Below are 57,671 nucleotides of genomic sequence, written 5' to 3' on the forward strand. Positions count from 1 at the left end.
CAGACCATGACCTGCGGCACCCCAACAGACAGTGACTGCACCGACGCTTTGGCAGCAATACTCACGACAGTTGAATACGCGAGCCCACCAGTACCGAGGCCCGAGGCGGGAGGCCCTCGTTCCTCGGCGTTGCCCTTTGGGCGAGAGCTGCCGGTATCCCGGTGCCCGCGGCGGACCTCATGCCGCGGAGCACCGAGACAGGGTGACGATCGACCGACACCATGGCCCATACGCGGGCCCTGAGCATGCGGGCCCACCAGTCCCAAGCCCCGGCCGGATCAGCGGCCGGTCTGCCCAGGACTACGGGGTGGGGGGCGACACCGGCAGCGACGCAGGCGGCCGCGGTGAGCGGGGAACGTATACGCATGCCCGCGCATCCTCGTCCGCCGGCGAGGCGACGCGGGAACGTGCCCTCGCCCTGACGGATCGCCCGTCCTGCGGACAAGCCGGCCCGCCCCGCGCGGAGCGGCGGGCCCGAACAAGGGTGCCACCTGGCGTGACTTGACGCGGTGACACCCCAACACCCTTGCGCGGTCTGCCGGTTAATCGGCGGTGGTCGCGATCTTCGGCACAATTCCGCCACATCACAGAGCCTTGCCAGCCAGGAAGGGGCAACCCTAGGGTCGCGGACAGAAAGCGCTTTCTCCGCTCTCTGCGACCCCAGATGCACCCGAGGAAACACTCACGAAAAGGAAGGCGAGGATGAGACGACCAGTCGCACCGCGACTCCACGCGGCGCTGGCGACGATGGCCCTGGCGGCCGTGACCGGTGTGGTCCTGACGATGCCCCAGGCATCGGCGGCGACCGGAGGCGTCACCGGTTACGCGACCCAGAACGGCGGCACCACGGGCGGCGCGGGCGGCCAGACCGTCCGAGCCACCACGGGCACCGAGATCCACGCGGCCCTGTGCGGCCGGGCCGGCAGCAGCACACCGATCACCATCCAGGTCGAAGGGACCATCAACCACGGGAACACCGCCAAGGTGTCGGGCGACAGCTGCAACACGGCCGCCGGCGTGATCGAGCTCAAGCAGATCAGCAACGTCACCATCGTCGGGGTCGGCAGTGGTGCCGTCTTCGACCAGTTGGGTATCCACCTGCGAGACGCCGCCAACATCATCATCCAGAACGTGACCGTCCGGAACGTCAAGAAGTCCGGCTCCCCCACGTCCAACGGCGGCGACGCCATCGGCATGGAGAGCACCGTCCGCAACGTCTGGGTCGACCACACCACCCTGGAGGCGTCGGGCGGCGAGTCCGAGGGCTTCGACGGCCTCTTCGACATGAAGGACAACACCCAGTACGTGACCCTGTCCTACAGCATTCTGCGTAACTCCGGCCGCGGTGGCCTCGTCGGTTCCAGTGAGACCGACCTGTCGAACAGCTTCATCACCTACCACCACAACCTGTACGAGAACATCGACTCCCGCGCCCCCCTGCTGCGCGGCGGCACGGCCCACATGTACAACAACCACTACCTGAGCCTGAACGAGTCCGGCATCAACTCGCGGGCCGGCGCCCGCGCCAGGGTCGACAACAACTACTTCGAGGACTCCAAGGACGTCCTGGGCACCTTCTACACCGACGCCGCCGGGTACTGGCAGGTCAGCGGCAACATCTACGACAACGTCACCTGGTCGAGCCGCGGCACCGAGAACAACCCGGCGGGCCCCGACCCGCAGTCCAACACGACCGTCACCATCCCGTACGCCTTCAGCCCGGACGCGGCGAGCTGCGTGCCGGACGTCGTGAGCCGGACGGCGGGCGCCGGCAAGGGCCTGCTGGTGTCGGACGGCGCCTGCTCGCCCCAGACCCCGAGCCCGACGGCGACCGCGACCTCGACACCCACCCCGACCCCGACCACTCCCACCAGCCCGCCCACCACGACCCCGCCCGGTGGGACCAACCTCAGCATCGGTGCCGGGTCCGACGGCTCCGGCAAGGCCGACGGCACGAGTTACGGCAACGTGCGGGACGGCAGCCTGAGCACCTACTGGTCGCCGGCCGGCCCGACCGGCTCCGTCTCGATCAAGTGGGGCTCCCCCACCACCGTGTCCACCGTCGTCATCAAGGAGGCACCGGGCGCCACGGGCCGCATCGGTTCCTGGCGGCTCGTCAACGCCGACACCGGGGCCGTCCTGTCCTCGGGCAGCGGCGCGGGCGTGCTGACCTTCGCCCGTACCGCGCTCGGCAAGATCACCTTCGAGATCACCGGTTCGACCGGCACACCCCAGGTCGCGGAGTTCGAGACCTACGCCTGACGCGGCACGACCAGGCGGCCCGCCGGGTCCGGCATCCCCGGACCCGGCGGGCTTCGTCATGTTCCCGGCGCCTCGGCGCCGGGGACCGCGCTCATCTCACCGGCCGGCTCGGCCGACGAACTCGCGGTCGCCGTACCGCACCTGAGCCCCGTCCCAGTCGGCGCCGAGCCCGGCCGTGAACGCGCGGGCGAGCGGCAGGTCCGCGAGCGGGGCGACGAGGATCAGCCGGCCGCCGAGGGTGACCGATCCGCCGACGAGCCGGTCGCGGGCCTCCGGGTCGGCGAGCAGCGCCGCGCGCAGGGCGCTCGCGGAGACGCCGGGCACCTCGATCTCCGCCGCGGCGGTCTCCGGCGACGTGCGCGGCAGGCAGCGGAAGGTGAGCACGGACTCCTGCTCGTACCGCTTGGCGACGACTCCGGCGATGTGGCGCAGCCCGTCGCGGCCCACCCGGTCCACGTCGAACTCGCGGGAGCGCTCGTACGTGGCCTGCTTCAGCTCGTCGGACCAGAAGACGCCGTCGAGGAGTTCGGAGGCGCCGGGCCGGGCGCCGTGGGCCCGGACGATCGCGCGTACCTCGTGGCCGAAGCGCGTCAGACGGGTGTCGAGCCGGGGGTCGTCCGGATCGGTGATGACCGAGGTGTTGTCGGTGGCGAAGATCTCCGCCGCCGGGCAGTCCCCCGCCCCGGAGTGCGCGTACGTCGTGCTCTGGCCGCCGGCGACGGCCAGCAGCAGGGCGGCCACGGTGGTGCCCAGGAGGCGGAGGCGCCGCCGCGCGATGACATGTCTCATGGCGTGGTCAACGATCCGCGGCGGTCACCGTTGCGAGGGGACCGCTCAGGGGTGGAAGGGATCGCTCCGGGATGGAGGGGATCGCTCAGGGGTGGAGGTGGGCGAGGCCGTGGACGAGCAGGCCGAGCCCGAAGGCGAACTCCTCGTCGACGGAGACCGAGGTGAGGGACCGGGCCGCCTGGAGGAGGGCGGGGTACGTGGCCGGGTCGAGCCCCCGGTAGAAGGCGGCGAGCCGGGGGCCCTCGTCGGGGGCGGCCGCCGGGCCGTGCTGCTGGGCGGTGAAGCCGATGACGTAGTGGGTGACGGCGGTGAAGGCGCGGGCGGCGAGGTCCGCCGGAAGGCCGTGGGCGAGGAGCGCGCCGAGGACGCGTTCGCGCTGGGCCAGTCCGTGGGGGCCGACGGGCACCTGGGCCATGAGCAGCGGCAGGGTGTGGGGGTGGCGGCGCAGCGTGTCGTGGAAGCGGTGGGCCGTGACCGTGAGCGCGTCCCGCCAGTCGGCGCGGTCGGCCAGGTCGTCGAGGACGGTCTCGCCGAGCACGCGGTCGACGACGTACGCCAGGATCTCGTCCTTGCCCTCGAAGTGGCGGTAGAGGGTGGCGGTCCCGGAGTTCAGGGCGTCAGCGAGCATGCGCAGGGAGAACGCCTGGGTGCCGTGCTCGTCGACGAGGCGCAGGGCGGTGTCGACGATGTGCGCGGTGTCGAGCGAGGGGCGGCCGCGGCGCCGCTCCGCGGTGGGAGGGGGCGCGGGGGCGCGGCGTGCGGCCCACCAGGCGGGGCTGCCGGGGGGTGGTGGGGTGGCGGCCATGGGGGTGGGGGCTCTCTCTCGCTGTGCGGTGGCGCCGGGCCGTGCGCGGCTACCGGCGGCCGTCGGGGGTGCGGTGGACACCGTACCCGCCGGTGTCCGGCGGCCCGAACGGGGCGGGGAGCCGCACGTCGCCGGTCCCGTCCACGGGTGCGACGGCGCCGATGTGGCCGTCGGGGCGGACGAGCAGGACGGTGTCCTCGGAGATGCCGTACGCGGTGAGCAGGGCCGCTTCGCCCGGTGTACGGGCGGTGGTGTCGGTGAGGACGGTGTGGCGGTGTAGCGGTGCGCCCGCGTCCGGCCAGGGGAGGCGGTCCAGGGCGGCGGCGGCGCGGGGGCCGAAGGCGAGGGCGGTGAACTGCGGGCCCCGGTAGAGGTCGAAGAGCCGGTGGGCGGTGGGTGTGGGGTGGGGCAGGGGTGCGTCGGGGGCCCGGTCGCCGCAGCGGAGGGTCGCGGTGCGGGGGGCGTCCGCCGGTGCGAGGGGGCCGCCGAAGTAGGAGATGCCCAGCTGGTGTTCGTCCTGGCCGCGGGTGAGTCGGCCGGGCCGGGGGCGGCGGAGCCCTTCGTACAGTTCGGTGGAGCGGCCGAGGACCTGGGCGGCGACGGGGCGGCGCTCGTCCTCGTAGCTGTCCAGGAGGGCGTCGGCGGCGCCGGCGAGGACCTGCTGGAGTTTCCAGCCGAGGTTGTGGGCGTCCTGGACGCCGGTGTTGAGGCCCTGCGCGCCGGCGGGTGTGTGGACGTGGGCGGCGTCGCCGCACAGCAGGAGCCGGCGGTCGCGGTAGCGCGCGGCGAGGCGGACGTTGGGGCGGAAGACCGAGGACCAGCTGATGTCGCGCAGGGTGAGGGAGCGGCCGACCCGGCGGCGGAAGAGGGCGGCGAGGGCGGTGTCGGTGAGGTCCGCGGCGGCGAGGGCCTCACCCGGCCGCACCTTGATCATGATCTGGAAGCGGTCGCCGCCGGGCAGCGGGCAGGCCGCGACGCTGCGGCCGCGCGCGCGGGGCCAGATGTGCCAGCGGTCGCGGGAGAGGCCGTCGACGGCGGCGTCGACGAGGACCATCCGGTCGGTCTCGTCGGTGGTCCCCTCGAAGGCGATGCCCGCGACCTTCCGCACGGCGCTGGAGCCGCCGTCCGCGCCGACGACGTACCGGCCGGTGAGCAGCCGGCCGTCGTCCAGGCGTACCGCGCAGGTGTCGTCCTCCTGGGTGACCCCGTCCACCCGGACACCGAACTCCACCCGTACGCCCAGGTGTTCGACGGCGGTGCGGAGGAGGTCGACGGTGGCGTACTGGGGGAGCAGGAGGACGTCGGCGTACGGGGTGCCGGCGGTGTCCGGCGCGGTGGCGTGCATCCGCCAGGTCGCGGCGCAGGGGCCGAAGTGCAGCCCCATCGGAGGGTAGGCGCCCCCGGCCGCGAGGGCGGCCGCGGCGAGGCCGAGGTCGTCGAGGACTTCCAGGGTGCGGGGCTGGATGCCCTTGGCGCGCGAGCCTTCGAAGCCGCGCCCGTCGCGTTCCAGGATCCGTACGGCGACGCCGCGGCGGGCCAGGTCGAGGGCGAGGGCGAGTCCGACGGGGCCGGCGCCGACGACGATCACGTCGGTGTCGGGCCGGGTGGTCGATGTGTTCATGGCGCTCCCCTCGTCGGCCCCCGGGCGGGGACCCGCATCATTAACGGATACAGCGTATCCGAAATAACAGGGGTGGCGCCGCCCTTGCCTCGTGACGACTTGTCGCCAATCGCGGATGACCACCCCGCACACCGGGCAAGGTGGGACAGATCGCCCGCGGGCCGGTGGACGCCCGCGCGAAAGGAGCGTGCCGTGCTGACCGACCTCTTCGACCGGCTCCTGCGACGGGGGACCGGCCGCGACCCGGGAGGGACCGCGTCCGTCCCGCAGCCGCGGCCGGGAGAACTCGTGCTCGAAGCGGACTTCTCCTCCGCCGCCCAGTGGATCGCCGGGCACTCCTGGGCCTATCCCGACGGCGGGCCGACCAACCACGGCGACAACAAGCTCGACCACCTGGTCGAGGACCCCGCCTACAGCCGTACCGGCGTCTTCCGGGCGACCCGCCGCCCGGACGGCGACTGGAACGCCGGACTGCTCACGACGGAGGGCAGCCCGGAAGGGTTCCTGGTGCGCGCGGGCGACATCCTGGAGGCGCGGGTGCGCCTGCCGGAGGAGACGGGGGCCTGGCCGGCGATCTGGACCTGGCTCGACGGCGGACAGGAGATCGACGTCTTCGAGTACCACCCCGACAACCCCGACCTGCTCGAACTCTCCAACCGGATCCGGGGGCGCTACCACTACTTCCGGGACCCGGCCGTCCGGCCGGGGGCGTGGGTCGACTTCCGGGTGGAGTTCGGTGCCCGCTCGGTGGTCTGGTGGGTCAACGGCGCGCGCGTCTTCGACGACCGCCGCGGGGTGGGGCGCGCCTGGCGGGCCCACCTCATCGTGAACCTGTCGGTCTGCGCGGGGCGTTACCACCCGGCCCCCGAGGCGGGGACGTCGGAGATGTCGTACGAGGTGACGGGGCTGCGGGTGTACCGCCCGCGCTCCGACCGCACGCCCCGGCGAACGGCGTGACGCGCGCCGGGACCGCTCCCGACCGACGGCCCTGCCCCCGCTCGCGCCTCCGGTCCCGCCGCTCCCGCCTCCGCCCCTGCCGCCGCTCCCGCCTCCGGTCGGGGTCCCGGCCGCCGCGGGGCGGCCGGGGCCGGTGCGGTCAGGCGCCGTCCGTGCCCTCCACGACCAGGACGATCTTGCCGGAGGTGCGGTCGGTCTCGCCGAGGGCGTGGGCCTTGGCCGCGTCGGCGAGCGGGAAGACCGCCTCGACATGGGCGCGCAGGGCGCCGGACCCGGCGAGGGCGGCGACCGCGTTCATCCCGGCGCGATCGGCCTCGACGAGGAGGGTCTCGACGCGGACGCCGCGCGCCGCGGCCTTCGCCGGCTCGTCAGGGTCAGTGCCGGGGAGGAGGGAGACGAGGGTGCCGCCGGGGCGCAGGACGCCCAGGGAGCGGACGCGGGTGTCGCCGGAGAGGGGGTCGAGGACCATGTCGACGTCCCGGACGACCTCGGCGAAGTCGGTGGTGCGGTAGTCGATCACCTCGTCCGCGCCGAGGGAGCGCACGAAGTCGTGCTTGGGGGCGCTCGCGGTGCCGATGACGTACGCGCCGCGTTCCTTGGCGATCTGGACGGCGAGGTGGCCGACGCCGCCGGCGGCGGCGTGGATCAGCACACGCTGCCCGGGGGCGACCCGGGCGGTGTCCACGATCGCCTGGTACGCGGTGAGGGCGGCGAGCGGCAGGGCACCGGCCTGGACGTGGTCGAGGCCGGCCGGCTTGTGGGCGAAGGCGCGGGCGGGGCCGGTCACGTACTCGGCGTGGGAGCCGACGCCGTACGGGTAGGGCAGCATCCCGAAGACCTCGTCGCCCGGCTTGAACACGGTCACGCCGTACCCCACGGCCTCGACGACGCCGGAGACGTCCCAGCCGAGGACGAGCGGGAGGCGGTCGAGGAAGAGGCCGGCGGAGCGGTGCTTCCAGTCGGTCGGGTTGACCCCGGCCGCGCGGACGGCGACGAGGATCTCGTTGAGGCCCGGTTCGGGGCGCGGCAGCACGGTCTCCCGGAGCACCTCGGGGGCTCCGTGGACGTCCTGGCTCATGGCGCGCATGGTGCGGTGATTCGTCATGGTCACCAGCCTCCCGGCCGGTCCCGCCGCGTACCATGGCATGAATGCCATCTTTCGAAGGGATTCTGCCATGAGTCGGCGCCATCGCGTCGTCGTCCTCGCCCTGGACGGGGTGTACCCCTTCGAGCTGGGCATTCCCAGCCGCGTCTTCGGCGCCGCCGACGAGTTCTACGAGGTCGTGACGTGCTCGGTGGACGGCGGACCGGTCCGCACCAACGCCGACTTCTCGGTGACCGTCGAGCACGGCCCCGAGGTGCTGGCCACCGCCGACACCGTGGTCCTGCCGCCCTTCGACACCGGCCGCCTCTCCCGCGAGCTGCCCGCCGGCGCCGCCGAAGCGCTCGCCGCCCTGCCGCCGGGCACCCGGCTCGTGTCGATCTGCACCGGCGCCTTCGTCCTCGCCGCCGCGGGACTGCTGGACGGCCGCCCCGCCACGACCCACTGGGCGCTCGCGGACACCTTCCGCTCCTGGTACCCGGAGGTCGCCCTCGACCCCGACGTCCTCTTCGTCGACGACGGGTCCGTGCTGACCTCGGCGGGCGCCGCCTCGGGGGTGGACGTCTGCCTCCACCTCGTACGCAAGGACCACGGCACCGCCGTCGCCAACCGGGTGGCCCGCACCTGCGTCGTGCCGCCGTGGCGCGACGGCGGGCAGGCCCAGTACATCGAGCAGCCCGTGCCCGAGGCGACGGCGAACGACACGTCCGCGACCCGGCAGTGGGCCCTGGAGAACCTCGACGCCCCGATCACCCTGACCGAGCTCGCCGCGCACGCGCGGATGAGCCTGCGCACGTTCGCCCGGCGGTTCGACGAGGAGGTCGGCATGAGCCCCGGGCGGTGGCTGATCCAGCAGCGGGTGGCGCACGCCCGGCACCTCCTGGAATCCACCGACCTGGCCGTGGACGACATCGCCGGCCAGGTCGGTTTCGGCACCGGCACCTCGCTGCGCCAGCACCTCCACGCCGCCATCGGCGTCTCCCCGCTCGCCTACCGCCGCACCTTCCGCGGCGGGGTGACACCGGCCCCCGAGGGGGCGGGAGTCTGAACCGCCGGGCGGCCGGGGCCCCTTCGCGCACGAGGACATCCACGAGGACGACGTGCGCGAGGACGTGCGGCGCCGGCGTCCGCGAGGACGTCCGGCCGCTCGCGACACCCCTCACCGCAACATCTTTCTGAAACATTCAGCAAGATCTTGCTGTCAACGTCATCGACTGCTTAACTCACCAGCGATCAGAGGTAGTTACCGGCCCCTCCGCGCTGCCCGCGCGCAGGGGTCGGTCTCCTTCCCTCGCGCACGAGAGGAACAGCGATGAGCAGCGAGTACGACGTCCTCGTCCTAGGAGGGTCGGGCGTCGACACGATCGTGTACGTTCCCGAGCTCCCGCTCCCGTACGCCGACAGCTACATGATCCGGCCGGGCATCGAGACCCGCGCCGGGCAGACCGGCGACTTCGTGGCACTCGGCCTGAGTTCGCTGGGGCTGCGGACGCACCACCTCGACATGATCGGCGACGACCCCTCCGGCGAACTGCTCCGGGCCTTCCACCGCGACCGGGGCATCGGCTTCACCGAAGTGCCGCTGCCCGGCGGAACGAAGCGGGCCGTCAATCTCGTGGGCCCCGACGGCCGGCGCCTCTCGCTCTACGACGACAGCCGCTCGCAGGAGTCCGACCGGCTGCCCGAGGAGCTCGTCGGCTCCCTGGCGGCGGCCAGCCGCCACGCGCACGTCTCCATCACCTATCCGTGCGCCTTCACCCTGCCCCGGCTGCGCGAGGCGGGCCTCACGATCTCCACCGACCTGCACAACTGGGACGGCGAGAACCCCTACCACGAGCCGTTCGCCTACGGCGCCGACATCGTCTTCGTCTCCACCACCGCCCTGGCGGACCGGGACAAGACCATGCACCGCATCCTGGAGCGGGGACGGGCCGAGGTCGTCGTCGCCACCGCGGGCGCCGACGGCGCGTACATGCTCAGTGCGGACGGGCTCGTCCACGTCCCGACCGTGGAACCCCGTGAACCGGTCGTCGACTCGAACGGCGCGGGCGACGCCTTCGCCTCCGGCTTCCTCTTCGGCCGCCTCGCGGGCGAGGCCCTGGACCGGTGCGCCCTCTACGGCTCGATCGCCGGCGCCTACGCCTGCACCGTGCCGGCCACCGGGAGCGACGCCATCGACCGCGCCTCGCTGCTCCGCGAGGCCGACGCGCTGACGGGCCGCGCGGAGGGAGGACGATGACGGCCGCCCCACCCGCCGACGCGTACGACGTCGTCGTCCTCGGCGGCGGCGTCGCCGGCTGTGTGCTCGCCTCCCGCCTGAGCGAGGACGCCGGGCGCACCGTCTGCCTCGTCGAAGCGGGCCCCGACTACGGCCCCCGCCCCGACGACTGGCCGCAGAAGGTGCTCGACGCCCACGCGCTCCCGCGCGACGACGTCTGGGAGCGGCACGCGCCCGTCCACCGCATCCGCGGCCGCGTCCTCGGCGGCTCGTCCTGTGTCAACGGCTGCTGGAACACCTGGGGTTCGGACGCCGACCACGAGGGGTGGGCCCGGGCGGGCGGCTCCCGCCGGACGGGCGGCCAAGCGGGCGGCCGAACTCCTGCTGCTCTCCCGGGCCGTCTCCCCGGCGACGGTGCTGCGCGTCAGCCTCGTCTACGGGCACGAGCCGGCCGGCCACGACAAGTGGCCGAACTTCTTCTCCTCCTGCGCCCACCGGCTCGCCCGGGGCGAGCCCGTGGAGGCGCCGGGCGACCAGTGGACCACCCCGGTCCTCGTCGACGACGTGGCGGCGGTCACCGCGACGCTCCTGCGACACCCCGGCGCCCTCCCCCCGCTCCTCCACCTCGGCGGGCCCGACCGTGTCTCCCGCGCGGACCGGGCCCGGACCGTCGCCCGCGCCCTGGGCGCCCCGCCGGAGCTGGTGCGCGCGGTCCCCCGGTCCTCGGGCCGCTACGCGTCGCGACCGGAGAACACCTGTCTGTCCAGCACCCTCCTGGCGTCCGTGCCGGGGATGGACCGGACACCGCTGCGAACGGTGACCGAGGCCGCCGAGGCCCTGGCACCGCTGTTCCTGCCGGACGGGAGCACCTCCTAGCCGGCGTCGCGCCGTCGTGTGCTCACCGTTTCCCGCCGTCCGTGCGGCGGCCGTCGACGAACGTCGCGGCGACCTCGATGTCACCGATCCGCGAGGGGTCGACCCGGCGCGGGTCGTCCCCGAGCACCACCAGGTCGGCGCGCTTGCCGGGGCCGAGGCTGCCCGCGCCGTCGTCCCAGTGGCAGGCGTACGCGCCGGCGACGGTGTAGGCGCGCAGGGCCTCGTCGACGGTGACGGCCTCGTCGGGTCCGATGCGCCGGCCGGAGAGGGAGGCGCGCTCGACCATGAACTGGATCGCCCGCAGCGGGGAGCCGTCGGTGACGGGCCGGTCGGAGCTCCCGACGAGGGTGACGCCGTGGTCGAGGAAGCCCCGGCCCCGGTACATCCACGGCGCCCGCACCTCGCCCATGATGTCGGCGTAGTCGTCGCCGAAGTACCGCAGGAAGTTGGGCTGGACGACGGCGCTGACGCCGAGCCGCGCGAAGCGCGGGAGCTGGTCGGGCCGGATCAGCCCGGCGTGCTCGATCCGGTGCCGGGCGCCGGGGCGGGGCCGGAGCGTCTGCGCGCGCTCCAGGGCGTCCAGGGCGAGGTCGGCGGCGCGGTCGCCGATGGCGTGGACGGCCAGTTGCCAGCCGGCGAGGTGGCCGTCCACGACGAACCGGGTGAGCGCCTCGGGGTCGTCCTGGAGCTGTCCGGTGTGGTCGGTGCCCTCGTAGGGGGCGGTGAGCGCGGCCGTGCGGGCCATCATGCCGCCGTCCGTGTAGATCTTGAGGGCGCCCAGGGACAGCCAGTCGTCGCCGAAGCCGGTGCGCAGGCCGAGGTCGAGGGCGCGCGGGATGCCGTCGTCGGCGTGGGCGTCTCGCGGCCGCAGGGTGTCGCCGGCGGGCATGAGCTGGACCCGCAGGGGCAACCGGCCCTGGTCCCTGAGGAGTTGGTAGGCGCCGAGTTCCACCGGGCTGTGCCCCAGGAGGCCGCCGCCGATGCCCGCCTCGGCACAGGCGGTGATGCCTTCGGCGAGACAGGCGCGCCCGGCGTGCTCGATCGCGTCGGCCAGCTCCTCCTGGGAGTACAGCAGCCGGAGGCGGCGTACGGCGGTCATCGCGCTCTCGGCCAGGAAGCCGTCCTGGTGCGGGACGTCGGGCGGCAGCAGGTCGAGCACGGCGCTGTTGACCACGCAGGCGTGGCCCGAGTCGTGCATGACGAACACCTTCCGGCCGGCGGCGGCCCGGTCGAGTTCGGCGGCGGTGAGGTGGCGTCCCAGGGCCCGCTGGTCGTATCCGGCGATGTCGACCCAGGAGCCGGGGGCGCGCCCGCGCGCGGCTTCCGCGACGACGGCGAGCACGTCCTCGACGCGTTCGCAGGGGGCGATGGTGGGGGTTTGGGCCTTCAGCCCGGCCCACGCCAGGTGGACGTGGGCGTCGACGAACCCGGGCAGCACGGTGGCGCCCTGGAGGTCGACGACCTCGCGTGCGGGCAGCGAGGTGACGGCCGCGTCCAGGCCGACGATCCGGCCCCGCCAGATGCCGAGGTCGTGGGCGACGGGGTGGTCGGGGTCCATGGTGAGGATGTGCGCGTTCGTCAGCCGCGTGCAGAGCATCGTCGGTCCGTCCGGTTCGTCGTCGTCAGGGGGTCGGGGCCGGCACGGTGCCGGTGGCCGGGTCGGCGAGGGGGCCGGTGTACCGCCGGGGCGCCGCCGGCACCATCAGCGGTGTGCCGGTCTCCGGGTCGTCGATGATCCGGCAGGGCAGGCCGAACACGTCCTCGACCAGTGCGGCGGTCATGACGGTCGACGGGTCGCCCTCGGCCGCGATGACGCCGCCGGGGCGCATGACGATCAGGTGGGTGGCGTAGCGGCACGCCTGGTTGAGGTCGTGCAGGACGGCCACGACGGTGTGGCCGTCGCGGGCGTGCAGCCGGGCGCACAGGTCGAGGACCTCGACCTGGTGGGCGATGTCGAGGAAGGTGGTCGGCTCGTCGAGGAGGAGGATCGGGGTCTGCTGGGCGAGGACCATCGACAGCCAGACGCGCTGGCGCTGGCCGCCGGAGAGGTCGTCGACGGGCCGGTCGGCGAGTTCGAGTACGCCGGTCTGCCGCATGGCCTCGACGACGGCCGCCTCGTCGTCGGCGGACCACTGCTTCAGCAGGCCCTGGTGCGGGTAGCGGCCGCGGGCCACGAGGTCGCCGACGGTGATGCCGCCGGGCGCGGTCGAGGACTGCGGGAGCAGCCCGAGCCGGCGGGCGACCTCGCGGGACCGGTAGGAGCCGATGGCGGCGCCGTCGAGGTAGACCTGTCCGGCGCGGGGCCTGAGCATCCGGGCGAGGGCGGTGAGGAGGGTGGACTTGCCGCAGGCGTTCGGTCCGACGATCACGGTGAAGGAGCGGTCGGGGATGTCGACGCCGAGGCCGGTCGCCACGGTCCGCCGGTCGTAGGAGAGGGTCAGGTTCTCGGCGCGCAGGCGGGGGACGGAAGGGTCGGTTGCAGTCATGCGCGGCTCTTTCGCGACTCGGTGACCAGGAGACAGACGAGGTAGAGCCCGCCGACGCAGCCGGTCGCGGTGCCCACCGGGAGGAGCGCGGGCGCGAACAGGCGCTGGACGGCGAGGTCGCTGACGGCGAGCATGACCGCGCCCATGAGGGCGGACGGCAGCAGGGCCGGCCCGGCGGACCGGGTGAGCCGGCGGGCCACCTGGGGCGCCGCGAGGGCGACGAACCAGATGGGGCCGGTGACGGCGGTGGCGAACGCGGCCAGGGCGACGGCGACGAGGAGCAGCACAGTGCGGGTGCGGGCCACGTCGACGCCGAGGGCCATGGCGGTGGTGTCGCCCATCTCGACCATGGCGAGGCGGCGGGAGAGGAGGAGGGCGAGCGGCAGCAGGACGGCGACGGCGAGGCCGATGGCCTGGGCGTGCGTCCACAGCCGGTTGCCGAGGCTGCCGATCAGCCATGCCTGTGCCTCCAGGGCTTCCTGGAAGGTGGCCCGGGTGATCAGGTACGAGTTGACCGCGAGGAGCAGCGCGCTGACGCCGATGCCGACGACGACCAGCCGGAAGCCCTGGATTCCCCTGCCGAGCATGAGGAGGTGGACGGCGAGGGCGGTGGCGAGGCCCCCGGCCAGGGCGCCGACGGCGATCTGGGTCATGCTGCCGTGCAGGACGACGATCACGACGAGGGCGCCCACGGCCGAGCCGTTGGTGAAGCCGATGATGTCGGGGCTGCCGAGGGGGTTGCCCGTGATGCTCTGCAGGATGGCGCCGCTCACCGCGAGCGCGGCCCCGACGCACAGCGCGGTCACGAGGCGGGGCATGCGCAGGGTGTTGACGACGAAGTCGGCGGGTCCGGACTCGTCTCCGGTCAGCGCCCGGACGACCTCGCCCACGGACAGGTCGAAGTCGCCGGTGGTGAGGCTGACGCCCATGACGGCGACGAGCGCGGCGAGGAGCCCGGCGGTGACGGCGGCCGCGCGGCCCCGCACCAGCACGGAGAGACCGCCCGAGCGGGTGCGGACGAGACGGCCGGTGACGACCCGCGGCGGCCGCCCGGTGCCCGGCGCGGTCGCGGGCGCGGGTCCGGGCGTCGCCTCGGCCGTCGGTCCCGGGGCGGTTCCGGGCGGGGGTTCCGGCGTGGGGGTCTTCGGCCCCCGTACGGCAGTCACAGCATGACCAGCTTTCGGCGGCGGCACAGGGCGATGAACAGGGGGGCGCCGAGGAAGGCGGTGACGATGCCGACCTGCACCTCGCCCGGGGCGCCGAGCACCCGGCCGAGCACGTCCGCGCCGAGCAGGAGGACGGGCGCGAGCAGCATGGAGTACGCGAACACCCAGCGCTGGTCGGGGCCGACGACGAACCGGGCGACGTGCGGGACGGCGAGGCCGACGAAGCCGATGGGTCCGGCGGCGGCGGTGGCGGCGCCGCACAGCAGCATGACGGCGACGGCGCCCAGGGCACGGGTGCGGCCGACGTTCACGCCGAGCGCCCGGCCCAACTGGTCGCCCATCGCCAGGGCGTTGAGGGAGGGGGCCAGGAGGAGGGCGAGGAGCAGGCCCACGCCGATGAAGGGCAGGATCATGAGGACGATGTCGTGGGAGCGGCCGGCCAGGGATCCGACGGTCCAGAAGCGGAACTGGTCGAAAGCCCTCGGATCGAGCAGCAGCACCGCCCAGTTGAAGGCGTAGAGCACGGCCGTGACGGAGGCGCCGGCGACGACGAGCCGCTCGGGCGAGGCGAGTTTCCGGCCGGAGGAGCCGAGGAGGTACACGCCGACGGAGGCCGCAGCGGCGCCGGCGAGGGCGAACCAGACGTAGCCGAGCGGGGCGGCGATCCCGAAGAACGCGATGGCCACCACCACGCCGACGGAGGCGCCCAGGTTGACGCCGAGCATGCCGGGGTCGGCGAGCGGATTGCGCGTCAGGGCCTGCATGAGGGCGCCGGAGAGGCCGAGTGCGGCGCCGACGAGGGTGCCGAGGATCGTGCGCGGGACGCGGTAGTCGTGGATGATCACCGACGTCTCCGACCCGTCGGGGTGCCACAGGGCGTCCCAGGTGGCGGTGAAGGGGATGCCCCGGGTGCCGACCCACACGCTGAGGAGCGCGACGAGCACCAGCGCCCCGGCGGCCGCGACCAGGCCCAGGCCGCGGAGGGCCGTTGCGGCGCGGCCGGCGCGAGGTGGCTCGGGTCTCCCGGTCCGGCCGTCGTCGTGGGTTCCGGACGTCACCCGGGGTGCACGGGACTGGACGGACAACGACAGCTCCCCTGGCGGCAGTTGGGGCTTCGGGCGCAACCCGTCGGAGAGAACTGACGGGCCGATACTTAGGTGAGGCTAACCGAACACGATCGACCGGTCAACGCGCGACGCCGGCCCGCACCGAAGGCCGCGCGCGAGCACCTCGAACCTCCTCTCGACCCCACCTCCAGGGCGCCAGGTGAGAGTAGGCTTACCTAACCAATCGCTACGTCTCCGTGGAGGATGCTGATGCCAACGGGCGCACCGACAGGGGGACTTGTCCTCCGACGGGCGATCAGAGAGCAACGCGGCCGCGTCATCGCCGCGTCCCTGCTCGGCATGACCCACCAGGGCTGCGAGGCACTGGTCCCGGTGGTCATCGGCGTCGTCATCGACTCGGCGGTGGCCACCGGCTCCTCCGCCTCGCTGTTGCGCTGGCTGCTGGTCCTCGCCGTCCTCTTCCTCGTCCTGTCCACGTGCTACCGCACGAGCGCCAGGATCACCGAGGGCACCGGCGAACTCGCCGCGCACCGGCTCCGGATGGAACTGGCCGCCCGGGTGCTCGACCCCCGGGGCGGCGCCGACGCGAACCGGCTGCCCGGCGCCCTCACCAGCATCGCCACCAACGACGCCCGCCGGGTGGGCTCGGTGGCCACCGTCCTGTCGTACGGGGTGTCCGCCGTCGCCGCCCTCGTGATCAGCGCCGTCGCCCTGCTCAGGATCTCCGTACCGCTCGGCCTCCTCGTCCTGCTCGGCATCCCCCCGCTGCTCTGGCTCGGCCACCGCATCAGCCGGCCCCTCGAACGCCGCAGCGAGACCGAGCAGGAGCGCGCCGCCCACGCCTCGGGCATCGCCGCCGACCTGGTCGCGGGGCTCCGCGTCCTCAAGGGCATGGGCGCGGAGTCGGCGGCCGTCGCCCGCTACCGCACCACGAGCCGCGACTCGCTGGCCGCCGCCCTGCGCGCGGCCCGCAGCCGCGCCGGACACGAGGGCGCGATCCTCGCGCTGACCGGTGTGTTCATCGCCGTGATCGGCCTCGTGGGCGCCTACCTCGCGATGGACGGCAGCATCAGTGTGGGCGATCTCGTGGCGGCCGTGGGCCTCGCCCAGTTCCTCCTCGGGCCGTTCCAGCTGCTCACGTACGTCAACGCCGAGCTCGCCCAAGGGCGGGCCTCGGCCCGGCGGATCGCCGACGTCCTCGCCTCCCCCGTCACCGTCGAGGGCGGCGACGCCGTTCCGGCCGCCCCGGCCGCCGGCCGCCTCACCCTGCGCGGGGTGTCGCTCGGCGCGCTGCGGGACGTGGACCTCGACCTGCCCGCCGGCAGCCTGACCGGAGTCGTCACCGCGGACCCGGCCGCCGCCGCCGACCTGCTGCTCTGCCTGGCCCGGGAGAGGGACCCCGACCGGGGCACGGTCGCGCTCGACGGAGTGGCCCTGGCCACCCTCGACCCCGACGCGCTGCGCCGGACGGTCCTGGTCGCCCACCACGACGCGGACCTGTTCGAGACCACGCTCCTGGAGAACGTCCGGGCCGGAGCGGACGACGACCCGGCGGCCGTCGACCGCGCCCTCCGGGCCTCGGCGGCCGACGACGTGGCCCAGCTGCTCCCCGACGGCGGGAACACCCTCCTCGCCGAACGCGGCCGGTCCCTCTCCGGCGGCCAGCGGCAGCGCGTGGCCCTGGCCAGGGCGCTCGCCGCCGACCGGCCCGTCCTCGTCCTGCACGACCCGACCACCGCCGTCGACACCGTCACCGAATCCCGGATCGCGAGCCGGCTGCGCGAGCTGCGGCGCGACCGCACCACCGTCCTCGTCACCACCAGCCCCGCGCTCCTGGCCGTGACCGACCGCGTGGTGGTCCTCGACGACGGGGCCGTACGGGCCGACGGCCACCACGACGAACTCCTCGCCGCCGACGCCGCCTACCGCGCGACGGTGCTGGCATGACCTCCACGGACGCGGCCACGGACGCGAGTACGAGTGCAGGCACCGGCAAGGACACCGATACGGGCACGGACACCTACACGGACACGGACGAGGCACGAGGGACGACCCATGAGGAACGACGCGTGACGGAGACGGAACAGACCATGAGCACCGGCCCCCAGGACCGCGCGCTCCTGCCCACCGCCACCGGCGCCGAGTCCCTCACGGCGCTCCGCACCATGCTGCACGGCCACCGGCTCCTCGCCGGCGCCGCGCTCGCCGTCCTGGTCGCCGGAACCGGCATCGGCCTGCTGACCGCACCGCTGCTCGGCCACATCGTCGACCTGGTGGTGGAGCGGCGGGGCGCGGCGGCCCTGACCCTGCCGCTCGTCCTGCTCATCGCCGTCGCGGTGGTGCGGGGCGCGGCCGCCGCCCTCGGCAGCACCCTCGTCGCCCGCCTCGGCGAGACCGTACTGGCCGTGCTGCGCGAGCAGTTCATCGAGCGGGCGCTGCGACTCCCGCTGGAACGCGTCGAGGCGGCCGGCTCCGGGGACCTCGTCTCCCGGGTGACCAGCGACGTGACCGTGATCGCGAAGTCGGTGCGCCAGGCGCTGCCCGAGTTCAGCCGCTCCGCGCTGACCATCGTGCTCACCTTCGCCGGACTCGCCTTCCTCGACTGGCGGTTCCTCCTCGCCGCGTTGCTCGCCACGCCGGTCCAGGTGCTCTCGGTCCGCTGGTACCTGCGCCGCGCCGCCCCCGTGTACGGCGAACACCGCGTCGCCACCGGCGCGTTGCAGCACCAGCTGCTCGACAGCGTCGGCGGTGCGCGGACCGTCCGCGCGTTCCGTCTCGGCCCTCCCCACACCGGCCTCCTGGAGCGGCGCTCGGAGGCCGCGCGCGACCTCGGCCTGCGGGGCATCCACATCGTCACCGGGTTCTTCTCCCGGCTGAACCTCGCCGAGTTCGTCGGCCTCGCCGCGATGCTCGCCACCGGCTTCGTCCTGGTCGACCGCGGCGCCGTCAGCCTCGGTACGGCCACGGCCGCCGCGCTGTACTTCCACAGTCTCTTCAACCCGGTCAACGCGACCCTGTTCCTCCTGGACGACGCGCAGTCCGCCGGCGCGAGCTTCGCCCGCCTGGTCGGCGTCTCCGCCCTCCCCGCCGAGCGCGCGCCGGAGGGAACCGCGGCCCCCGCCGACGGCTCGGTCGGGGTGAGCGGGGTCGGTCACGCGTACGGCACCGGCACGCCCGTCCTGCACGCGATCGACCTCCAGGTGCGCGACGGGGAACGGGTGGCGCTGGTGGGGGCCAGCGGGGCGGGCAAGACCACCCTCGCCAAGGTCATCGCCGGGGTCCACGAGCCGACCACCGGCTCGATCAGGCTCGGCGGGGTCGACGCCGCGAAGCTGGGCCCTGCCGGGGTCCGCCGGGCGGTGAGCCTCATCAGCCAGGAGGTGCACGTCTTCGCCGGGCCGCTCGCCGAGGACCTCCGCCTCGCCAGGCCGGACGCCGACGACGCGACCCTGCGCGCGGCCCTGGACCGGGTGGGCGCCCTGGAGTGGGCGGAGGCGCTCCCCGAGGGCCTGGCCACCGTCGTCGGCGAGGGCGGCCACCGCCTGACCGTGACCCAGGCCCAGCACCTCGCGCTGGCCCGGCTGGTCCTCGCCGACCCGCCCGTCGCCCTGCTCGACGAGGCCACGGCCGACGCGGGCAGCGCCGGCGCCCGCGTCCTGGAGCAGGCCGCCGCCCGCGCCCTGGAGGGCCGTACGGGTCTGGTCGTCGCCCACCGCCTCCCCCAGGCCGCGACCGCCGACCGGATCGTCGTCCTCGACCGCGGCCGGGTCGTCGAGACCGGCACCCACGCGGAGCTCGTCGCGGTGGGTGGGCGGTACGCCGACCTGTGGGCCGCCTGGTCCGACAGCCGCCGCGAACCCACGGAGCGCGTTCCCCGTCCGGCCCCGGACGCCGACGCGCTGACACCACCGACGGCCTGAGCCGGTCGGGGCGGCCGGGGGCCGTCGAATCGGTCCCTCGGTCGGTCCTTCAGGTCCGGCCGGGCGGTCGGCCGGGGCGGCCGAATCGGTCCCGTCGGTCCGGTAGTTCAGGGAGGCCCGGTCGCCCCGACCGGGCCTGTCGGTCGGACGGGCGGGAGAGGAATCCGTACGAACCGGATCGTCGTACGCGCACGGCGGCCCGCGGGGAGGTTCCCCGCGGGCGGCCGTCTGTGTGCTGGGCGGGTCAGCCCTGGCGGGCGATGAGGCTCGCCGGGCGGAGGTCGGTCCAGTGGGACTCGACGTAGGCGAGGCACGCGTCACGGGTGTCCTCGCCGAAGACGGTCCGCCAGCCCGCGGGGACGGCGGCGAAGGAGGGCCACAGCGAGTGCTGGTTCTCCTCGTTCGCCAGAACCAGGAAGCGGCCCTGAGGGTCCTCGAAGGGGTTGGTCGTCATGCGTTCTCACTCCTCGTGGATGTGACGGGGAACAGCTCGGAGAGCGGCTGCTCGGGATCGGCCGCCACCGTACGCAGCAGGGCCTGGAGTTCGTCGGCGAGCCGGCGGGCCTTCGCCGCGCCGAGCCGCCCGGTCGCGTGGATCAGCGCGCAGTGCACGGCTCCTTCGCCGCGCGGCTCGTGGAAGCTCAGGGTGAGCTCCGCCCGTGCAGCGCCGGTCGGGAGGGCCTGGAGGGTGCCCACCCCGCCTTCCAGAGGGCCGAGGTCGGCCTGCTCGTGGTGGATCACCATGACCTGGGGTCCGTCGGGCCGCAGCCCGGCGGCCCGGACCACCTCGTCGAAGGGGACCTCCTGGCGGTCGAGGGCGCTGAGCGTGGTCTCCCGTACGCGGCGCAGGAGTTCGGCGAAGGTCGGGTCGCCCGCGGTGTCGGTGCGCAGCAGGACGGTGTTGAAGAAGCAGCCGACGAGGTCGGCGAGGCGGTCGTCGGTGCGTCCGGCGACCATCGTGCCGACGGGCAGGTCGGTGCCGGCGCCGTGGGCGGTGAGGAGGGCGGCGAGGGCCGAGTGGAGCACCATGAACATGCTGGTGCCGGTGGCGGCGGCGAGCCGGTCGACGTCCGCGTGCAGGGCTTCGTCGAGGACGAAGCCGACGTGTCCCGCCGGCTGGCGTGCACCGGTGCCGGCGGCGGCCGGGAGCGGCGCATCGGCCGGCGGCGCGAGTTCGCCGGGGACGTCGGCGGGCAGCGCGAGTTCGCCCGGGACGTCGGCGAGTGTCCGCCGCCAGTAGGCGAGCTGCCGCCCGCCCCGGCTGTCGGGGTCGTCGAGGTCGCCGAGGACCCGGTGGGCCCAGCGGGTGTAGTCGGCGTACGTCACCGGCAGCGGGCGCCAGTCGGGGGCCCGGCCGTCCGCTCGGGCGCCGTAGGCCGTGGTGAGGTCGCGGAGCAGGGGGACCACGGACCATTCGTCCACGGCGAGGTAGTGGAGGGTCAGGACGACGGCCTGTGCCCCGTCCGGGCCGGTGAGCAGCCGGACGCGCAGCGGGGCTTCCCGCTCCAGGTCCGGTGCCTCCGCGGCGAGTTCGGCCGGCCGGGCGTCGAGGTCCTCGCACCGCTCCACGGTGAGGGTCGGGGCCGGGGCGGCCCGGTGGACGGGCCGGCCGTCGCGTTCGGCGAAGGCCGTGCGCAGGGGTTCGTGGCGGTCCGTCACGTCGGTGAGCGCCGCCGCGAGGGCCTCGGCGTCGAGCCCGCCGGGCGAGCGGAGCACCAGTGTGTGGTCGAAGCCGGGACCGCGCCGGTACGCCTGCCACTGCCCCTGCTGGACGGGCGCGACCGGCAGTCCGTCGTCCCCGTGGGCCGCCGTGTCCCCGGGCCGCAGCGCGGGGCGTGCGGCGGACGCGCCGTCGAGCTTGCCGGCGATGCCGGCGACGGTGAGGGCGTCGAAGACGTCCCGGATGCTCAGTTCGGCGCCGAACTCGGTGCGGATCCGGCCGAGGAGGCGCATCGCGGCCATCGAGTGGCCGCCGAGTGCGAAGAAGCTGTCGTGGACGCCGACATCGTCCAGCCGGAGGATCTCGCGGAACAGTCCGGCGAGCCGGGCCTGGGTCGCCGTCGCCGGCCGCGCGTCGCCGGTCATCCCCGACCAGTCCGGTGCGGGCAGCGCCCTGCGGTCCAGCTTGCCGTTGGGTGTCAGCGGCAGCGGCCCGGCCAGCGGGACGACGAGGGCGGGGACCATGTACTCGGGCAGCCGCGCGGCGACATGGGCGCGCAGTTCCCGCGGGTCGAGTTCTTCCGGCGCGCCCGGTCCGGTCTCGGGGACGGCGTAGCCGACGAGGCGGACGATGTCGCCGTCGCGGTCGGGCAGGACGGCGGCCTGGGCGACCGACGGGTGGCCGGCGAGCGCGGCCTCGATCTCGCCGAGTTCGATGCGGAAGCCGCGGATCTTCACCTGGGTGTCGACCCGCCCGAGGAAGTCGAGGTTGCCGTCGGCGCGCCAGCGGGCGCGGTCGCCGGTGCGGTACATGCGGCTGCCGGGCGGGCCGAACGGGTCGGCGACGAACCGCTGCGCGCTGAGCCCCGGCTGCCCGAGGTAGCCGCGGGCGAGGCCGCGCCCGGCCACGTACAGTTCGCCGGTCACGCCGGGCGGCACCGGCCGCAGGTGCTCGTCGAGTACGTAGCAGCGGGTGTTGGGGTCGGGGCGGCCGATCGGGACCCGGCCGGGGGCCCGGCCGCCGTGTTCGCGGGCCGGCCACAGGGTCGAGTTGACGGTCGCCTCGGTGAGTCCGTAGGCGCAGATCAGGTGCGCCGTGGCACCGAACCGCTCGAACAGGTCCGGCGGGACCGTCTCGGTGCCGACCAGGACAGTGGAGCCGTCGGGGAGCGCGCAGCCCGGGGGCAGCGCGGACATCAGCGACGGCGGCAGGATCATGTGGGTGATCCGCTGCTCCGCGAGGAAGTCGGTGAGGGCGGGTCCCGCGACCCTGGCCTCGTCGCCGACGAGGACGAGCCGTCCGCCGTGGCAGAGCGCCATCGCCAGTTCGAAGGCGAAGACGTCGAAGCCGATCGAGGCGAACTGGAGGACGTGGCTGTCGTGCCGCAGGCCCATCCGGTCGACGGCGGTGGCGACCAGGCTGGCGATGCCCTCGTGCGGGACGACGACCCCCTTGGGGCGGCCGGTCGAGCCGGAGGTGTAGATCACGTACGCGGCCTGGTCCAGGGCGACCGGTGCGGCGGCCGGCGGCGTGTCGGGGCCGGTGCCGAGTGCCGCGGCGGTGTCCGGGGCGTCGAGCAGGATCACGGGGACGCCCGGGACGTCCGGGATCTTGCCGGCGACCGGTTCCGTGCCGACCACGACGGCCGTGCCCGAGTTCTCGATCATGTACGTGAGGCGGTCGCCGGGGTGGACGAGGTCGAGCGGGAGGAACGCGGCGCCCAGCTTCAGCGCGGCGAGCACCGTGGCGACCATGTCGACCGAGCGCGGCACGGCCACGCCGACGACGCTTTCGGGGCCGGCGCCGCGGGCGGCGAGCAGGTGGGCGATCCGGTTGGCGCGGGCGTCGAGTCCCGCGTACGTCACCGGGCGGGAACGTTCGACGACGGCGACCGCGTCCGGGCGTTCGGCGACCCACCGGGCGAAGAGCGCGGGGAAGGTCTCCTCCCGGACGGCACGGGGCAGGCCGTTGAAGCCCTCCAGGACCTGGTGGCGCTCCTCGTCGGTGAGGATGCGGGCCCGTGACAGCGGCTGGTCGGGTGCGTCGACGAGCGCCGTGACCAGCCTGCGGAGGCGTTCGCCGATGAGCCGGGCGGTCTCCGCGTCGAAGAGTTCGGTGGCGAACTCCAGGCGGCAGCCGAGGGAGTCGGGGCCGCCGTCGGCGGAGGTGTGCTCGGTGAAGCTGAACACGAGGTCGAACTTGGCGGAGCCGACGCGGAACGGCATGTACCGCGCCTGGAGTCCCGGCAGCCGCAGCTCGTCGCCGGTGCGGACGTGGTGGCCGACCATCACCTGGAACAGCGGGTTCCGGGAGAGGGAGCGGGTCGGGTTGAGCGTCTCCACGACCGCCTCGAACGGCACGTCGGCGTGCGAGAACGCCGCCAGGTCGGCCGCGCGCACCCGGGCGAGCAGCTCGGTGAAGGTGGGGTCGCCGCCGAGGTCGGTGCGCAGGACCAGGGTGTTGACGAAGAAGCCGACCAGGTCGTCGAGCGCCTCGTCGCCCCGCCCGGCGATGGGCGCGCCGAGCGGGATGTCGGTGCCCGCGCCGAGGCGGTGGAGGAGGGCGGCCACGGCCGCGTGCACCACCATGAACATGCTGGCGCCGGCGTCGCGGGCGAGCCGCCTGAGCCCCTCGTGGACGACGGGGTCGAAGGCGATGTCGACCTCGGCCCCGGCGAACGTCGGCCGGGCGGGGCGCGGCCGGTCGGTGGGCAGTTCCAGCTCCTCGGGGGCGCCGGCCAGGGCCGTCCGCCAGTGGGCGAGCTGGCGGGCGGCGAGGCTGCCGTCGTCGGCCGGGTCGCCGAGGAGGCGCTGCTGCCAGAGGGCGTAGTCGGCGTACTGGACGGGCAGCGGCTCCCGGTCGGGGGCGGCTCCGCCGAGGCGGGCCGTGTAGGCCGCGGTCAGGTCGCGCAGGAACGGGCGGTCGGACCACTCGTCGGTGGTGATGTGGTGGAGCAGCAGCACGACGGCGTGGTCGTCGGGGGCGAGTTCCACGGTGGTGGCGCGGATCGGCAGCTCGGTGGCGAGGTCGAAGGGCTGCTTGACGGCGGCGTCGACGATGCCGGGCAGCTCGTCCTCGGTCGCGCGCAGGTGCTCCACGGGCACGCGGGCCGATCCGGCGGGCAGGATCCGCTGGTACGCCTGGCCGTCGCGCTCGGCGATGAGCGTGCGCAGGGCCTCGTGACGGTCGGTCACGTCGGTGAGGGCGGCGCCCCACGCCGTGCGGTCGAAGGCGCCGTGCAGCCGCAGGACCAGGGGGAAGTTGTACGCGGCGGAGGTGCACTCGATCTGCTGGATGACCCACAGCCGCTGCTGGGCGTGCGACAGCGGCAGTTCGTCGGTCCGGCCCGCGCCCGTGCGGGCGGTCAGGGCGGAGCGCGCGGCACCGCGCGAGGCGTCCGCGCGCTCGACGAGTTGGGCGACGGTAGGCGCCTCGAACAGGTCGCGGATGGCCAGTTCGGCGTCGAGGGCGGTGCGGGCGCGGCTGACGAGCCGGGTGGCGAGGAGCGAGTGTCCGCCGAGGTCGAAGAAGTCGCTGTCGATGCCGACGCTGCCCTCGGCCAGGCCGAGCACCTCCGCGAAGAGCGTGCACAGCGTCTCCTCGCGCGAGGTGCGGGGGGCGCGGATCCTGGCGCTGCCGGTGAGGTCGGGGGCGGGCAGGGCCTTGACGTCGAGCTTGCCGTTGACGGTCAGCGGCAGGGTCGTGACGGTGACGAGGGCGGCCGGGACCATGTAGTCGGGCAGCCGGGACCTGACGTGGTCGCGCAGCCGCTGGAGCAGTTCCTCCTCGGCGTGCTCGACGGCGTCCGCCCGTGAGGCGTCCGCCGGTGCGGCGTCCTCCCCTGAGGCGTCCGCCGGTGCCGCGTTCTCCCGTACGGCGTCCCCCGGTGCGGTGTCCTCCCGTACGACGTAGCCGACCAGGCGCTTGGTGCCGGCGTTCTCGTGCACGACGACGACGGCGGCGTGGGCGACCTCGGGGTGGTCGGAGAGGGCCGTGGCGATCTCGCCGAGTTCGACGCGGTAGCCGCGGATCTTGACCTGGTCGTCGGTGCGGCCGAGGAAGTCGAGCAGACCGTCGGGACGCTGCCGTACGAGGTCCCCCGTGCGGTACATGCGCTCCCCGGGCTCGCCGAACGGGTCGGCGACGAACCGTTCGGCCGTCAGGCCCGCCCGGTCGTGGTAGCCGCGGGCGAGGCCGGTGCCGGCGATGTACAGCTCGCCGGGGCAGCCCGGCGGGACCGGGCGCAGCATCGTGTCGAGGACGTGGGCGCGGGTGTTGCGGATGGGCCTGCCGACGGTCGGTGCCCCGCTGTCGGCGGTGGAGCCGCCGAGCGTGTTGATCGTGTACTCGGTGGGGCCGTAGAGGTTGTAGCCGTAGGTGCCGTCGGTGCGGCGCAGCCGCGTCCAGACGGTGTCGGAGACGGCCTCGCCGCCGAGCAGGACGAGGGCGGGCCGGTGCTTCCCGGTGGTCCCGTCCCGGTCGAGCAGGCCCTCCTCGATGAGCAGTTGGGCGTAGGTCGGCGTCACGTTGACGACGTCGACGCGGTGCTCGTCGCAGTAGGCGACCAGCGCCTCGGCGTCGCGGCGGAGTTCCTCGTCGCAGACGTGGACCTCGTGGCCCTCGACGAGCCAGAGCAGCTCCTCCCAGGACATGTCGAAGGCGAAGGAGACGGTGTGCGCGATGCGCAGCCGCCGGCCGCCGGCCGAGGCGATCGCCGGGTCGAAGATCTCCTTCTGGTGGTTGAGCTGCATGTTCGTCAGTCCCCGGTAGGGGGTGACGACGCCCTTGGGGCGGCCGGTCGAACCGGACGTGTAGATGACGTACGCGGGATGCTCCAGGCGTCCGGGCACACCGCGGGCGAACGCGGGCCGCTCGGCGTCGGTGATCCCGTCGCCGGACAGCGCGGCCAGCGCGGCGGCCACGGACGGGTCGTCGAGGAGCAGTTCGGGGGCGACGGGGCCGTCCGCGCGGCGCAGGGACGGGGCGACGGCGACCGTGGACACCAGGCAGAGCGGTCCGGTGTCCTCGGCCATCAGCCGCAGCCGGTCGGCCGGGTGGTCGAGGTCGAGCGGCAGGTAGGCGGCGCCGGTCCGCAGGACGGCGAAGAGCGCGACCACCATCTCGATGGACCGGGGCAGCGCGAGCGCCACCACCGTCTCGGGCCCCGCGCCGCGGGCGAGCAGCAGCCGGGCGAGCCGGTTGACCTGGGCGTCGAGTTCGTCGTACGTGAGGGCGTGGTCGCCGAAGACCAGCGCCACCGCGTCGGGGGTGCGGGCGACCTGCGCCGTGAGCATGTCGGCGACGGTCTCGTCCGGCACCGGCTCGCGGCCGGCCTCCCGGCCCGCGGCCAGTGCGGCGTGCTCCTCCGGCAGGAGCAGGTCGATGCCCGCGGCCCGGACGGATGCGGCGTCCGGGCCGTCGAGGATCTCGCCGACGCGGTCGAGGACGGTGGTGAACCGGGCGAGGATCGTGGCGGCGTCCGCCGCGCCGAACAGGTCGGGCCTCGCCGCGAGCGTCACCCTCAGCCGGGCGCCGGGGGTGACGATGAGGGTGAGCGGGAAGTGTGTGCCGTCCACGTTGGACACGCCGGTGATGCCGTGCCGTTCCCGGAGCGCCGCCGCCCGGTCCTCGCCGTCGGCGGAGCGGAGCACGAACAGGGTGTCGAAGAGGCGGCGGTGGCCGGTCTCCTGCTGGAGGGTGCCGAGACCCACGTACTCGTACGGCATGACGGACGCGCGCTCGGACTGCATCCGCCGGAGCAGGTCGAGCAGCGGCTCGCCTGGGGCGAGGGCGACCCGGGCGGGGACCGTGTTGAGGAACATGCCGATGATGCCGGCCACCCGCGGCACGTCCGCCGGACGTCCGGCGACCGCCGTGCCGAAGGCGACGTCGGCGCGGCCCGTCATCGCCGAGAGGACGAGGCCCCAGGCCGCGTTCAGGACGGTGTTCAGGGTGAGTCCGTGCCGCCGGGCGAGGGCGCGCAGCCGGTCGCTGCTCTCCCGGCCGAGCAGCGCGTCGTGGTCCACCGGGATGACGGGGCCCGTGTCGCGGCCGGCCGGCGCGACCAGGGTGGGTTCGTCGAACCCGGCGAGCGCCCCGCGCCACGCCTCCAGGGCGGCCGCCGTGTCCTGGGCGTCCAGCCAGGCCAGGTAGTCGCGGTACGAGCCGGGCGGCTCCAGCCCGGTGGCGTCGCCGGCCCGCTCGTACAGCGTGAACAGCTCCTCCAGGAACAGCCACGCGGACCAGCCGTCCCAGAGGATGAGGTGATGGGTGAGGACGAGCCGGTCCCGGCCGTCGCCGAGGCGGATGAGGAGCAGGCGGCACAGCGGCACCGAGGACAGGTCGAAGCGCTGCCTGCGGTCGGCGGCGAGCAGCTCCTCCATGCGGGTGCGGCGCACGTCGGCGGGCAGGCCCGACAGGTCCGCCTCGACGAGCGGGATCTCGGCGCCGTCGGCGATGAACTGCACCGGCCGGGGCAGTCCGTCGCCGGTGAACCCGGCGCGCAGACCGGTGTTGCGGGCGAGCAGGGTCCGGCAGGCGGCCCGCAGCCGCCCGGCGTCGACCCGGCGGTCGAAGTCCAGGGTCTCCTGGGACTGGTAGACGTCGAGCGCGTCCCCCGCGTCGTAGCCGGCGTGAAAGTACATGCCCTCCTGGAGCGGGGAGAGCGGCCAGACGTCCGTGACCGCGCGCCCGGCGGCGGCGCGCACGCGTGCGCGCTCCTCCGCGGTGAGGACGAGCCCGCCGAGCGGGGCGGGGGCCGGGGGTTCGGGGGGCGCGGCGGCGCTCAACCGGTCGAGCAGCGCCTTGAGGGCGGGGTCGACGGCCGCGCCGGACTGCTGCTGGAGGGCCAGGACGGCCTGGAGCGCGGCGGCGGCCTGTCCGGCGTCGGAGGCGGAGACGGTCACGCCGTCCTGGTGCACGGGTACCTCGGCTGTCTGGGGTGTCGGGTCGGGGAGGGTGGGCGCGTCGGCCGGGGCGGTCCCCGCGGCCGCGACGGCGACGGTCCGCGCGGCCTCGTCGGCAGCGGTCCGCGCGGCCGCGACGGCGAGGGCGGCGGGGGTACGGCACACGAACACGTCGCGCGGGCTGAGTGCCAGCCCCTGCTCGCGGGCCCGTGTGGCGACGACGATGGAGCCGAGACTGTCGCCGCCGAGGACGAAGAAGTCGTCGTCCACGCCGATCCCCGACACTCCGAGGACGTCGGCGAAGATCGCGCACAGGGCGCGCTCGCGGGCGTCGGACGGCGCGCGGCCGCCCGCTCGCGGGGCGCGTTTGGGTGAGGGCAGGGCGTTCTGGTCCAGCTTGCCGCTGGGCGTCAGGGGCAGCGCGTCGATGACGACGACGGCGCCGGGCACGAGGGGCGCGGGCAGCGCGTCGGCGAGCGCCGCGTGCAGCGCCCCGCCGTCCGGGGCGGCTCCGGATGCGGGGACGGCGTACCCGACGAGGGCGCCGTCCCGGACGGTCACGGCCGCGCGGGCGATGCCGGGGAGGGCCGCGAGGACGGCCTCGATCTCGCCCGGCTCGATGCGGTTGCCGCGGATCTTGACCTGGCGGTCGGTGCGGCCGAGGTACTCGACGGCGCCGTCGGGGCGGCGGCACACCAGGTCCCCGGTGCGGTACATCCGCTCTCCCGGCGCACCGGACGGGTCGGCCACGAACCGTTCGGCGGTCAGTCCCGGCCGCCCGTGGTAGCCCCGCGCCAGCTGGACGCCCGCGAGGTACAGCTCGCCGGGCACGCCGTCCGGCACCGGTCGCAGGAACGGGTCCAGGACGTGCAGCCGGGTGTTCCACACGGGCCGGCCGATGGGGACCGCCGGCTCGTCGGCGCCCTCGTACGGGAAGTACGTGACGTCCACGGCCGCTTCGGTGGGGCCGTACAGGTTGTGCAGCGGGACGGGTGTCCGGCCTGAGCGTCCGGTGAGGTCCGACCAGCGCCGCGCGTCGGCGCCGCTCAGCGCCTCGCCGCTGCAGAACACCCGGCGCAGGCTCCTCGCCCACCCGGGGTCCCCGCTGTCGGCCTCCATGGCCTGGACGAACGCGGCCAGCATCGAGGGCACGAAGTGCGCCGTGGTGACGCGCCGGTCCTCGATCAGGCGGGCCAGCTGGGCGGGGTCGCGGTGGCCGTCGGGGCGGGCGAGGACGACGGCCGCGCCCTCGGTCAGCGCCCAGAAGAACTCCCACACCGACACGTCGAAGCTCGACGGGGTCTTCTGCAGCACCCGGTCGTCGGCGTGCAGCCCGTACCGGCCCTGCATCCAGGCCAGTCGGTTCACGACGGCCCGGTGGGTGACGGAGACGCCCTTGGGGCGGCCGGTGGAACCCGAGGTGTAGATCAGGTACGCGGGGTGGTCGGGGCCCGCAGGCCGGGCGGGTGCGTCGTCGGCCCGGTGCGGACCTCCCGGTTCCTCCGGCGCGTCCGGCCCCTTCGCACCGACGACGACGTGGGCGAGGCCCGGCACGGCGGGCAGCCGCTCGGCCGCCGCCGCCGTCGTGACGACGGTCCGCGCACCCGAGTCGGCGAGCATGAACGCGACACGGTCGGCGGGGTAGTCGAGGTCCACGGGCAGGTATGCGGCGCCTGCCTTGAGGACGCCGAGGAGCGCCACCATCAGCTCGGCCGAGCGCGGCACCGCGACGGCGACGTACTCCTCGGTTCCGGCGCCGCGCGCCCGCAGGCGCCGGGCCAACTCCTCCGCGCGGTGGTCGAGTTCCGCGTACGTGAGAGTGGTGTCCTCGAAGACGACGGCCGGGGCGCCGGGGGTGTCCGCCACCCGCGCCGCGAAGAGCGAGGCGATCGTCGCGTCGGGCACCGGGTGCGCCGTGGCGTTGAGCTCGACGAGGTGCTCGCGCTCGCGGTCGGAGAGCAGGTCGGTGCGGCCCACCGGGCGGTCGGGTTCGGCGACCGCGGTCCGCAGCAGGGACACGAACCGGCCGGCGAGGACGGCCACGGCGACCCCGTCGAGCCGCGCGGCGTCGTGCTTGAACCGCAGCAGCAACCCGTCGGCGGCGGGTTCGACGACGAGCGCGAGCGGGTAGTGGACAGCGTCGAACACCTCGGCGCCGGTGATCCGCAGCCCGTCGGGCTGCTCCCCCGCCGGCCCTCCGACGTCCGGAGAGCCGGTCGGGTAGTTCTCCAGTACCACGAGCGTGTCGAAGAGTTCGCCGCCGCCCGCGATCCGCTGGATGTCGGCGAGGCCGAGGTGCTGGTGGTCGAGGAGGGCGGCGTGCTCGTCCTGGACGCGCCGCAGCAGTCCGGTGAGCGACTCCTCGGCCCGCAGGGTCACCCGCGCCGGAACCGTGTTGACGAAGAGGCCCACCGCGGAGTCCAGACCCGCGACCTCCGTGGTCCGCCCGGAGACCGTGGTGCCGAAGACGACGTCGCGGCTTCCGGTCAGCCCGCCGAGAAGGAGACCCCACAGGCCGTGCAGGACGGTGCTCAGGGTCAGCCCGTGGCCACGGGCGTAGGCGGCGAGTTCGTCGGTCAGTTCCCGCGGCAGCCGGGTGTCCACGCGCTCGGGCGCGGCCGCGACGCCTTCCGCCGGCGGCGGCCCGGGGAGCCGGGTGGGTCCGGCGAGCCCGTCGAGCGCCCGGCGCCAGGCCGCGCGTGCGGCGTCCCGGTCCCGGCCCGCGAGCCAGGCCAGGTACGGCTCCGGGGCGACGGGCTCCGGCAGGACGGCGTCCTGGTGGGCGGCGGTGAGCTCGCGCAGCAGCACGGCGACGGACCAGCCGTCGGCGACGATGTGGTGGAGGGTGAGGAGGAGCCGGTGGCGCTCCCCGTCCCTGATGAGGGTGGCGCGCAGGAGCGGCGGCCGGTCCAGGTCGAACGGTGTGGCGCGGTCGGCGCGCAGGAGCTCGTCGAGGCCGGTGTCGGCGGTGTCGGCCTCGCGCCACGGCAGGGTCGCGCGGTCCGCCAGGCGCTGGACCACCTCGCCGTCGGGCAGCTGGCGGAAGGCCGCGCGGAGCAGCGGGTGCCGGTCGAGGAGCAGCTGGAGGGAGCGGCGCAGCCGGTCCGGGTGGACGGGCCCGGCGAGGTCGAGGAGTTCCTGGACGAGGTAGAGGTCCCCGGCCCCGTTGTCGTAGCGCGCGTGGAAGAAGAAGCCTTCCTGGAGCGGGGAGACCGGCAGGGCGTCCTCGTCGAGGCGCTCCCGGTGCGCCGGGGCCGCGGCGGCCGGGCGTGCGACCCGGGCGAGCGCCGCCACGGTCCGGTGCCGGAACACCTCGCGGGGAGTGAGCGCGAGTCCGGCGTCGCGGGCGCGGTTGACCAGCTGGATGGCGACGATGCTGTCGCCGCCCAGCTCGAAGAAGCTGTCGTGGACGCCGACGGCGGGCAGGCCGAGGACGTCGGCGAAGAGTGCGGCGAGCGCGGTCTCGGCCGGGGTGCCGGGAGTGTCGGCGCCGGTCACGGCGGTCCACCGGGGCTCGGGCAGGTCCTTGCCCGCCAGCTTGCCGTTGGGGGTCAGCGGGAGCGGCCGGTCGAGGACGACGACGGCCGAGGGCACCATGGCGTCGGGCAGTGTGCCGGCGACGTGGGCGCGCGCGGCGGCCACGGCCGCTTCGGCGTCCGCGCCTGCCTCCTCGGGGACGAGGTAGGCGACGAGGCGCTTGACGCCGCGGTGGTCCTCACGGGCGAGGACGGCGGCCTGGGCGATGCCCGGGCAGGCCATGAAGGCGCTCTCGATCTCGCCCGGCTCGATGCGGTGGCCGCGGATCTTGAGCTGGCCGTCCGCGCGGCCGAGGAACTCCAGGTTGCCGTCGGCGCCCCAGCGGACGCGGTCGCCGGTGCGGTACATCCGGGTGCCCGGCGGCCCGTACGGGTCGGCGACGAACCGTTCGGACGTCAGGCCGGGGCGCCCCAGGTAGCCGCGCGCGAGGCCGCGCCCTGCCACGTACAACTCGCCCTCGGCGCCGACGGGGACGGGGCGCAGGGCCGTGTCGAGCACGTAGGCGCGGGTGTTGGGGTCGGGCCGGCCGATGGGCGCCGGACCGGGCCGGCCGGGGTCGGCGGGCCAGAGCGTGGAGTTGACGCTCGCCTCGGTGAGTCCGTACGCGACGACGACCCGGACCCGGCCGCCCCAGCGGGCGACGAGTTCGGCGGGTACCGCCTCGGTGCCGACGACGAGGACGGCGCCTTCGGGGAGTTCGCACTCCTGGGGCAGCGCCGAGACGAGCGACGGCGGCAGGATCATGTGGGTGGCGCGGTGGCGCGCGATGTAGTCGGTGAGCGCGGGGCCGGCCACGCGGCGCTCGGCGGGGACGAGGACGATCCGGCCGCCGACGCACAGCGACATGATCAGGTCCCACACGGTCACGTCGAATCCGACGGAGGCGAACTGCACGACCCGGCTGTCGGCGGTGATGCCGATCCGGTCGGTCGCGGTCGCGACGAGACTGCCCACGCCGTCGTGCGGGACGACGACGCCCTTGGGGCGGCCCGTCGAGCCGGAGGTGTAGATGACGTACGCGGCCGCGTCGAGGGCGATGTCCGCGCCCGGGTCGGTGTCCGCCTGCGCGGCGCGGGCCCGCGCGGTGTCCGGGTCGTCGAGCACCAGGTGCGTGACCGCGTGCGGCTCCGGCAGCTCTCCGGCGAGTTCGCGCACGGTGACGACGGTGCGGGCGCCGGAGTCGGAGAGCATGTGGGCGAGGCGGTCGCGAGGGTGGTCGGCGTCCAGCGGCAGGTAGGCGGCGCCGGTCTTCAGCACGGCGAGGAGGGCCACCACGAGCTCCGGCGAGCGGGGCAGGGCCACCGCGACCACGTCCCCGGTACCTGCGCCGCGGGCCGCGAGGAGCCGGGCGAGCCGGTTGGCGGCGCCGTCGAGCTCGGCGTACGTCATCTCCTCGTCCTCGCACACGAGGGCGACGGCCTCGGGCGTGCGGCGGACCTGGCGCTGGAAGGCGGCGGGCCAGGAGAGGTCCTCCACCTCGCGCGGGGCGACGCCGAACTCGTCCAGCACGAGGGCGCGTTCGACCTCGGTGGTGAGGTCGATGCGGCCGAGGGGGCGGTCGGGGTCCTCGGCGAAGGCATCCAGGAGGGCGAGGAATCGGCGCTCGTGCTCGCCGAGCGCGGCCTCGTCGCAGACGTCCGCGTCCACGTCGAGGTGGAGGGTGACACCCCGGCCGCCCCGGTCGCTCAAGCCGCCCTGGTCACTCAGGTCACTCAGGTCAGTCTGGCTACTTCGGTCACTCTGCTCGTCCCGGTCGCTCCGGTCACTCCGGTCGCCCGTGGTCTCGGCGAAGCCGAACGCCAGGTCGCTGACCGGGCCGAGCCAATCGGGACGCAGGGCGGTCTCGTGGTCGGCGAACCGCAGGTCGTCGGTGCGCGGCAGGACGTTGACGGTCGGGCCGACGAGCTCCGGCACGCCGTCGACGAGGCCCAGGTCCTTGGCGAGGTCCTCGGCGCGGTAGCGCCCGTGGGCGACGGCGTCGGCGATCGCGGTCGCCGCCTGTGCCACGAGCTCGGCGACGGTGGCGCCGGGACGGACGGACAGCCGCAGCGGGACGACGTTCGACACCATGCCGGGGACGGCCGCGGACACCTCGTCCTGTCGTGCGGTGACGGGCAGGCCGAGGACGAGGTCCTGTTCGCCGCTGACGCGGTGGAGGTAGGCGGCGACGGCCGCGACCATCACGCGGGAGGGCCGGACGCCGGCGCTCCGGGCGACGGCCTCCAGTCGGTCGAGGGTGCGCGCGGGCAGCTCGGTGGTGTGCCTCAGCCGGCGGGTCATCGGGACGGCGGCGCGCTCGACGAGCCGGACGGGCTCGGTCCGGCCCGCCATCCGCTCCGCCCACCAGGCCCGGTCCGTCGCGTACCGCGCGGAGGCACGGTACGCCCGGTCGGCGGCGACGAGGCGGGCGAGGGACCGTTCGCGGGGCGCGGGGGCCCCCTCCCTCAGCGTGTAGAGCTCGCCGGCCCGGCGGGTGAGGAGGGTGACGCCCCGGCCGTCGACGGCGATGTGGTGGTGGCGCTGGGACCAGAGCACCCGGTCGTCGGAGAGCCTCAGCAGCGCGTGGGCGGTGAGCGGGTCCCGAGCGAGGTCGACGGGCCGCTCCCGGTCCGCGGCGATCCACGCGGCGGCGGCCTCCTCGGGGTCGGCCGCGTCCCGCAGGTCGACGACACGGACGTCGACGGGGAGGGCGTGGGGCAGCTGCCGCGGCCCGTCGTCACCGGCGACGACGGACACCCGCAGGCACTCGGTCTCCTCGACGGCCCGGCGGATGGCGCCGGCGAGGCGGTCGAGGTCCACTCCGGTGCCGCTGCCGCCGTCCGTCGTACCGCGTCTGAGGTCGAGCGTGTAGACGATGTTGTAGGCGGAGCTGTCCGGATCCATCTGCTGGGCCAGCCAGATGCCGGACTGCCCGCCGGTGAGGGCGATCCCGGCGGCCGGCACCCGGTCCGACTCGTCGTCAAACATCGTACGAAGTGGCCTTTCCCTGGGGGTGCGTCGGTGGGGGTCCCGCGGGACGGCCTGCCGTCCCACGGGACCGGTCGTCACTTGATCGCCGTGAGCAGCGGCTCGATCTCGTCGATGGCGTACGGGATCGACAGGACGGTGTTGAAGGAGAACGCGGCGCCGATGTCGGGGCCCTGGTAGGGCACGAACAGGTCGCGCTTCTCCTGGCTGACCTTCAGCTTCTTGTAGAGCGGCTCCGCCTTGATGCGGTCGTTGGCCTCGGTGCTGGAGGTGACCCAGACGAGCCGGTCGACGTCGAGGACGTTCAGCTTCTCGGCGCTGAGCTCGGCGGCGTTCCACCCCGGCTTGGCCAGGGTGTCGATCTCCGGCTTCAGCGTGAAGCCGAGTTCGGAGAAGAAGATCGCCTTGGGGTCCGTCTTCGTGAACGCGGAGTACTTGCCGGCCTCGAAGCTGTCGGCGACGGCCAGGGTCTTCCCCGTGAACTCGGGGTGCTTGTCCCGGACGCCCTTGAAGCGGGCGTCGATGTCCGTGATCAGCTTCTCGGCCTCGGCGTCCTTGCCGAGCGCCTTGCCGATCTGCCGGGTCATGACCTGCCACGGGGCCCCGTAGTCGGGGTGTTCCTCGGGCTGGGCGACGACCTTGGTGAACTTGGAGAGCGTGTCGTACTGCTCCTTCTTCATCCCCGAGTACTGGGCGATGACCAGGTCCGGCTTGAGCGCCGCGATCTTCTCGATGTTGTACTCGTCGCGCTCGCCGACGATCTCCGGCTTCGTGTCGCCCCACTTGTCCTTCGTCCACGGCCACTTGCCGTACGGCTGCTCCTTGAACCAGTCGACCGCGCCGACCGGCTTCACGCCGAGCGCGAGCACCGCGTCCTGGTCGGAGAGGCCGAGCGTGACGATCGTCTTCGGCGCCTTGTCGATCGTCGTGCTGCCGTACTTGTGGGCGACGGTCACCGGGAACGCGGCGGGCGCGGCGTCGGCCGGGGCCGGCGCCGAGGACGGGGTGGCCGGGGCGGACTCGCCGGAACCGCCGCCGCAGGCGGCGAGGGCGAGCGCCGCCACCGCGACGACGACCGGCCGGGGGGCGGATCTGGCGAATCGCGCCAGTACGGGACGTGCACCAGTGGACACGGATGTTCCTTTCACGGGGATTCTCGGTGCGTGCCGGGCCGGCCGGGCACGGCGAAGCGGCCCGGCGGGGCATGGCGGTCTTGCGCGAGGGTGTTGCGCGGGGGGTGCTGCGCGAGGGTGGCGCTCGGCGGGGCGAGCGCGGGCGGGCGCGTGCGGGCGCCCGGATGCGGCGTCTAGCGGGCGGTGCCGACGCCGTCGGCGACCGGACGGGCCTGGTCGGCGGCGGGGGCCCGGCGGCGGCCGAGTACCGAGCCGAGGATCTCGCCGACCCGGATCGCGGTGTTGGAGAGCAGCGACGACGTGATGCCGTGGGTGTGCTCGGTGCCGCCCTGGAGGTAGATGCCGCACCGCAGTTCGGGGTCGGTGGCGATCCGGTAGTCGCGCTCGACGAGGAGCCGGCCGTGCCGGTCGCGGTGGCAGCGCTCGGCGACGTCGCCGAGGAGGGCGACGGGGTCGGCGGGGCTGTATCCGGTGGCCAGGACGACCACGTCGGCGTCGAGTACCGTCTCCTCGCCGCTGACCAGGGACGTGACGCGGGCACGCACGCGGTCGGGGCCTTCCTCGACGCCCGTGAGGCGGGAGACGTTGAGGAAGCGCAGGCGCTCGGTGCCGAGGACCTTCTCCTGGTACGACTGCCGGTAGAGGTCGTCGATGAGGTCGATGTCCACCACGGAGTAGTTGGTGTTCCCGTGGTAGTCCATGAGTTTGCGCTTGATGTCGTCGGGCGCGGTGAAGTACTCGTCGACGGCGTCCGGGTCGAAGATGCGGTTGGCGAAGCTGCTGTCGTCGGCGGGGCTGTAGCCGTAGCGGGAGAAGACGGCGCAGATCTCGGCGCCGGGGAAGCGGCGGTGCAGGTAGGCCACGTTCTCGGCGGCGCTCTGGCCGGCGCCCACGACGACGAACCGCTCGGGGGAGCTTCCCTCCAGGCCGTCCACCTTGGCCAGCAGGTCGGAGTTGTGCCAGACGCGGTCGCTGCGCTCGATGCCGTCCGGCAGGCGGGGGCGCAGTCCGGTGCCGAGGACGAGGTTGCGGGCGCGGTGGACGACGAGTTCCGCGCCGGCGCGGGCGGTCACCTCCAGGTACTCCACGGCGCCGTCCTGGAGGACCGGTTCGACGGCGATGATCTCGTGGCCGTACGAGACCATGTCGTCGACCTTCGCCGCCGCCCACTCGAAGTAGTCGTGGAACTCCACGCGGAGCGGGAACAGGTTCTTGTGGTTGACGAAGTCGATCAGCCGGCCCTTGCTCTGCAGGTAGCAGAGGAAGCTGTACTCGCTGGCGGGGTTCCGGAGGGTCACCAGGTCCTTGAGGAAGGACACCTGCATGGTCGCGTCGTCGATCAGCATGCCGCGGTGCCAACCGAAGCTCGCCTGCCGCTCGAAGAAGTGGGCGGTGACGGCCTCCTCCCTGCCGACGCGGGCGTTGTGCTCGCCGAGCGCTAACGCCATCGCCACATTGGACGGCCCGAAGCCGATGCCAATGAGGTCGTGGACCAGAGGTGTGTCACCAGGAAGAACCTGCGACATGTCACTCCCATCGTGCGAGCCGTCTGTGGGGCGTGGGCGGGAACGGGTCATCGGGCACACCGAGAAGGCGGCCCGGACCGAACTTAGGTAAAGCTAACCTCATCTGACGGGGCCTGTCGACAGGCTGACCGGAGTCGGATTCCGGCCATTGGCCGTGAACGGCCTTGAAGCCAGGGCCAGTTGTCATCTTAGGTAAGCCTTGCTTTACTTGGCGCCGTTCCATCGCCCTTCCGAGGAGGAAGCCCATGCGGGTCGTCATGTTCGGCTATCAGACCTGGGGCCATCGCACCCTCCAAGCGCTCCTGGACTCCGAACACGACGTCGTGACGGTCGTGACGCACCCCAGGAGCGAGCACGCCTACGAGAAGATCTGGAGCGACTCCGTCGCCGACCTGGCCGCGGAGCACGGCGTCCCCGTCGTCATCCGCAACCGGCCCGACGACGAGGAGCTGTTCGTCCGGCTCAAGGAGGCCGACCCGGACATCATCGTGGCCAACAACTGGCGCACCTGGATCCCGCCCCGGATCTACACACTGCCGCGCCACGGCACGCTCAACGTCCACGACTCGCTGCTGCCCCGGTACGCGGGCTTCTCCCCGCTGATCTGGGCCCTGATCAACGGCGAGACGGAAGTGGGCGTGACGGCCCACATGATGGACGAGGTGCTCGACGCCGGCGACATCGTCCAGCAGCGTGCGGTCGCGGTCGGACCCACCGACACGGCGACCGACCTCTTCCACAAGACGGTCGACCTCATCGCCCCCGTCACGATCGGCGCCCTCGACCTGATCGCCTCCGGCCGGACCGACTTCACTCCGCAGGACAGGTCGCGGGCCAGCTTCTTCCACAAGCGCGCCGAGGAGGACATCCGCATCGACTGGAACTGGCCGGCCGACGTCCTCGAACGCCTGGTCCGCGCCCAGTCGGCGCCGTACCCGCCCGCCTTCACCTTCCACCGAGGCAAGCGCCTCGAAGTCCTCTCCGCCGTCGTCTCCACCGGCCGGTACGGAGGCACTCCCGGGCGCGTCTTCTACCGCGAGGGCGACGGCGTCGTGATCGTCGCCGGAGCCGACGCCCGGACCGGCCGCAACCACGGTCTGGCCCTGACCCGCGTACGGACCGAGGACGGGCGCGAACTCCCCGCAGCCGAGTACTTCACTTCCATGGGCGGCTACCTGACCGGCCGCCCCTGACCCCGAGGACCCTCGCCCTATGCGTACCGCACGGCCCAGGCACTACCTCATGTGCCGGCCCACCTACTTCGACGTGATCTACTCCATCAACCCCTGGATGGACCCGGCGAAGCCCGTCGACACCCCCCTGGCGATCGCCCAGTGGGAGAAGCTGCGCGAGGTCTACCTGAACCTCGGGCACACCGTCGACACGATCGACCCCCTCCCCGGCCTCCCCGACATGGTCTTCGCCGCCAACGGCGCCACCGTCGTCGACGGGCGCGCCCTGGTCGCCCGCTTCCGCGACGCCGAACGCATCGCGGAGGGCCCCGCCTACCACGCCTGGCTGCGGGACAACGGCTTCCCCGACCTCCGCACCGCCGGGGTCGTCAACGAGGGCGAGGGCGACTACCTGCTCGCCGGCGAGTGGCTGCTCGCGGGGACGGGCTTCCGCAGCGACCCCCGCTCGCACGACGAGGCGCAGGAGTTCTTCGGGCGCCCCGTCATCGGGCTGACGCTCGTCGACCCGCGCTACTACCACCTGGACACCGCCCTCGCGGTGCTCGACGAGACGACGGTCGCCTATTACCCCGCGGCCTTCTCGCCGGGCAGCCTCGCCGTGCTGCGGCGGCTGTTCCCGGACGCCGTGATCGCCACGGAGGAGGACGCGGCGGTCTTCGGCCTCAACGCCACCTCCGACGGCCGCAACGTGGTCCTCCCGCACAACGCCACAGCGCTGACCGAGCAGTTGCGCGAGCGGGGCTTCCACCCCGTCGGCGTGGACCTCTCGGAACTCCTCAAGGCCGGCGGCAGCGTCAAGTGCTGCACGCTGGAGCTGCGTACGGCCGCCTGAACCCCGACGTGCCCCGGACGGTCCCGGGGCACGTCGCCGGGGTGTCTCCGACGCACCGGCCGGACCCCAAGGAAGAGTTGATGGAACAGCCGGTCATCTCCGGTACGGCGCACGACCCGTCGGGCAACCGCTTCACCCTCGTCGGCATCTCCAACGTGCCCACCGACTGGGCCCACGTCTTCAGGGCCATCGCCGACGCCGACCTGTCCCCGGTCACCGTCCCCGAACCGGGTCCGGCCGGACCGGCCACGCCCTCCCGTGAACCGGCGCACCCGCCGAGAACCCCACGCGGCACGCCGCCGAGCGTGCTGGACCTCAACGCCTACCTGATGTCCGCCGTCGGCAAGGCAGCCCGCCGCAGGCTCGCCGACACGCTGGCCGCCCGGGGGTTACGCCTCTGGCACCTGACCGTGCTGGCCCTGCTCGACGACCTCGGCCCGCAGATGAAGACGGCCCTCGCCGCGCGGCTCGACATCAACGTCAGCGACCTCGTCAAGGTCGTCAACGACCTCGTCGCCCTCGGGGACGTGGACTGCGTCCGCGACCGGGCCGACCGGCGGCGTGTCGTGGTCCGGCTGACCCCGCGCGGCAGGGCCTCCCTGGCCGAACTCGGCGCGGAGATCGCGGCGACGGACGACGACGTCCTCGGCCCGCTCGACGAGGCGGAACGCCGCCAACTCGCCTCCCTCCTCCGCCGCGTGCACCACCACCTCTCCTCCGCGCCCTCGTGACTCCGCCGCGCCCCCGCGGTACAAGAAAGTGAAAGCAATCGGCAGCAGATACGACAACTGTGGTGGAACCAGCGCGTTATGACGGGCGCCGGAGATCTGCCGGGCTACAGTCCCGTCTCAAGATCCCGTTCGCCACCACCCTCAAGGGGGAATCTGCCATGGGCAAGACCGAAAGCGGAACGTACGAGGGATTCTCGGCCGATGAGCGGGCCGCGATGAAGGATCACGCCAAGGAGCAGAAGGCAGCCGCTCGCCGCAGCTCCCTCGCCGACAAGGCGGCCGAAGCGGAACGGGACGTCCTGGCCAAGATCGCCGAGATGAAGGACACCGACCGCATCCTCGCCGAACGCGTCCACGCCGTCGTCACCGCCAACGCCCCCGACCTCGCGCCGAAGCTCTGGTACGGCATGCCGTCCTACGCGCTCGACGGCAGGATCGTCTGTTTCTTCCAGAGCGCCGAGAAGTTCAAGGCCCGCTACGCGACCCTCGGCTTCAGCGACCAGGCCAACCTCGACGACGGCACCATGTGGGCCGCCGGATTCGCCCTCACCGAGGTCACCCCCGACGTGGAGAAGCGCATCGGCGCCCTCGTGAAGCAGGCCGTCAGCTGACCCGCCCCCGCTGACCCACTGCCGCCGGCCTGCCGCCGGCCTGCCGCCGGGCCGCAGACGGCCCGCGCGGTCGGGCGTGCGACCGCGCGGGCCGGCGGTGGCGCCCAGCGGTCTTCCACCACACCAGCTGGGCCGTTCGGGTGCCCCGCCGCCTCCGGATCCCACGGATCGACCTCGCCGGACGCACGACTCGCACCGACCCCCTCCCCGCCCTGGGCCGGCTCGGGCGCCCGACACACGACTCGCGCCGACGTCCTCCGCACCCTCGGCTAGCTCGGGGAGGACCCTCCCCCGGGACGGCGCCACGGGGGACGGGACGGCCGGCCGACCTCCAGCCAGACGACCTTGCCCACGGCCCCCGAGGGCTTGTCCACCGTGCCCCAGGCACCGGCAAGCCGGTCGAGCACCATCAGACCGTGGCCGCCGGGCACCCCGGGCGACCGGGGCAGCTGGGCCTTCGGATGTTCGGGGCTGGCGTCGGCCACCTCCACCCGGAGCCGACCCTCGGTGTGGCGCAGGATCAGCTCCTCGGGGCCGCCGGCGTGCAGACAGGCGTTGGTGACGACCTCGGAGACCAGCAGCAGGACGTCCTCGACCCGCTCCCCCGCCTCCTCGCTCTCCGGGGGGATCCAGCCCCAGTCGGCCAGCGCCGCGGCGGTGAAGTCCCGGCAGCGTGCCACCACACCGCGGGTCCGGTTCAGCACGAGCCTGCGGACCTGCTCCGGGGGGACGTCAGCGCTCTCTGTCATGGCCGCCTCCGTGGCCGTGCCCGGACCGTTCATCGTCCCGCATGGACTCCCCCAACCTCCTCGCACCCTTCATCCCTTTTATACCTTTTTCCGATCGTGGGCTCGTGCCACCGCGACGGGGGCCGTCGGCGGGGTTACGGTCGGCGGCATGGCTGGTGATCGTCAAGGGTGGCTCCGATGCCTGCTCGCCGGGGCCGTGTTCGTGGTGGGGATGACCGGCACGACGCTGCCCACGCCGCTCTACCCCCTGTACCAGGAGAAGTTCGGGTTCTCCGAACTGACGGTGACCGTCGTGTACGCGGTGTACGCCTTCGGGGTCATCGGCGTGCTGCTGCTCGCCGGCAACGCCTCGGACACGATCGGCAGGCGGCCGACGCTGCTGTGGGGCCTCGGGTTCGCGGCGGCGAGCGCCCTCTGCTTCCTGGGCGCCGAGGGCCTGGGGTGGCTGTACGCGGGCCGGCTGCTCTCCGGCCTCTCGGCCGGCCTCTTCACGGGCGCCGCCACCGCCTACGTCATGGACCTCGCACCCCCCGGCGGCGCGTCCCGGGCGACGCTCGTGGCGACGGCCGCCAACATGGGCGGTCTCGGCTGCGGCCCCCTGCTCGCCGGCCTCCTCGCGGAGTACGCCCCCGAACCCCTGCTGCTGCCGTTCGCCGTGCACCTCGCCCTGGTGGCCGTCTCCGCCGTCGTCCTGGTCCGGCTGCCGGAGACCGTACGCGATCGCCGCCCGCTGACCGCCGTACGCCCGCAACGGCCCGCGCTCCCCCCACCGGTCCGCCCCGTCTTCGTACCGGCGGCGATCGCCTCCTTCGCGGGCTTCGCCCTGTTCGGCGTCTTCACCTCGGTCAGCCCCGCGTTCCTCTCCCGCTTCCTCCACGTGGACAACCACGCCGTCACCGGTCTGATCGTCGCGCTCGCCTTCTTCGCCTCCACCGCCGGACAGATCGCGGTCGGCCGCGTCGGCGTCCGCCGCTCCCTGCCCCTGGGCTGCGCGGTGCTCTTCGCCGGCCTCGCCCTCCTCGCGGGAGCGCTCGCCACCGACCTCCTGGTCCTCGTCGTGCTCGCCGCCGTCGTCGGCGGCGTCGGCCAGGGCCTCTCCTTCCGCGCCGCACTGTCCGCCGTCGCCGGCGCCGCACCCCCCGCCCAGCGCGCCGCGGTCATCTCCACCCTCTTCGTCGTCGCCTACACCGGCATCTCCATCCCCGTCATCGGCGTGGGTCTCCTCTCCGACCCCCTCGGCCTGGAACAAGCCGGCCTCGTCTTCACCGCCTGCATGCTCCTGCTCGTCGCCTCCGCCGCCGCCTACCTCCTCCGCCGCCCCGTCAGATCCGAAGCCTCATGACGGCACCCCCCTGCGACCGGCACAGCCCTCCGAAGCCTCCGCACCGCACTGCGTCCCGTGGCTGACCAGCACTTCGACGACAGGGGCGGGCGGCAGGTGGGGGACACTGGGGCATGGTCACCATTCATCTGAAGTACGAGATCGACGTCGACAAGCTGGAGGACTTCGAGGAGTACGGCCGTCGCTGGGTCGCGCTGGTCAACCGGTTCGGGGGTGACCACCATGGTTACTTCCTCCCGAGCGAGGGCGACAGTGACATCGCGTACGCGCTGTTCACGTTTCCCGGGCTTGCCGAGTACGAGGTCTATCGCAAGGCCAGCATGAAGGACCCCGAGTGCCAGGCGGCCTTCGAGCTGGCGCGTGCGACCGGTTGCATCAAGCGGTACGAGCGCCGGTTCCTGCGTCCGCTGGATGCGAACCCCGCGACGGTGGCTGCTCAGGTCCTCTGATGCGGGGCGGGGAAGGCGCGGGGCACGAGCGGTCCGGCCGGGGGTTCCGGCGATGCCGCCTCGCGGCCCCGCGAGGCAGCGGGTGCCCCGCCCTTCCCCTCTTCTCCTGCCCCTACCGCGGCGCCGCTCGCTTGGGTGTGCCGGTCGGGGGCGGGTCGGCGCGGAGGGCGCGTGCCGGGCGGAGCAGGGGTTCGACCACGAGGAGTTGGGCCGCGGCGAGGGCGAGGCAGAGGGAGGCGGTGGCGGCCCACAGGGCGGCGGGGCCGACGTGGGCGAGCAGTTGGGTGGAGGTGAGCGGGGCGACGACGGTGGCGATGCCCCAGCTGATGCCGTAGGCGGCGAGGTAGCGGTCGGCGCCGCCGCGGGGTGCGAGGTCCGCCACGACGGTGAGGACGCGGCCGAGGACGAGGACGTCGCCGAGGGTCCACACGACCGTGGCCGCCAGGAAGGCGGGGAGGGTGGAGGCGATCGCGTAGCCGGCCAGCCCGATCGCCAGAAGTACGTGGCCGAGCGCGAGGGCCGCTGAGTCGGGGAGTGAGGCGAGGCGCCGGAGCCGGAGCGCCGGCTGGGAGGCGACGACGGCGACCGCGGAAGCGGTGAACAGCAGACCGGCGTCGGCGGGTTCGAGGCCGCGCCGGGCGAGGGTCAGCGGCAGACCCATCGTGATCTGGGTGGTGACGAGCGCGAACAGGGTTCCGGAGAGGAACACGGCCCTCAGGGCTCGATCGCGCCAGGGCCGTACGGGCTCCGCGTCCCCACCCCGCCGGCCGGCCGGGGGGTCCGCGTGGTCGGGGCGGTCGGGGTGGGTGGGGTGGTCGGCGTGGTCGGGGTGGTCGGCGGGCAGGGCGAGGCGCAGGGTCAGGGCGCACAGGAGGCAGGTGACCGCGTCGACGACGAACAGCCACCGCAGGTCCCAGCGGCCCAGAGCCGCGGCGATGAGGCCCGCGCCGGTGCCACCGGCGGCGAGGGCGGCGTTGAACAGGCTGTAGGCGCGGACGCGTTCGGAGGGGCCGACCGCGTCGGCGATGAGCCCCTGGCTCGGCGGCTCGTACAGCTCGAAGGCCAGCCCGAGCAGTACGGCGAACACGGCCACCACGACGAGCGACCCGGCGGCGGCGATCCCCAGCTGCGCGACGGCGCACCCGGTGAGCCCGAGCACGATCGTGCGGCGTCGCCCGATACGCGTCGCGAGCCTGCCTCCGGCGAGCCGTGACGGGATCGTGGCGATTCCGAAGGCCGCGGACACCAGGCCCGCCGTCGTGACGCTCGCACCGAACTCCGCGCTGATGAGGACGGTCAGAAAGGGCAGCGAGAAGGCACCGAGCCGGTTGATCGCCCGGGCGGCCACCAGGAGCCATACGGTCCGCGGCATTCCGCCACCCCTCACGTGACTGTCGAATCGACTATCGTCAGTCACAACGCTAACCATCGAGGGAGTGACTGGTCAAGTGATGTTCGACAGTCACGTCGCGGTACTGCTGGAACACGCCGTATCGCTCGTGAACGCATTGACCGCCGGCGAAGCCCGCGGCCGCCCGTACCCCGCCCCCCACGGTCCGGACCTCCTCAAGGCCGTCGAAGCCGCGGTCTCCGACACCGCCGGCTCCCTCCCCCGCACCCTCGATCCCGCCGAGGCCGCCTACCTCGCCACCACCGCGGACGCCATGCGCCAGGTCTTCCAGGCGATGCACGACGGCGACCCGGACACCGCCGCCACCACCGTCAACGGCCTCCTCCGCGACACCGGCGCCCGCCCACGCCTCGACCGGGCCCCCGCCACCGACCGGAACGGAGCCCCGACCGACAACCCGCCCTGGCACCTGCACTTCCACGGCGCGAACGACTCCTTCGCCGCCGGCCACAGCGCCAGCTGCGCCACCGCGCTCGCCCTTGCCGTCGGCGGCAGCCTCGCCGGCCGCCTGGGCGTCTGCCACGCCGACCGGTGCGACCGCGTCTACGTCGACACCTCCCGCAACGCCGCCCGCCAGTTCTGCTCGACCGCCTGCCAGAACCGCACGAAGGCCGCGGCGTTCCGCGCCCGCAAGGGCGCCGGCGGCTGACCGACCTCCGGAGCCGGCCGACCGCCGACCGACCGGCCGGCCGCCCGGCTGCGTACGGCGTACGCCGCCGTGCCCGCCCCGGTCACGGCACGGTCGGAGAGGGGCAGCGGCGGGCACACACCGGGGCGAGCAGGCACGACCCGGGTACGGACGGAGGCGGACGGCGTGAGGCCCCCGTCCGTTCCCGCGGGTCAGGACCAGGACGCCACCACCAGGGAGCGTTCGGCGGCGGCCAGGTGGACCGCCGAAGCGAGCCACGCGCGGGCGTAGGCGTCGGACGAGGCGTCGGTGAGGCGTCCGAAGGCGTCGCGGGGGCGGCGGTCGGCCTCGGCCGCCAGGGCGGCGGCGAGGCGGGCGGCACCGCCGAGCCCCGCCCGGTGCAGCGGCGCGAGGAGTGCGGCGGCGTCCGCTCCACGGCCGGCCTCGGCCACGGCGCGGCGGCCGCCCGCGACGCCGGTCTCCAGCAGTCGGCGCACCCGCCACAGCGGCGCGTCCGCCAGGGGGTCCGGGCCCGCCGTCACCGGTCCGCGCGGTGCGGATTCCGGCGCCTCGCGCGGGAAATGGCTGCCCTGGAGGCGGTCGTAGCCCAGGTCGGCCCGGCCCAGCCACTCGTCCGGCAGCCTCAGCGTGTACGACGCGCCCGGCACGGCCCCGACGGCCAGCGGCCGCAGGGTGGCGGCCCGGTCCGGGTCGGGGCGGCCCAGGACCCGCAGCAGGAGTCCCGGGTACTGGGCGATCCGGCGCAGATTGGCCGCGTGCGGCAGCTCCGGGTGGGGGTGGGCCGGACGCAGCCTCAGCACGGGCCCGTCCCCGGTGACGCGCGCCACGAGGTACTCCCCCGCCGCGCCGACCACCTCCACGTCGCAGCCCAACAGCCCCGCTTCGGCCCCGCCCCGCTCCTGCGCCAGACCGTCGAGCGCGGCGGCCATCGCCTCGCGGACCGGTCGCGCGAACAGCGCCGCCGCCGGCTCGTCCGCCCAGTCGACCCCGCGCAGCGGGGTCGCGCTGACGCCCCGGCCCGCACCGAGCCGCCCGTCCGCCGAGACGGTCGCGCCGACGATCCGGAGACCCCCGCGCGCCAGCCCGGCATGGTCGAGGACCGCCCCGCCCAGCGCCACGGACGCCGTACCCGCTCCCCTGGCACGCGCCAGACCGCCGGGACGTACGTCGGACACCGAGTAAGAGGAACCGTCCTGCCCCACCAGATGCGTGGCCACCCCGCCGTATCCGGTGGCGGACAGCACGGGCTCCCTGCAGAGGCCGAACACCCGCAGGCTGCCGCCCTGTTCGTAGGCCCGGCGCGCGGTCCCCGCCTCCCCGGCGCCCGGCGCCCCGGAGGCGAGTACGGCCGCCCCGGCCAGCAGCTCCCGAAAGGCGTCCGCCAGGTCCCCGAGCCGCTGCCCCTGGCCGCGCTGCCGGGCGGCACGCAGCCCCCGCACCACACGCAGCGCGGCGGCCTCCGCGCGCGGCAGCCCGGCCAGCCGTACGGTGTGCGCCGCTCGCAGCAACTCCGCCTGAACCACCGCCCCACCGGCCGTGACCCCTGCGGCCAACGCCTCGGCACCGGCTTCCCACAGCGCGCCCGCCGCCCTGACCTGTGCGGCGGTGAGCCCGGCCGGGGCGGGGTGCGGGGGCACGGTGGCGGCGGGCACTGCGGCATCGGGAGCGGCGGCGGGAGCGGGCGTGGAGCCGCCGGTGGCAGATGCGGCAGCGGCAGCCGTGGCATCGCCCCCGGTGGCCGTCGCGCCGGTGCCGGTCGTCATGGGACCGGTGCCGACCCCCAGGGCAGCGCCCTGAGCGGGTCCGGCTCCGTCGTCCTCGGGCCCGGCGCCGCCCGCCGCCTCCGAGGGGGCGAGCGGCTCCCCGTCCGCGATCGGTGCCGCGCACAGTACGGCCGCGCGGTGCAGACAGCGCGGGGCCAGCAGGCAGGTGCAGACGACCTGTTCGGCACGGGTGAGGACGCCCGGCGGGCCGGGGTGCAGGGTGACGACGGCGTCCTCGCCGAAGCGCACGGTGACGGAGCCGTCGGCGGCCGGGACGGCGTGTTCGGCGCATGTCGCGGTCGCGGCGTCGAGCTTCTTGCGCAGCCGGGCGCTGAGCTGCTCCACGGCCTCGGCGAGGACGTCGGGGGCGACGGGTGGCAGGTCGTCGGGGTTCAACGGGCTTCTCCACGGAGGCGGTCGCCGACCCAGCGGGCGAGGGCGAGGGGGCTGAGGGCGGCCACCGGCATGCCGGCGGCGACGAGTCGGCGGGCGACGGGCACGGAGTAGCGCGGTGCCCCGGAGTCGTCGAGAGCGGCGCAGCCGAGCAGGTGCGCGCCGGAGGAGGCCAGTGCCCGCACCTCCCCGAGGAGTCCGGCGAGCGGTGCGCCCTCCTCGAAGTCGCTGACCACGACGACGAGGGTGCGGCTCGGCACGGTGATCAGGGACCGGGCGTGGGCGAGCGCCGCCGCGATGTGGGTGCCGCCGCCGACCCGGACCTCCAGGAGCAGGGAGAGGGGGTCCTCGACCCGGTCGGTGAGGTCCACCACCTGTGTGGAGAAGGCCAGGAAGTGCGTGGACAGGGTCGGCACCCCACCGAGCACGGCTGCGGTCAGCGCCGACCAGATCACCGACGCCTCCATCGAGCCGGAGACGTCGACGACGAGGATCAGCCGCCAGTCCGCCTCCTTGCTCGCCCGGGTGCTGAACACCGGCCGCTCCGGGACGACCACGACACGGCCGTCGTCCGTCCGCCGGGCGTGGGCGAGGTTGGCGCGCAGGGTGCGGGCGAGGTCCAGACGGCCGCCGGGGCGGCGGGTGGGACGTGGTGTGGAGAGGCCGGAGAGCGCCGGCCGCAGCCGCGTCGCCAGCTCCCGGGCGAGCTCGTCGACGAGCCGTTTCACCAGTGGCCGAAGCCGTGCGAGCCGGGCCTCGGGCATGCCGCCGGCCAGCGACAGGACCGACCGCAGCAGCTCCACCGACGGTCGTACGGCAGCCGGGTCCAGCTGCGTGAGCACGTCGGAGCGCCCCGCGTCGGCCGCCTCGGCGAGCACCTCCTCCCGCACGTCGGCCCCGAAGAGGGCCTCCAGCTCGTCCGACCACTCCCGTGCGGTGGGGAACGACGGGTCCTGTCCCCCGCCCTGGCCGGATCCGCCGTCCGGGTCGTCCGCTCCCTCGCCGCGCCCGCTGCCGTACAGCTCGTCCAGGGCGCGGGCGTAGCGGCGGGCGTCGGCGGGCAGCCGGTCCCGGTGCCGTCCGAGCAGGAGCCGCCACCGGTCGGCGGTGCCGAGGCTCCGGCCGTCCGGCGCACCGGCGGGGGTCGTGTCCGCCGAGGTGCCCGGGGCCGTGTCCACCGCACCGGCGGGAGACGCGTCCTGCGGACCGGCTGCGCCTGCGCCTGCCGCGTCGGTGGCGCGAACCACCCCGTCCGGCACACGACGCGACGCGTCCGCTGAATCCGAGGCGTCCGAAGCGTCCGAAGCGTCCGGGCCGGTCAGGGCCAGGGCCTTCAGCGCGGCCAGTCCGGCGGCGTCGGCGGCCGCCCAGAGGGCGAGGAGTTCGGGCGGGGCGTCGAGGGAGAGGTCGAGCCGGTCGCCGAGGCGTTCGGTGACCGTGGCGAGGAGTCGGTCGCGGGCGGCGGGGGCCAGCGCGTCGAAGCCTCCCCTCAGGGCGGGGAGTCGGTCGAGGAACTCGGGGTCGCCCAGGTCGTCCACGCGGTCCAGGAGCGGGGTGAGCGCGTCCGGGGATGCCTGGAGCAGCGGTCCGGCGGCGGTGAGCAGTCCCGCGAGGCGCTTCGTGAGGGCCCGTCGGGTGTCGGGGGCGGTCGCCGCGTCGATCCAGCCGGCCGCGCGTTCACCGAGCGCGGCGGCGGGGTCGAGGTCGAGCATCACCCGTACGGCGAGGGCGGCGCCCTGCATCAAGGGCGAGGCCGTGGAGGCGAGTTCGGCGAGCGCGCGGTCCAGTCGGAGACCCAGGTGCCGGGCGGCGGTCCGGTCCGCGAGCGCGACCAGCGCCGCCGCGTCCGTGGCGGTGTCGCTCCCGGCCAGACCGGGGAGGGCGCGCACGGCGGCTTCCAGCAGTTCGCCGGTGAGGGCGCCGGACAGGTCGCGGGCGCGCCGGGTGGTGCCGGGGTAGTGGCCGCGCCGTATGCCCTCCAGGAGGTCGAGCGCCGCGAGGAGTTCGGGCAGGTCGGCGGTGGCGGGCAGGACGGCGGCGGCCTCGCGCAGCCGTGCGTCGACGAGGTCGGGCAGGTCGCAGCGGGCGGCGGCGGTCAGCCCGGCCAGGATCTGGGCCGGCGTGGGCCCGCCCTCGGCGGCCTCGCGGCGGGCGGTGTCGGCGAGCGTCCCGGCGGCGGCCTGCTCCGCGGTGACCCCGCGGACGCCGGCGAGGTCGAGCCGCGCGGGCACGGACGGCGTCCACGTCAGCCGCCACTTGGTGCCGAGCGCGGTGCCGTCGCCGGTGGCCGCCACGGCGAGGGGCTCGCCGTAGGACGCACCGACGACCAGGAGGCGTTGCAGCAGCACCTCCCGGCGGCCGTCCAGCGCCGAGCGGAGCGGATCGAGGCGCACCTCGCGGGGCTCGGGCTGTTCGGGCCGCGGGAGCCGCAGCGCCGTGAGCTCCTCCTCGACCGACGGGCCCAGGCCGGAACGGGGCGCGTGCGGGCTGATCCGCCCGCGTGCCGCGCCGACGAACACGGCCTCCATCGCGTGGGCCAGCGCCCTGCCCCGGCCCAGCGGTTCGCCCTGTCCGAGCACGGTGGTCACGGCCTCCAGCACCTCGCCGCGCCCCGGCGCGGGCAGTCCGCGCAACGCGGCCAGGTCGCATGCGAGCCGCAGCGTCTCTGCGCCCTCCCCCGTCCCCGCGGTGTGACCCGCGCGGCGCATCTCCCGGCACAGACCGGTCACCGCCGCGGCGGCCGCCTCCCGGATCCGGTCCGGATCACCGGCCGCTTTCAGTACGGCCTGCTGCCACAACGGGTCGCGGATTCCGGCGGGATAGCCGGAGCGCGAGTCGAGCAGGTCGAAGGAGTAGGGCACGAAGGAGGTCACCGCCGAGGCCGTGGACGGACCCGTGGCGGTGGCCGCTCCCGAGGACGCATCCGTGCCCGTACCCGCTCCCGTACTCGTGCTCGTGCCCGTATCCGTATCGGTGAGCAGGGCCGGTGCGTGAAACGCGCCGATCACGGCGGCGACCCTGCGTCCCCCGGCGGCGGCCCCGGCCAGCACCTGCCGCATCCGCGCCTCGCGGGCGAGGTCGGCGGCGGGCACGGTGGCGTCGGCGCGCAGGGCCCAGCCCACGCCCAGCGCGGCGCGGCGTACGGCCTCCGGGGAGCTGCCGGGTGCCAGTACCTCCACGGCGCGGTCCCACATGTCGTCGCCGTCGCGGCCGGTCGCGGAGGCGGCGAGCGCGTCGGCGAAGGAGTGGCGGCGCTCGGTTCCTCCGTCCTCGTCCCCTTCTGTGTCGGGCAGGGACGGGCCCGTGTCGGACAGGGCCCAGCCGGGGTCGGCCAGCGGAAGGTCGCAGCAGACCACTTCCGCCCCGTGGGCCCGGGCCCATCGCAGGGCGGCGAGCTCCGGGGAGAAGTCGGCGAAGGGGTAGAACGAGAGGCGGCCGGTGTCGCCCGTTCCGGCCAACGCGACCGGGGCGACGGTCTCGGGATGGGACAGGTGCTCGAGCCAGGGCTGGAAGTCGGCAGGGAGTTCCACGCAGACGACCTCGGCCCGGGCGTCGTCGAGGAGCGCGGGCACCACCGCGGCGAGGGCCGGGCTGTGGTGGCGTACCCCCAGGAGGTACGGGGCGCGCGAGGCCGCGAGCGCTTCGACGGCGGCCCGTGGGTCGAGGGTCGTCACCGCAGGCTCCCGCGCAGGTCCCACAGGCGGCGCCACATCGCGGAGCCGTTCTCGGCCCGGCGGCGGACGGGGCCGTCCCAGTACCCGAGGAGCCGCGCGTGGTCGGCGGGGTCGTCCTTGCGGACGACGCCCAGGAGGTGGCCGGGCAGCAGGTCGAGCACGTCCCCGCCGGGCAGGTACGCGGCGGCGACCCCCAGCGACGCCGCCACCTGCACCGCCTCCGCGGTGGACATGACCGTGCCCGGCCGTTCCACGTCCCAGCCCTCGGTGGAACGCCCGGAGCGCAGGTCGCGGAAGACGGTGACCAGGGCGTCCAGGACCGCGTCGTCGACGCCGAAGTCCGCGCCCGCCCGCCGGACCGCCGCGACGGCCTGACGGCGGATCAGCACGGCCTCGGCGTCGGCGTCCGCGATCGGGTCGACCGTCTCGAAGTTGAACCGCCGCTTCAGTGCGGCGGACATCTCCGAGACGCCCCGGTCGCGCAGGTTGGCGGTGGCGATGACCGTGAACCCGGGCGCGGCGGCGACCACGGCGTCCTCGGTGGCGGTCAGCTCGGGCACGGTGATCCGCCGGTCGGACAGGACGGACACCAGGGCGTCCTGCACCTCGGGCAGACAGCGGGTGATCTCCTCGACGCGCACCACGCGCCCGGTGCGCATCGCGGCGAGTACGGGCGAGTCGACCAGGGCCTGGGAGGTGGGCCCCTGGGCCAGCAGCAGGGCGTAGTTCCAGCCGTAGCGGAACGCGTCCTCGGTGGTGCCCGCCGTGCCCTGCACCGTCAGTGCGCTGGTTCCGCTGACGGCGGCCGCGAGCAGCTCCGACAGCATCGACTTGGCGGTGCCGGGCTCACCGGTGAGGAGCAGTCCGCGCTCCCCCGCCAGCGTGACCACGCACCGTTCCACCAGGGCGCGTTCACCGACGAACTTGGACGCGATCGCCAGCTTCGACGGCAGCCCCGCCTTCCGTCCGGGCAGTGCCAGTTCCACTCCGTCGCTGCCGCAGACGAACGTGACGGCCGCACGCGGCGTCAACGCCCAGCCGGGCGGACGGGGGCCGGGATCCTGCGCGGCGAGGAAGGCGAGTTCCGCGGCGTACCGCTCCTCGGCCGGCTGGGCCTGCCGGGCGGGGGCGGGCTGTTCGATGACGGTCATACGGGGTTCCTCCAGGGACGACTACTACGACTTCGGGTACGGAGACCGACGACGACTACGGGGACGGTGTACGGGTCCGGGTCCAAGTGCGGGGGCGGCGACGGCGTACGGGTGCCACTACGCCCACGGGGACCGCCGCGTACGGGCACAGGTACGGCCGGCCCGGTGCGGCGCCCCGAACCGGAGCGCCGCACCGGGCGGCGGACTGCCCCGCCCTTCCCTTACCGGCGCCGTCTGGTGCGCTTGACCTTCAGCTCCTCGAAGCGGGGGACGTCGCCGTCGAGGATGCGCTGCCAGGCCCGGGCGAAGAGTTCGGCGGCGGGTTCGGTCGGCACGAGGGCGCCGAGGAGCGGGCGGTCGGCGGCCACGGGACCGTACAGCGGCAGCTTCCACTGCTCGACCGGCAGGACGGGCGCGGTCTGCTCGGCCCAGGCGCCGGGCAGGAAGAGGGAGCGTCCGGCCCGGGCGCGGACGGCCGACACGACGAGGTCGCCGGTGGCGAGTTCGGCGCGGGCGACCTTGAGGCGGGCGGGCTTCCAGCCGGTCCAGCGGGCGGTGTTGCGATCCGTGGGGTCGGGTAGCGCGAGGAGCATGAGGTACAGGGTGGCCGCGTCGGCGCTCAGGCCGTGGGCGCGGGAGACCTCGTCGACGAGCGCCGGCACCGAGCGGGACGGGTCCTGCGGCCACCAGGTGCCGTCCTGGTCGGTCTCGCCGGCCGCCGGCGCGCCCGGGTCGGCGAGGAGGCGGGCGAACGCCGGGTCGTGTGCGCGCCGGAGGGCCGTCTCGACGGCGGTGGGCCGCTGGTCGGGTCCGCGGAGCGCGGCGAGGTACGGGTCCGAGCCGGTGGAGTCGAGCAGGGCGGGCCGCAGGGCCGGCTGGGGCTGGTCGTCGTGGGTGGCCATCAGCACCGCGCCGTACCGTTCGTGGTCCGGTGCCTTCTCGGTCGGGGCGCCGGCCACCTTGCGGAATTCGACGATGTTGGTGAAGTGGCCTGCGGGGAGCAGGAGTTCGGGTGCGGCCAGGCGCTGTCGCACGGCGGTGAGCGCCGCGGGCAGCGTCGCCCGCAGGGGGTCGCCGGCGGGCAGCCGGTGGGCGAGCCAGGCCGTGAGGCTCATCGAGCCCGCGAGCACGGTGTCGGTGAACGGCGCCTCGGCCGGGGTGACGGGCGTGGGCCGGTCGCGCTCGATGTGCCAGGCGACGTCGACGCCGAGTTCCGGGGAGGACGTGGGGTCGAGGAGCGCGGGGAGGGCGCGGTGCACGGGCCAGCCGCTCCGCGCGGCGCGCGCGGCCTCCGCGGTCAGCCAGTCGGGCACCTGGGTGCGGCGGCCGACGCGTGCGTTCCACACCTGCGCCGCGGCCGCCACGTCGGGTCCCTCGTCCCAGAGCCGCGCCGGGTCGTGGGGCAGCAGGGCCGCGACCACGGCGCGTCGTACCTCGACGGGGAGGGCGCGCAGTTCGTCGCGGGCGTGCGCGGCCTCGGCCACCTTCAGGCCGAGGGTCTTGCGGAGGTCCGCCGGGAGGAAGTTGTTCTCCCAGCTGTCCACGTCGGGGATGCCCGCGAGGACGAGCCTGGCCAGCGCGGCGGAGGCGCCGGTGAGCCGGCTGAACTCCTCGGCGTGCTCGGGACGGAAGGGGACCTCCGTGCGGGCGGTCGCCTCCCGCAGGAAGGCGGTCAGCCAGTCGGTGGCGCGGGTGCGGTCGCCGACCGGGGCGTCGCCGCGTGCGGTGTAGGGGCCGGGGACGTCGAAGCGGCCGGTGGGGTCGTGGAACAGCGCGCCGAACTCCCGCCCGCCGTCGACGTCGTTGTGGTGTTCGGTGATCGCGAGCGCCGCTCCGCCGCCCAGCGGGAGGACGCAGCGGTGCGAGGAGCTGTGCCGCAGGCCGTCGGGGGTCTGGAGGTGGGGCGTGTCGAGGTGGACGAGGACGCGGCGCCAGTGGCCGGCCGAGCCCGCCGTCGAGGCCAGCCCGAGGGCGTCGACCTGGGCCAGGATGCCGAGCAGCGCGGTGCGGTGTTCGGCGCCGCTGCCGGGTGCGACGGCCCGGTAGGCGATCGCGGCGGGCTCGTCGAGGAGGGGGGTGAAGGGCAGCGTGGTGTACGGCAGGGCGGGCAGGTCGAAGTGCACGCGCCCCGGGTTCACGGTGGCGGTGGTGTCGGCGCGGGCGGCCGCCAGCAGGTCCAGGAAGCGGTGGGCCACGTCGGCTTCGACTCCCGACCGGTGGTACCCCGTGGCGGCGATCCCGTTCAGGGCCATGCTGATCAGCCGGTCGGTGGGGCCCAGGACCCGGACCTTCTCGGGCTCGGTCGAGGGGTCGAGCCGTGCGGCGACGGAGTCGAGGGACTTCTGCTGCCGGACGGCGAAGCGGAGGACCCGCACCACGCCCGCGATCAGCTCGGGTGCGGTGATCGCGGGCAGGGCGGTGCTCACGATGTCCGGGAGGTCCGCCGCGCGTTCCGCGAGGGCGGCCGCCTTCAGCAGGGTGCCGGACGACGCGGCGTCGGCGGCGCGCAGCGCGGCCGAGCCCTCGGCGTCCCGTGCGCGCAGGGCGTACAGGTGGGACAGCGGCGGCAGGGTGGCGCTCGCGGTGCCGTACAGCTCGCTCCGGTCGGCTTCGGCGGTCGTCGTGACGACGCCGTCCGGGTCGGTCAGGGACAGCTTCCGCCACTCGTGGGTGAGTGCCCTGGGCCGGTCGTCACCGGGGAACGTCACGGCCGCGAGGGGCATGGCGGAGCCCTCGGGCAGGGTGACGGCACGTCCGGTGGTGTCCTCGGCGTGCCAGCCGTTGCCGGGGAGCCGGACGACGCGCCAGCCGAGCAGGCCGTCCTCGGGGGTTCCCAGGACGGATCCGTCGACGGCGGGGGCGGGCCGGATCCACGAGGAACGCGCGGCCAGTTCGGCCCCCGTGCCGTGGGCGCGGAGGGCGTCGGCGAGGAAACCGGGCTGGGAGCGCCGGCCGTGGGCGCCGCCGGTGGGGTCGTACTCGGCCCAGCCGCTGTCGCGGTCCTGTTCGTCCGTCTGCCAGACCCAGTACGAGGTGCCGTCGGACAGCAGCGGGCGTTCGCGCGGCAGGGTGGTGTCGCCGTGGTGGAGGACTCCGCCGCCGGTGGTGCGGCCGCCGCCGGGCAGCGGCAGGCTGGGGTTGTCCGAGCGGAGGGACCAGTAGTCGGCTCCGCTGTCGAGGGTGAACACCCTGTCGGGGGCGGTGTGCCAGTAGCCCTGTGCCTCGCCGCGGCCGTAGGTGGTCCAGAAGACGAGCAGGGCGCCGTCCACGTAGTGGAAGCCGTGCCGGTAGGAGTGTCCGGCGGGGACGCGCAGGTCGTGGGTGAGCAGGGTGGTGTGGGCGTCGATGACGCGGACCTGGGTGGTGCTGGCCACGATCAGGTGGGGCCACGCCTCGACGACGGTGAGGCCCTCGACGCTGTCGCGCGTCGGGGCGAGTGCCGCGAGGGTCTCCTCCCACACCGGCCAGCGCAGCTCCTCCCACAGGCCGCCGCGGAGGGTACGCGCCAGGGTCTCGCCGAGGTCGGCCCCGGCCGCGGCCGCGACCTCCTCCGGCGCGAGCGCGAGGGCCTCGGCGGGCAGCCACGTCAGGCGGGCGAGCGCCTGGGGCAGTCCGGGCAGTCCGGCGGCCACCGAGTCTCGGGCGACGCCGCGCATCCACTCGGCGAGCATCGGGCGGCCGCCGGCCGAGCCGGCCAGCCGGCGCATCACGTCGGCGCCCGAGGACGCGCCGTTGTAGGCGTCGGCGGCGCGCCGGAAGGCGGGGCGGAAGCGCGGGTCGGCGGCGAGCGCGGCGAGGTCCCGGGGCTGTTCGCCGCGCGCCCAGTCCGTGAGGTTGAGGGCCTGGCCGTACCGGCCCGGCGCGTCCTGCGGAGGGTCGGCGACGGGGATGTCCAGGGCGAGCAGCAGGTCGAGGAGGTCGGCGTCCTCGACGCCGATCCGGAGGGATCCCTCGCCGTCGGGCCGGGCGGCCAGGTCGGCGCGCAGCGGCTCCGCGGCCCGGTTCACCAGGTCCAGGAGGGCGGGCGGCGTCGGGCGGGGACCCCAGCCGCGGTGCCGGGCGGTGTGGAAGCGTTCCAGCCAGGCCGCCACGCCGTCGGGGCAGCGCTCCGCCGGCGGAACGACCGCGCCGGTCAGTCCGGCGTCCGCGCCGGACTCCGCGAGGATGTCCAGCCACAGGACGCTCAGTTCGGCGTCGTCCCCGGGCGGTGTGATCGACAGCAGCGTGCCCCGTACGGCCGGGACGCGGCGGGCCAGCGCGACCAGGGCGGCGCGGTGTGCCTTCCACCAACCGGTCGCCGCCCGCAGGGTGGCCGGCAGCGGCAGCAGTTCGCCGAGGTACTCCTGCTCCGCCTCGGTGCCGGACAGGCCGGCGGCGCGGGCCAGCCGCCGCAGTTCGGCGGCCGCCTGCACGGACGGGGCGAGGCCGCCGGCGGTCCGGCGCACGCACAGGCGCCGGAAGCGGTCGTACGCCTCGCCGGGGGCGAGCCGGGCCGCGAGTTCCTTGCCGTAGCCGGCCAGGACCTTCACCGGCAGGGCGCCGGCCAGGGCGAACTCCAGGAAGACGGCGTCGAGCCGGTCCTCGTCGACGGTGAGGCCGTGCTGGGCCTCGCTGGTACGGGCCCGGCCGAAGAGCTGGCCGGCGTACGTGGGGTTCTCGACGCCGAGGAAGACCCGTGCGGCCTGCTCATAGAAGACGGGCAGGAAGTGCGGGACGGCCGAGGCGAGCCGCCCGGCCAGTTCGTGGCAGGCGTCCAGGGCGGCCTTGGGCTTGGTCTTCGCCTGCCGGGCGAGCCGGTCCAGCTCGGGGACGACGGCCAGCGCGTGGTGTCCGTCCTCCGGGTGGTGCACGAGGACCCATTCGGGGAAGCCGAGCTCCCGGCGCCGGCCCAGGCCCACCAGGGCCGGTTCGCCCTGGGGTTCGAGTCCGAGGAAGCCCGCGGCGAGATCCTCGGCGGGGCCGAGTTCGGCCGCGGTCAGCCGGACGACGACCCGGTCGTCCCCGAGCACCGGGTGGCGGTAGGTCCGCGCGGTCATCGGGACCGCGGAGGCGCCCGCGCCCTCGGTGCCCGCCGGGAGCACCGCTCCGGCCTTGAGCAGCTCCGCGTTGTCGGAAGCGGTCGTGCTGGTCATGCGTCCCCACCCTCTTCGATCGTGCGGCCGGCGTAGAGCGCCGCGGCCATGCGCATCCCCTCGGACCAGGCCACCGGTCCGACCTCGTGCAGCCGCACCGCGCGGCCGTCCTCGTCGTGCCAGGTCAGGCCGCCGGTCTCCGACTCCCCGTCCCAGTACGGTTCGCCGATCCACACGGAAGCCTCCGTGCCCCGGCCGCCGTCGCGGACCTTGCAGGTGGCGTAGCCGCCGGACACCCGGTAGCCGAGCGCCGTGGCCCGCGCGGCGAGGCCGAAGCGGGAGGCGAACTTCCCTCCCGCGTACCGGCGCACCTCCGTCGCCGTGTCCTTGTGTCCGGTGCCCGGCCCGTCCCAGGTGGCCCGGTGGATCTGCTCCACCCGCTGGGTGATGCCGAGTTCGGCCGCGAAGTCCCGTACGTCGTCCAGGTCGGGCAGGAGTACGGGGTGCGGGAGGGTGACGGTCCGAGGGGAGAGCCGTACGGTCTCGCCGTCGAGGTCGAGGATCCTCAGCTCGCCGTCCGCGGTGACGTCCCGAAGGAAGCCGACCTCGTCCGGTTCGTCGCCCACCACGGCCATGTCGCGCATGGCCGACTGC

Annotated in this window: 33 protein-coding genes and 1 pseudogene (1 of these 34 running past the window's edge); 15 read left to right on the forward strand and 19 right to left on the reverse strand. The window is 74.7% G+C overall.

Annotation, left to right across the window (positions count from 1 at the left end; all coding sequences use genetic code 11):
- Nucleotides 1–702 precede the first annotated feature (702 nt).
- Complete coding sequence (locus ACFVZH_RS12245) at nucleotides 703–2,262, forward strand: polysaccharide lyase family 1 protein (RefSeq protein WP_384895967.1); 1,560 nt, start codon at nucleotides 703–705, stop codon at nucleotides 2,260–2,262.
- Between the two features lie 96 nt (nucleotides 2,263–2,358).
- Here ACFVZH_RS12245 and ACFVZH_RS12250 read toward each other — a convergent pair whose 3' ends face one another.
- From ACFVZH_RS12250 to ACFVZH_RS12260, 3 genes are all read right to left on the reverse strand, one after another.
- A complete protein-coding gene (locus ACFVZH_RS12250; protein ID WP_384895969.1) occupies nucleotides 2,359–3,051 on the reverse strand; it encodes a hypothetical protein in 693 nt (230 codons plus the stop codon).
- Nucleotides 3,052–3,136: 85 nt separating this feature from the next.
- Nucleotides 3,137–3,856 (reverse strand): TetR/AcrR family transcriptional regulator, encoded by a 720-nt coding sequence (locus ACFVZH_RS12255; protein ID WP_384895971.1) that lies wholly within the window; start codon nucleotides 3,854–3,856, stop codon nucleotides 3,137–3,139.
- A gap of 49 nt (nucleotides 3,857–3,905) precedes the next feature.
- The gene (locus tag ACFVZH_RS12260; RefSeq protein ID WP_384895973.1) at nucleotides 3,906–5,477 is read right to left on the reverse strand and encodes an FAD-dependent oxidoreductase; all 1,572 of its coding nucleotides are present in this window, start codon (nucleotides 5,475–5,477) and stop codon (nucleotides 3,906–3,908) included.
- A 192-nt stretch (nucleotides 5,478–5,669) separates the two neighbouring features.
- Here ACFVZH_RS12260 and ACFVZH_RS12265 point away from each other — a divergent pair, with 192 nt between their 5' ends.
- Complete coding sequence (locus tag ACFVZH_RS12265) at nucleotides 5,670–6,434, forward strand: beta-glucanase (RefSeq protein WP_384895975.1); 765 nt, start codon at nucleotides 5,670–5,672, stop codon at nucleotides 6,432–6,434.
- A 139-nt stretch (nucleotides 6,435–6,573) separates the two neighbouring features.
- On the opposite strand, the gene ACFVZH_RS12270 is transcribed toward ACFVZH_RS12265, so the two are convergent.
- On the reverse strand, nucleotides 6,574–7,521 hold the full coding sequence (locus tag ACFVZH_RS12270; protein WP_384896388.1) for an NADP-dependent oxidoreductase: 948 nt from the start codon (nucleotides 7,519–7,521) through the stop codon (nucleotides 6,574–6,576).
- An 88-nt stretch (nucleotides 7,522–7,609) separates the two neighbouring features.
- Between ACFVZH_RS12270 and ACFVZH_RS12275 the strand changes: the two genes are divergently transcribed.
- The 4 genes and pseudogenes from ACFVZH_RS12275 to ACFVZH_RS12290 all read left to right on the forward strand — a co-directional run bounded on the left by ACFVZH_RS12275 (nucleotide 7,610) and on the right by ACFVZH_RS12290 (nucleotide 10,630).
- Entirely contained in the window at nucleotides 7,610–8,584 is a 975-nt protein-coding gene (locus tag ACFVZH_RS12275; RefSeq protein ID WP_384895977.1) for a GlxA family transcriptional regulator, read from the forward strand.
- Nucleotides 8,585–8,848: 264 nt separating this feature from the next.
- The gene (locus tag ACFVZH_RS12280) at nucleotides 8,849–9,775 is read left to right on the forward strand and encodes an adenosine kinase (protein ID WP_384895978.1); all 927 of its coding nucleotides are present in this window, start codon (nucleotides 8,849–8,851) and stop codon (nucleotides 9,773–9,775) included.
- Nucleotides 9,772–9,879: pseudogene (locus ACFVZH_RS12285) on the forward strand (hypothetical protein); the annotation flags it as partial. The gene ACFVZH_RS12280 and the pseudogene ACFVZH_RS12285, both read left to right, overlap by 4 nt.
- Before the next feature lie 151 nt (nucleotides 9,880–10,030).
- On the forward strand, nucleotides 10,031–10,630 hold the full coding sequence (locus ACFVZH_RS12290) for a sugar nucleotide-binding protein (RefSeq protein ID WP_384895980.1): 600 nt from the start codon (nucleotides 10,031–10,033) through the stop codon (nucleotides 10,628–10,630).
- A 22-nt stretch (nucleotides 10,631–10,652) separates the two neighbouring features.
- On the opposite strand, the gene ACFVZH_RS12295 is transcribed toward ACFVZH_RS12290, so the two are convergent.
- Genes ACFVZH_RS12295 through ACFVZH_RS12310 form a run of 4 tightly spaced genes read right to left on the reverse strand, consistent with a single transcriptional unit; the run spans nucleotide 10,653 to nucleotide 15,340 of the window.
- Nucleotides 10,653–12,227, reverse strand: coding sequence for an amidohydrolase (locus ACFVZH_RS12295; protein WP_384895982.1), 1,575 nt, complete (start codon nucleotides 12,225–12,227; stop codon nucleotides 10,653–10,655).
- Between the two features lie 25 nt (nucleotides 12,228–12,252).
- Nucleotides 12,253–13,116: an ABC transporter ATP-binding protein gene (locus ACFVZH_RS12300; protein ID WP_384895984.1), complete on the reverse strand. Its 864-nt coding sequence runs from the start codon at nucleotides 13,114–13,116 to the stop codon at nucleotides 12,253–12,255.
- Entirely contained in the window at nucleotides 13,113–14,282 is a 1,170-nt protein-coding gene (locus tag ACFVZH_RS12305) for a FecCD family ABC transporter permease (protein ID WP_384895986.1), read from the reverse strand. The genes ACFVZH_RS12300 and ACFVZH_RS12305 overlap by 4 nt, the downstream gene beginning before the upstream one ends.
- Nucleotides 14,279–15,340: a FecCD family ABC transporter permease gene (locus ACFVZH_RS12310; RefSeq protein WP_384895987.1), complete on the reverse strand. Its 1,062-nt coding sequence runs from the start codon at nucleotides 15,338–15,340 to the stop codon at nucleotides 14,279–14,281. The genes ACFVZH_RS12305 and ACFVZH_RS12310 overlap by 4 nt, the downstream gene beginning before the upstream one ends.
- A gap of 258 nt (nucleotides 15,341–15,598) precedes the next feature.
- Here ACFVZH_RS12310 and ACFVZH_RS12315 point away from each other — a divergent pair, with 258 nt between their 5' ends.
- Both ACFVZH_RS12315 and ACFVZH_RS12320 read left to right on the forward strand, forming a co-directional pair.
- Nucleotides 15,599–17,296, forward strand: a complete 1,698-nt coding sequence (locus ACFVZH_RS12315; RefSeq protein ID WP_384895989.1) for an ABC transporter ATP-binding protein — start codon at nucleotides 15,599–15,601, stop codon at nucleotides 17,294–17,296.
- A 143-nt stretch (nucleotides 17,297–17,439) separates the two neighbouring features.
- Nucleotides 17,440–19,269, forward strand: coding sequence for an ABC transporter ATP-binding protein (locus ACFVZH_RS12320; protein WP_384896390.1), 1,830 nt, complete (start codon nucleotides 17,440–17,442; stop codon nucleotides 19,267–19,269).
- Nucleotides 19,270–19,513: 244 nt separating this feature from the next.
- Here ACFVZH_RS12320 and ACFVZH_RS12325 read toward each other — a convergent pair whose 3' ends face one another.
- The 4 genes from ACFVZH_RS12325 to ACFVZH_RS12340 all read right to left on the reverse strand — a co-directional run bounded on the left by ACFVZH_RS12325 (nucleotide 19,514) and on the right by ACFVZH_RS12340 (nucleotide 36,997).
- Entirely contained in the window at nucleotides 19,514–19,723 is a 210-nt protein-coding gene (locus ACFVZH_RS12325) for an MbtH family protein (RefSeq protein WP_384895991.1), read from the reverse strand.
- Nucleotides 19,720–34,338 (reverse strand): amino acid adenylation domain-containing protein, encoded by a 14,619-nt coding sequence (locus ACFVZH_RS12330; protein ID WP_384895993.1) that lies wholly within the window; start codon nucleotides 34,336–34,338, stop codon nucleotides 19,720–19,722. The genes ACFVZH_RS12325 and ACFVZH_RS12330 overlap by 4 nt, the downstream gene beginning before the upstream one ends.
- Before the next feature lie 77 nt (nucleotides 34,339–34,415).
- Nucleotides 34,416–35,471, reverse strand: coding sequence for an iron-siderophore ABC transporter substrate-binding protein (locus tag ACFVZH_RS12335; protein ID WP_384895995.1), 1,056 nt, complete (start codon nucleotides 35,469–35,471; stop codon nucleotides 34,416–34,418).
- 173 nt (nucleotides 35,472–35,644) lie between these two features.
- On the reverse strand, nucleotides 35,645–36,997 hold the full coding sequence (locus ACFVZH_RS12340; RefSeq protein WP_384895997.1) for a lysine N(6)-hydroxylase/L-ornithine N(5)-oxygenase family protein: 1,353 nt from the start codon (nucleotides 36,995–36,997) through the stop codon (nucleotides 35,645–35,647).
- Nucleotides 36,998–37,242: 245 nt separating this feature from the next.
- Here ACFVZH_RS12340 and ACFVZH_RS12345 point away from each other — a divergent pair, with 245 nt between their 5' ends.
- From ACFVZH_RS12345 to ACFVZH_RS12360, 4 genes are all read left to right on the forward strand, one after another.
- Nucleotides 37,243–38,190: a methionyl-tRNA formyltransferase gene (locus tag ACFVZH_RS12345; RefSeq protein WP_384895999.1), complete on the forward strand. Its 948-nt coding sequence runs from the start codon at nucleotides 37,243–37,245 to the stop codon at nucleotides 38,188–38,190.
- A gap of 19 nt (nucleotides 38,191–38,209) precedes the next feature.
- Nucleotides 38,210–39,022, forward strand: a complete 813-nt coding sequence (gene ddaH / locus ACFVZH_RS12350) for a dimethylargininase (RefSeq protein WP_384896000.1) — start codon at nucleotides 38,210–38,212, stop codon at nucleotides 39,020–39,022.
- A gap of 80 nt (nucleotides 39,023–39,102) precedes the next feature.
- Nucleotides 39,103–39,753 (forward strand): winged helix DNA-binding protein, encoded by a 651-nt coding sequence (locus ACFVZH_RS12355; protein ID WP_384896001.1) that lies wholly within the window; start codon nucleotides 39,103–39,105, stop codon nucleotides 39,751–39,753.
- A gap of 158 nt (nucleotides 39,754–39,911) precedes the next feature.
- The gene (locus ACFVZH_RS12360; protein ID WP_384896003.1) at nucleotides 39,912–40,364 is read left to right on the forward strand and encodes an iron chaperone; all 453 of its coding nucleotides are present in this window, start codon (nucleotides 39,912–39,914) and stop codon (nucleotides 40,362–40,364) included.
- A 269-nt stretch (nucleotides 40,365–40,633) separates the two neighbouring features.
- On the opposite strand, the gene ACFVZH_RS12365 is transcribed toward ACFVZH_RS12360, so the two are convergent.
- Entirely contained in the window at nucleotides 40,634–41,113 is a 480-nt protein-coding gene (locus tag ACFVZH_RS12365) for an ATP-binding protein (protein ID WP_384896005.1), read from the reverse strand.
- A 148-nt stretch (nucleotides 41,114–41,261) separates the two neighbouring features.
- Between ACFVZH_RS12365 and ACFVZH_RS12370 the strand changes: the two genes are divergently transcribed.
- Together ACFVZH_RS12370 and ACFVZH_RS12375 are read left to right on the forward strand one after the other, a co-directional pair.
- Nucleotides 41,262–42,455 (forward strand): MFS transporter, encoded by a 1,194-nt coding sequence (locus ACFVZH_RS12370; protein ID WP_384896007.1) that lies wholly within the window; start codon nucleotides 41,262–41,264, stop codon nucleotides 42,453–42,455.
- 113 nt (nucleotides 42,456–42,568) lie between these two features.
- Entirely contained in the window at nucleotides 42,569–42,904 is a 336-nt protein-coding gene (locus ACFVZH_RS12375) for an NIPSNAP family protein (protein ID WP_384896009.1), read from the forward strand.
- Nucleotides 42,905–43,016: 112 nt separating this feature from the next.
- Here the strand turns inward: ACFVZH_RS12375 and ACFVZH_RS12380 are convergent, their stop codons facing one another.
- A complete protein-coding gene (locus ACFVZH_RS12380; protein ID WP_384896011.1) occupies nucleotides 43,017–44,276 on the reverse strand; it encodes an MFS transporter in 1,260 nt (419 codons plus the stop codon).
- A gap of 64 nt (nucleotides 44,277–44,340) precedes the next feature.
- Here ACFVZH_RS12380 and ACFVZH_RS12385 point away from each other — a divergent pair, with 64 nt between their 5' ends.
- A complete protein-coding gene (locus ACFVZH_RS12385) occupies nucleotides 44,341–44,964 on the forward strand; it encodes a CGNR zinc finger domain-containing protein (protein ID WP_384896013.1) in 624 nt (207 codons plus the stop codon).
- A 191-nt stretch (nucleotides 44,965–45,155) separates the two neighbouring features.
- Here the strand turns inward: ACFVZH_RS12385 and ACFVZH_RS12390 are convergent, their stop codons facing one another.
- The 5 genes from ACFVZH_RS12390 to ACFVZH_RS12410 all read right to left on the reverse strand — a co-directional run.
- Nucleotides 45,156–47,123 (reverse strand): hypothetical protein, encoded by a 1,968-nt coding sequence (locus ACFVZH_RS12390; protein WP_384896014.1) that lies wholly within the window; start codon nucleotides 47,121–47,123, stop codon nucleotides 45,156–45,158.
- Nucleotides 47,120–50,794, reverse strand: coding sequence for a DUF5682 family protein (locus tag ACFVZH_RS12395; RefSeq protein WP_384896016.1), 3,675 nt, complete (start codon nucleotides 50,792–50,794; stop codon nucleotides 47,120–47,122). Before ACFVZH_RS12395 ends, ACFVZH_RS12390 begins: the two co-directional genes overlap by 4 nt.
- Nucleotides 50,791–51,945 (reverse strand): AAA family ATPase, encoded by a 1,155-nt coding sequence (locus ACFVZH_RS12400; protein WP_384896018.1) that lies wholly within the window; start codon nucleotides 51,943–51,945, stop codon nucleotides 50,791–50,793. Before ACFVZH_RS12400 ends, ACFVZH_RS12395 begins: the two co-directional genes overlap by 4 nt.
- 221 nt (nucleotides 51,946–52,166) lie before the next feature.
- Nucleotides 52,167–57,077: a DNA-binding protein gene (locus ACFVZH_RS12405; protein ID WP_384896020.1), complete on the reverse strand. Its 4,911-nt coding sequence runs from the start codon at nucleotides 57,075–57,077 to the stop codon at nucleotides 52,167–52,169.
- Nucleotides 57,074–57,671, reverse strand: the 3' portion of a protein-coding gene (locus ACFVZH_RS12410) for a DUF4132 domain-containing protein (RefSeq protein ID WP_384896022.1). It continues 260 nt past the right edge of the window; 598 of the gene's 858 nt are visible here — the last part of the coding sequence; the start codon falls outside the window, past its right edge; the stop codon is at nucleotides 57,074–57,076. Before ACFVZH_RS12410 ends, ACFVZH_RS12405 begins: the two co-directional genes overlap by 4 nt.

The sequence above is a fragment of the Streptomyces sp. NPDC059534 genome (assembly GCF_042743475.1).
Classification (GTDB): Bacteria; Actinomycetota; Actinomycetes; order Streptomycetales; family Streptomycetaceae; genus Streptomyces.

What these genes read in the sequence shown, in the direction of transcription:
- ACFVZH_RS12330 (WP_384895993.1), bottom strand. Translation starts at nt 34,338, where the DNA reads ATGTTTGACGACGAGTCGGACCGGGTGCCGGCCGCCGGGATCGCCCTC.
- ACFVZH_RS12325 (WP_384895991.1), bottom strand. Translation starts at nt 19,723, where the DNA reads ATGACGACCAACCCCTTCGAGGACCCTCAGGGCCGCTTCCTGGTTCTG.
- ACFVZH_RS12400 (WP_384896018.1), bottom strand. Translation starts at nt 51,945, where the DNA reads ATGACCGTCATCGAACAGCCCGCCCCCGCCCGGCAGGCCCAGCCGGCC.
- ACFVZH_RS12375 (WP_384896009.1), top strand. Translation starts at nt 42,569, where the DNA reads ATGGTCACCATTCATCTGAAGTACGAGATCGACGTCGACAAGCTGGAG.
- ACFVZH_RS12300 (WP_384895984.1), bottom strand. Translation starts at nt 13,116, where the DNA reads ATGACTGCAACCGACCCTTCCGTCCCCCGCCTGCGCGCCGAGAACCTG.
- ACFVZH_RS12270 (WP_384896388.1), bottom strand. Translation starts at nt 7,521, where the DNA reads ATGCGCGCCATGAGCCAGGACGTCCACGGAGCCCCCGAGGTGCTCCGG.
- ACFVZH_RS12255 (WP_384895971.1), bottom strand. Translation starts at nt 3,856, where the DNA reads ATGGCCGCCACCCCACCACCCCCCGGCAGCCCCGCCTGGTGGGCCGCA.
- ACFVZH_RS12275 (WP_384895977.1), top strand. Translation starts at nt 7,610, where the DNA reads ATGAGTCGGCGCCATCGCGTCGTCGTCCTCGCCCTGGACGGGGTGTAC.
- ACFVZH_RS12320 (WP_384896390.1), top strand. Translation starts at nt 17,440, where the DNA reads ATGAGCACCGGCCCCCAGGACCGCGCGCTCCTGCCCACCGCCACCGGC.
- ACFVZH_RS12365 (WP_384896005.1), bottom strand. Translation starts at nt 41,113, where the DNA reads ATGACAGAGAGCGCTGACGTCCCCCCGGAGCAGGTCCGCAGGCTCGTG.
- ACFVZH_RS12340 (WP_384895997.1), bottom strand. Translation starts at nt 36,997, where the DNA reads ATGTCGCAGGTTCTTCCTGGTGACACACCTCTGGTCCACGACCTCATT.
- ACFVZH_RS12405 (WP_384896020.1), bottom strand. Translation starts at nt 57,077, where the DNA reads ATGACCAGCACGACCGCTTCCGACAACGCGGAGCTGCTCAAGGCCGGA.
- ACFVZH_RS12315 (WP_384895989.1), top strand. Translation starts at nt 15,599, where the DNA reads ATGCCAACGGGCGCACCGACAGGGGGACTTGTCCTCCGACGGGCGATC.
- ACFVZH_RS12370 (WP_384896007.1), top strand. Translation starts at nt 41,262, where the DNA reads ATGGCTGGTGATCGTCAAGGGTGGCTCCGATGCCTGCTCGCCGGGGCC.
- ACFVZH_RS12260 (WP_384895973.1), bottom strand. Translation starts at nt 5,477, where the DNA reads ATGAACACATCGACCACCCGGCCCGACACCGACGTGATCGTCGTCGGC.
- ACFVZH_RS12355 (WP_384896001.1), top strand. Translation starts at nt 39,103, where the DNA reads ATGGAACAGCCGGTCATCTCCGGTACGGCGCACGACCCGTCGGGCAAC.
- ACFVZH_RS12295 (WP_384895982.1), bottom strand. Translation starts at nt 12,227, where the DNA reads ATGCTCTGCACGCGGCTGACGAACGCGCACATCCTCACCATGGACCCC.
- ACFVZH_RS12250 (WP_384895969.1), bottom strand. Translation starts at nt 3,051, where the DNA reads ATGAGACATGTCATCGCGCGGCGGCGCCTCCGCCTCCTGGGCACCACC.
- ACFVZH_RS12380 (WP_384896011.1), bottom strand. Translation starts at nt 44,276, where the DNA reads ATGCCGCGGACCGTATGGCTCCTGGTGGCCGCCCGGGCGATCAACCGG.
- ACFVZH_RS12345 (WP_384895999.1), top strand. Translation starts at nt 37,243, where the DNA reads ATGCGGGTCGTCATGTTCGGCTATCAGACCTGGGGCCATCGCACCCTC.
- ddaH (WP_384896000.1), top strand. Translation starts at nt 38,210, where the DNA reads ATGCGTACCGCACGGCCCAGGCACTACCTCATGTGCCGGCCCACCTAC.
- ACFVZH_RS12245 (WP_384895967.1), top strand. Translation starts at nt 703, where the DNA reads ATGAGACGACCAGTCGCACCGCGACTCCACGCGGCGCTGGCGACGATG.
- ACFVZH_RS12360 (WP_384896003.1), top strand. Translation starts at nt 39,912, where the DNA reads ATGGGCAAGACCGAAAGCGGAACGTACGAGGGATTCTCGGCCGATGAG.
- ACFVZH_RS12280 (WP_384895978.1), top strand. Translation starts at nt 8,849, where the DNA reads ATGAGCAGCGAGTACGACGTCCTCGTCCTAGGAGGGTCGGGCGTCGAC.